This window comes from Nocardiopsis sp. NPDC006938 (assembly GCF_042869555.1).
Classification (GTDB): domain Bacteria; phylum Actinomycetota; class Actinomycetes; order Streptosporangiales; family Streptosporangiaceae; genus Nocardiopsis.
Window position 1 is genome coordinate 1 of sequence record NZ_JBIAGA010000025.1, and the last position, 54,864, is coordinate 54,864.

The 54,864-nt window shown below is 72.5% G+C and carries 48 protein-coding genes and 1 pseudogene; 18 read left to right on the plus strand and 31 right to left on the minus strand.

Features of this window, described 5'->3' with window-relative positions; all coding sequences use genetic code 11:
• Positions 1-265: 265 nt before the first annotated feature.
• The 6 genes from ACFYL4_RS25490 to acs all read right to left on the minus strand — a co-directional run bounded on the left by ACFYL4_RS25490 (position 266) and on the right by acs (position 8,077).
• A complete protein-coding gene (locus ACFYL4_RS25490; protein WP_357764912.1) occupies positions 266-757 on the minus strand; it encodes a histidine phosphatase family protein in 492 nt (163 codons plus the stop codon).
• 278 nt (positions 758-1,035) lie between these two features.
• Entirely contained in the window at positions 1,036-3,405 is a 2,370-nt protein-coding gene (locus ACFYL4_RS25495) for a sodium-translocating pyrophosphatase (protein WP_357764910.1), read from the minus strand.
• A 555-nt stretch (positions 3,406-3,960) separates the two neighbouring features.
• Complete coding sequence (locus ACFYL4_RS25500; RefSeq protein WP_387521676.1) at positions 3,961-4,476, minus strand: DUF309 domain-containing protein; 516 nt, start codon at positions 4,474-4,476, stop codon at positions 3,961-3,963.
• 7 nt (positions 4,477-4,483) lie between these two features.
• Positions 4,484-5,428 (minus strand): alpha/beta hydrolase, encoded by a 945-nt coding sequence (locus ACFYL4_RS25505; protein ID WP_357764906.1) that lies wholly within the window; start codon positions 5,426-5,428, stop codon positions 4,484-4,486.
• A gap of 6 nt (positions 5,429-5,434) precedes the next feature.
• Entirely contained in the window at positions 5,435-5,923 is a 489-nt protein-coding gene (locus ACFYL4_RS25510; protein ID WP_357764903.1) for a phage holin family protein, read from the minus strand.
• 183 nt (positions 5,924-6,106) lie between these two features.
• Complete coding sequence (acs, locus tag ACFYL4_RS25515) at positions 6,107-8,077, minus strand: acetate--CoA ligase (RefSeq protein WP_387521678.1); 1,971 nt, start codon at positions 8,075-8,077, stop codon at positions 6,107-6,109.
• A 207-nt stretch (positions 8,078-8,284) separates the two neighbouring features.
• Here acs and ACFYL4_RS25520 point away from each other — a divergent pair, with 207 nt between their 5' ends.
• From ACFYL4_RS25520 to ACFYL4_RS25540, 5 genes are all read left to right on the plus strand, one after another.
• Positions 8,285-9,097, plus strand: coding sequence for an oxidoreductase (locus tag ACFYL4_RS25520; RefSeq protein WP_387521680.1), 813 nt, complete (start codon positions 8,285-8,287; stop codon positions 9,095-9,097).
• A 1,017-nt stretch (positions 9,098-10,114) separates the two neighbouring features.
• Positions 10,115-11,248, plus strand: a complete 1,134-nt coding sequence (ssd, locus tag ACFYL4_RS25525; protein WP_387521682.1) for a septum site-determining protein Ssd — start codon at positions 10,115-10,117, stop codon at positions 11,246-11,248.
• On the plus strand, positions 11,245-12,513 hold the full coding sequence (locus ACFYL4_RS25530) for a TadA family conjugal transfer-associated ATPase (protein ID WP_387521684.1): 1,269 nt from the start codon (positions 11,245-11,247) through the stop codon (positions 12,511-12,513). The genes ssd and ACFYL4_RS25530 overlap by 4 nt, the downstream gene beginning before the upstream one ends.
• On the plus strand, positions 12,513-13,184 hold the full coding sequence (locus tag ACFYL4_RS25535; protein WP_387521745.1) for a type II secretion system F family protein: 672 nt from the start codon (positions 12,513-12,515) through the stop codon (positions 13,182-13,184). Before ACFYL4_RS25530 ends, ACFYL4_RS25535 begins: the two co-directional genes overlap by 1 nt.
• A 93-nt stretch (positions 13,185-13,277) precedes the next feature.
• Positions 13,278-14,009: a type II secretion system F family protein gene (locus ACFYL4_RS25540; protein ID WP_387521686.1), complete on the plus strand. Its 732-nt coding sequence runs from the start codon at positions 13,278-13,280 to the stop codon at positions 14,007-14,009.
• A gap of 58 nt (positions 14,010-14,067) precedes the next feature.
• Here the strand turns inward: ACFYL4_RS25540 and ACFYL4_RS25545 are convergent, their stop codons facing one another.
• The 6 genes from ACFYL4_RS25545 to ACFYL4_RS25570 all read right to left on the minus strand — a co-directional run bounded on the left by ACFYL4_RS25545 (position 14,068) and on the right by ACFYL4_RS25570 (position 19,286).
• The gene (locus ACFYL4_RS25545) at positions 14,068-15,144 is read right to left on the minus strand and encodes a CU044_5270 family protein (protein ID WP_387521688.1); all 1,077 of its coding nucleotides are present in this window, start codon (positions 15,142-15,144) and stop codon (positions 14,068-14,070) included.
• Positions 15,132-15,695: an RNA polymerase sigma factor gene (locus ACFYL4_RS25550; protein WP_387521690.1), complete on the minus strand. Its 564-nt coding sequence runs from the start codon at positions 15,693-15,695 to the stop codon at positions 15,132-15,134. Before ACFYL4_RS25550 ends, ACFYL4_RS25545 begins: the two co-directional genes overlap by 13 nt.
• Before the next feature lie 216 nt (positions 15,696-15,911).
• On the minus strand, positions 15,912-16,310 hold the full coding sequence (locus tag ACFYL4_RS25555) for an Rv3654c family TadE-like protein (RefSeq protein WP_387521691.1): 399 nt from the start codon (positions 16,308-16,310) through the stop codon (positions 15,912-15,914).
• Between the two features lie 224 nt (positions 16,311-16,534).
• Positions 16,535-16,894: a TadE family type IV pilus minor pilin gene (locus tag ACFYL4_RS25560; protein ID WP_387521693.1), complete on the minus strand. Its 360-nt coding sequence runs from the start codon at positions 16,892-16,894 to the stop codon at positions 16,535-16,537.
• Positions 16,872-17,054, minus strand: coding sequence for a DUF4244 domain-containing protein (locus tag ACFYL4_RS25565; RefSeq protein ID WP_387521695.1), 183 nt, complete (start codon positions 17,052-17,054; stop codon positions 16,872-16,874). The genes ACFYL4_RS25560 and ACFYL4_RS25565 overlap by 23 nt, the downstream gene beginning before the upstream one ends.
• A 261-nt stretch (positions 17,055-17,315) precedes the next feature.
• The gene (locus tag ACFYL4_RS25570; protein ID WP_387521697.1) at positions 17,316-19,286 is read right to left on the minus strand and encodes a M3 family metallopeptidase; all 1,971 of its coding nucleotides are present in this window, start codon (positions 19,284-19,286) and stop codon (positions 17,316-17,318) included.
• Positions 19,287-19,512: 226 nt separating this feature from the next.
• On the opposite strand from ACFYL4_RS25570, the gene ACFYL4_RS25575 reads away from it, so the two are divergent.
• Positions 19,513-21,315, plus strand: a complete 1,803-nt coding sequence (locus tag ACFYL4_RS25575) for an ABC transporter ATP-binding protein (RefSeq protein ID WP_387521699.1) — start codon at positions 19,513-19,515, stop codon at positions 21,313-21,315.
• The gene (locus ACFYL4_RS25580) at positions 21,312-23,063 is read left to right on the plus strand and encodes an ABC transporter ATP-binding protein (protein WP_387521701.1); all 1,752 of its coding nucleotides are present in this window, start codon (positions 21,312-21,314) and stop codon (positions 23,061-23,063) included. Before ACFYL4_RS25575 ends, ACFYL4_RS25580 begins: the two co-directional genes overlap by 4 nt.
• A 124-nt stretch (positions 23,064-23,187) precedes the next feature.
• Here ACFYL4_RS25580 and ACFYL4_RS25585 read toward each other — a convergent pair whose 3' ends face one another.
• The 5 genes from ACFYL4_RS25585 to ACFYL4_RS25605 all read right to left on the minus strand — a co-directional run bounded on the left by ACFYL4_RS25585 (position 23,188) and on the right by ACFYL4_RS25605 (position 27,129).
• A complete protein-coding gene (locus tag ACFYL4_RS25585; RefSeq protein WP_357764861.1) occupies positions 23,188-23,610 on the minus strand; it encodes a glyoxalase in 423 nt (140 codons plus the stop codon).
• Positions 23,611-23,678: 68 nt separating this feature from the next.
• Positions 23,679-24,476 carry an ABC transporter permease gene (locus tag ACFYL4_RS25590; RefSeq protein WP_387521702.1) on the minus strand — a complete coding sequence of 266 codons (798 nt, stop codon included), beginning with the start codon at positions 24,474-24,476 and terminating at the stop codon, positions 23,679-23,681.
• 14 nt (positions 24,477-24,490) lie between these two features.
• Complete coding sequence (locus ACFYL4_RS25595) at positions 24,491-25,270, minus strand: ABC transporter permease (RefSeq protein ID WP_387521704.1); 780 nt, start codon at positions 25,268-25,270, stop codon at positions 24,491-24,493.
• Positions 25,267-26,217: an ABC transporter ATP-binding protein gene (locus ACFYL4_RS25600; protein WP_387521706.1), complete on the minus strand. Its 951-nt coding sequence runs from the start codon at positions 26,215-26,217 to the stop codon at positions 25,267-25,269. Before ACFYL4_RS25600 ends, ACFYL4_RS25595 begins: the two co-directional genes overlap by 4 nt.
• 288 nt (positions 26,218-26,505) lie before the next feature.
• Positions 26,506-27,129, minus strand: coding sequence for a GNAT family N-acetyltransferase (locus tag ACFYL4_RS25605; RefSeq protein ID WP_387521708.1), 624 nt, complete (start codon positions 27,127-27,129; stop codon positions 26,506-26,508).
• 154 nt (positions 27,130-27,283) lie between these two features.
• Between ACFYL4_RS25605 and ACFYL4_RS25610 the strand changes: the two genes are divergently transcribed.
• From ACFYL4_RS25610 to ACFYL4_RS25630, 5 genes are all read left to right on the plus strand, one after another.
• Positions 27,284-27,856 carry a DNA-3-methyladenine glycosylase I gene (locus ACFYL4_RS25610; RefSeq protein WP_387521710.1) on the plus strand — a complete coding sequence of 191 codons (573 nt, stop codon included), beginning with the start codon at positions 27,284-27,286 and terminating at the stop codon, positions 27,854-27,856.
• A gap of 54 nt (positions 27,857-27,910) precedes the next feature.
• Positions 27,911-28,735: an NAD(P)H-binding protein gene (locus tag ACFYL4_RS25615; protein ID WP_387521712.1), complete on the plus strand. Its 825-nt coding sequence runs from the start codon at positions 27,911-27,913 to the stop codon at positions 28,733-28,735.
• 384 nt (positions 28,736-29,119) lie between these two features.
• Positions 29,120-30,181, plus strand: coding sequence for an ATP-binding cassette domain-containing protein (locus ACFYL4_RS25620; RefSeq protein WP_387521714.1), 1,062 nt, complete (start codon positions 29,120-29,122; stop codon positions 30,179-30,181).
• Positions 30,178-31,020: an ABC transporter permease gene (locus ACFYL4_RS25625; protein ID WP_387521716.1), complete on the plus strand. Its 843-nt coding sequence runs from the start codon at positions 30,178-30,180 to the stop codon at positions 31,018-31,020. The genes ACFYL4_RS25620 and ACFYL4_RS25625 overlap by 4 nt, the downstream gene beginning before the upstream one ends.
• 173 nt (positions 31,021-31,193) lie before the next feature.
• A complete protein-coding gene (locus ACFYL4_RS25630; RefSeq protein ID WP_387521718.1) occupies positions 31,194-31,979 on the plus strand; it encodes a TetR/AcrR family transcriptional regulator in 786 nt (261 codons plus the stop codon).
• Positions 31,980-32,078: 99 nt separating this feature from the next.
• On the opposite strand, the gene ACFYL4_RS25635 is transcribed toward ACFYL4_RS25630, so the two are convergent.
• The 3 genes from ACFYL4_RS25635 to zwf all read right to left on the minus strand — a co-directional run bounded on the left by ACFYL4_RS25635 (position 32,079) and on the right by zwf (position 36,226).
• A complete protein-coding gene (locus ACFYL4_RS25635) occupies positions 32,079-32,717 on the minus strand; it encodes a bifunctional 4-hydroxy-2-oxoglutarate aldolase/2-dehydro-3-deoxy-phosphogluconate aldolase (RefSeq protein WP_387521719.1) in 639 nt (212 codons plus the stop codon).
• Between the two features lie 132 nt (positions 32,718-32,849).
• The gene (gene edd / locus ACFYL4_RS25640; RefSeq protein ID WP_387521721.1) at positions 32,850-34,754 is read right to left on the minus strand and encodes a phosphogluconate dehydratase; all 1,905 of its coding nucleotides are present in this window, start codon (positions 34,752-34,754) and stop codon (positions 32,850-32,852) included.
• On the minus strand, positions 34,751-36,226 hold the full coding sequence (gene zwf, locus ACFYL4_RS25645) for a glucose-6-phosphate dehydrogenase (protein ID WP_387521723.1): 1,476 nt from the start codon (positions 36,224-36,226) through the stop codon (positions 34,751-34,753). The genes edd and zwf overlap by 4 nt, the downstream gene beginning before the upstream one ends.
• Before the next feature lie 243 nt (positions 36,227-36,469).
• Here zwf and ACFYL4_RS25650 point away from each other — a divergent pair, with 243 nt between their 5' ends.
• The 3 genes from ACFYL4_RS25650 (at position 36,470) to ACFYL4_RS25660 (ending at position 41,200) form a co-directional block, all read left to right on the plus strand.
• Complete coding sequence (locus ACFYL4_RS25650; RefSeq protein WP_387521725.1) at positions 36,470-37,657, plus strand: ROK family transcriptional regulator; 1,188 nt, start codon at positions 36,470-36,472, stop codon at positions 37,655-37,657.
• Between the two features lie 357 nt (positions 37,658-38,014).
• Entirely contained in the window at positions 38,015-38,728 is a 714-nt protein-coding gene (locus tag ACFYL4_RS25655; protein ID WP_357764822.1) for a hypothetical protein, read from the plus strand.
• 498 nt (positions 38,729-39,226) lie between these two features.
• Entirely contained in the window at positions 39,227-41,200 is a 1,974-nt protein-coding gene (locus ACFYL4_RS25660) for an LCP family protein (RefSeq protein ID WP_387521727.1), read from the plus strand.
• A 243-nt stretch (positions 41,201-41,443) separates the two neighbouring features.
• On the opposite strand, the gene ACFYL4_RS25665 is transcribed toward ACFYL4_RS25660, so the two are convergent.
• Both ACFYL4_RS25665 and ACFYL4_RS25670 read right to left on the minus strand, forming a co-directional pair.
• A complete protein-coding gene (locus ACFYL4_RS25665) occupies positions 41,444-42,601 on the minus strand; it encodes a hypothetical protein (protein WP_357764817.1) in 1,158 nt (385 codons plus the stop codon).
• Positions 42,602-42,975: 374 nt separating this feature from the next.
• The gene (locus tag ACFYL4_RS25670) at positions 42,976-43,821 is read right to left on the minus strand and encodes a hypothetical protein (protein WP_357764814.1); all 846 of its coding nucleotides are present in this window, start codon (positions 43,819-43,821) and stop codon (positions 42,976-42,978) included.
• 320 nt (positions 43,822-44,141) lie between these two features.
• Here ACFYL4_RS25670 and ACFYL4_RS25675 point away from each other — a divergent pair, with 320 nt between their 5' ends.
• A complete protein-coding gene (locus ACFYL4_RS25675; RefSeq protein WP_357764811.1) occupies positions 44,142-45,878 on the plus strand; it encodes a GAF domain-containing protein in 1,737 nt (578 codons plus the stop codon).
• A gap of 121 nt (positions 45,879-45,999) precedes the next feature.
• Here ACFYL4_RS25675 and ACFYL4_RS25680 read toward each other — a convergent pair whose 3' ends face one another.
• The 4 genes from ACFYL4_RS25680 to ACFYL4_RS25695 are packed head-to-tail and all read right to left on the minus strand — an operon-like array spanning position 46,000 to position 49,719.
• Positions 46,000-47,232 (minus strand): ABC transporter permease, encoded by a 1,233-nt coding sequence (locus tag ACFYL4_RS25680; protein ID WP_357764808.1) that lies wholly within the window; start codon positions 47,230-47,232, stop codon positions 46,000-46,002.
• Positions 47,229-48,077 carry an ABC transporter ATP-binding protein gene (locus ACFYL4_RS25685; protein ID WP_357764805.1) on the minus strand — a complete coding sequence of 283 codons (849 nt, stop codon included), beginning with the start codon at positions 48,075-48,077 and terminating at the stop codon, positions 47,229-47,231. The genes ACFYL4_RS25680 and ACFYL4_RS25685 overlap by 4 nt, the downstream gene beginning before the upstream one ends.
• Positions 48,074-49,216 carry a peptidoglycan-binding protein gene (locus tag ACFYL4_RS25690; protein ID WP_387521731.1) on the minus strand — a complete coding sequence of 381 codons (1,143 nt, stop codon included), beginning with the start codon at positions 49,214-49,216 and terminating at the stop codon, positions 48,074-48,076. Before ACFYL4_RS25690 ends, ACFYL4_RS25685 begins: the two co-directional genes overlap by 4 nt.
• Positions 49,213-49,719: a hypothetical protein gene (locus tag ACFYL4_RS25695; protein ID WP_387521733.1), complete on the minus strand. Its 507-nt coding sequence runs from the start codon at positions 49,717-49,719 to the stop codon at positions 49,213-49,215. Before ACFYL4_RS25695 ends, ACFYL4_RS25690 begins: the two co-directional genes overlap by 4 nt.
• Before the next feature lie 214 nt (positions 49,720-49,933).
• Between ACFYL4_RS25695 and ACFYL4_RS25700 the strand changes: the two genes are divergently transcribed.
• Both ACFYL4_RS25700 and ACFYL4_RS25705 read left to right on the plus strand, forming a co-directional pair.
• Positions 49,934-50,590 (plus strand): response regulator transcription factor, encoded by a 657-nt coding sequence (locus tag ACFYL4_RS25700; protein WP_357764797.1) that lies wholly within the window; start codon positions 49,934-49,936, stop codon positions 50,588-50,590.
• Position 50,591: 1 nt separating this feature from the next.
• Complete coding sequence (locus tag ACFYL4_RS25705) at positions 50,592-51,878, plus strand: sensor histidine kinase (RefSeq protein ID WP_387521735.1); 1,287 nt, start codon at positions 50,592-50,594, stop codon at positions 51,876-51,878.
• Positions 51,879-52,347: 469 nt separating this feature from the next.
• On the opposite strand, the gene ACFYL4_RS25710 is transcribed toward ACFYL4_RS25705, so the two are convergent.
• The 5 genes and pseudogenes from ACFYL4_RS25710 to ACFYL4_RS25730 all read right to left on the minus strand — a co-directional run bounded on the left by ACFYL4_RS25710 (position 52,348) and on the right by ACFYL4_RS25730 (position 54,608).
• Positions 52,348-52,665 (minus strand): hypothetical protein, encoded by a 318-nt coding sequence (locus ACFYL4_RS25710; protein ID WP_387521737.1) that lies wholly within the window; start codon positions 52,663-52,665, stop codon positions 52,348-52,350.
• A 152-nt stretch (positions 52,666-52,817) separates the two neighbouring features.
• Positions 52,818-53,361, minus strand: a pseudogene (locus tag ACFYL4_RS25715) (ATP-binding protein).
• 102 nt (positions 53,362-53,463) lie between these two features.
• Positions 53,464-53,982, minus strand: a complete 519-nt coding sequence (locus tag ACFYL4_RS25720) for a hypothetical protein (RefSeq protein ID WP_387521739.1) — start codon at positions 53,980-53,982, stop codon at positions 53,464-53,466.
• Complete coding sequence (locus ACFYL4_RS25725) at positions 53,982-54,107, minus strand: hypothetical protein (RefSeq protein ID WP_387521741.1); 126 nt, start codon at positions 54,105-54,107, stop codon at positions 53,982-53,984. The genes ACFYL4_RS25720 and ACFYL4_RS25725 overlap by 1 nt, the downstream gene beginning before the upstream one ends.
• A gap of 147 nt (positions 54,108-54,254) precedes the next feature.
• Positions 54,255-54,608, minus strand: a complete 354-nt coding sequence (locus ACFYL4_RS25730) for a hypothetical protein (RefSeq protein WP_387521743.1) — start codon at positions 54,606-54,608, stop codon at positions 54,255-54,257.
• Between the last annotated feature and the right edge of the window lie 256 nt (positions 54,609-54,864).

Consider the following 54,864-nt stretch of genomic DNA (forward strand, 5'->3'; position numbering starts at 1 on the left):
CTTCGTGTGGATTCGGGCGCCTTGCGGCTTGTGCCTGTTTCCTTTGAAGCGACTCTCCGAGTTTACATGGCCCGAGCACTGCTCGGACCGGAGTTTTTCGGAGGGTGTCTGACTCGAAGATCCGATCACGCCCACGGAGAGTCCGTGTTCGTTTCGATCGAGAAGATCCTGATCCCTCCTTGCGACCTTGGGCCGGTCGGAGGCGACTCGGAGAACATTACCCCTCGCCATGGGTGGACGCAAACGGTTCCACGCGTGTCCTGGGTCACATTCGGTCGAGGAGCCGTCCGGTACCCGTCCCCGCAGCGGCGTACAGCCACTCCACCTCCAGATCCACCTCGGCCACCGTCGCCGGGAGGAACGCCGTCAGGGCCTCGTGTCCGACGAGTGACGCGGCCACCTGGGCGATGGTCGGGTTGTGCCCCACCACCAGGACGGTGTCGGCGTCGGCGTCGACCTGGTTGACCAGTTCCCACAGCTGGTCGACCCCGGCGAGGTAGGCGGTCTCGGAGTAGTCGACGGTCAGGCCCGCGCGCACGCCCGGGTCCATGGCGCCCAGAACCCCGTCGAGTGTCCGACGTGTCCGTTCGGCCGTCGAGCAGATCACGTGGTCGGGAACGTGCCCCAGTTCGGCGAGCACCTTCCCCACCCGTTCGGCCTGCTCCCTGCCGAGGTCCGTCAGAGGACGCTCGTGGTCGGTGACCCCGTGCCCGTCCCCCGCCTGGGCGTGACGCATGAGCAGCAGTGTGCGGCTCATGACGACAGCACCGTCGCGACGACTGAGAGCAGGGCCATGAACCCCACCATCGCCCCCACGATGACCAGCAAACCCTTCATCCCGGACAAGGCCACTCCCTCGACTGCGTCTTCACCTTCGGCTTCCGCCGCCCGGGCCGCGCACGGAGGGCGTCCACCCAGGTTAGGTGCGGCTCCCGAGCCCTCTCTCCCGCCCCTCCCACGACGCGGTGCGGCCGCCCGGGCCTCCCGGACGGCCGCACCACCGCTGCGGACCGGCGGAAGCGCCGGTCCCCTCACTCAGGCCTGGTTGCCCTCCCCGGCCCGGGCCTCCTCTCGCGAACCGCCGTTGTCTCCACCGTTCTCCCCGACGCCTTCCGGAGCGCCCGCGGGCTCGGTCGCGCCGTCGGCCTCGGCGAGGTCGTCCTCGGTCCCCGCGCCCCGGTTCTTGGACCACAGGACGGCGCCCACGAGCACGCCGACCGCGATCACCGTGGCCCCGACCCGCACGGCCACGTTGTCGGCGTAGATCACCACGCTGGGCGCCACGATCAGGGCGACGAGGTTCATCACCTTGAGCAGCGGGTTGATGGCCGGTCCGGCGGTGTCCTTGAAGGGGTCGCCGACCGTGTCGCCGATGACGGTGGCCTCGTGCGCCGGGGAACCCTTGCCGCCGTGGTGGCCGTCCTCGACGAGCTTCTTGGCGTTGTCCCAGGCGCCGCCGGAGTTGGACAGGAACACCGCCATGAGCACACCGGCAGCGATCGCCCCGCCGAGGAAGGCGCCGAGCGGCGCGTAGCCGAACGCGAAGCCCACGGCGATGGGGGCCAGGACCGCCAGGAGGCCGGGGGTGACCAGCTCCCGCAGCGAGTCCTTGGTGCAGATGTCGACCACCCGGGCGTACTCGGGCTTCTCGGTGCCGTCCATGATCCCCGGGCGGGTACGGAACTGGTTGCGTACCTCCAGGACGACGCGCTGGGCGGCCCGGCCGACCGCCATGATCGCCAGCCCGGAGAAGAAGAACACGACGCTGGCGCCGATGATGACGCCGACCAGGACGTCGGGCTCGTCCAGGGAGAGGGAGAAGACCTCGGTGCCGCCGAGCCGTTCCTGCACCGAGGTGCGGAAGGCGCCGAACAGGGCGGTGGCGGCCAGCACCGCCGTGGCGATCGCGATGCCCTTGGTGATCGCCTTGGTGGTGTTGCCGACCGCGTCGAGGCCGGTGAGGATCTCGGCCCCTCGGCCCTCGACGTCCCCGGACATCTCGGCGATGCCCTGGGCGTTGTCGGAGACCGGGCCGAAGGTGTCCATCGCGACGATGATGCCGACCGTGGTGAGCAGGCCGGTGCCCGCGAGGGCGACGGCGAACAGGCTCAGGGTGATGGAACCGCCGCCGAGGAGGAAGGCCGCGTACACGGCGCCCGCGATGAGCAGGGCCGAGTAGACCGCCGACTCCAGGCCGACGGAGATGCCGGAGAGGATCACGGTGGCCGCGCCGGTCCGCGAGCTCTCGCCGATGTCCTTGACGGGGCGCCGGTCGGTCTCGGTGAAGTAGCCGGTGAGCAGCTGGATGGCGGCGGCGAGCACGAGGCCGATGAGCACGGCCGCGACCGCGATGAACCGGGGGTCGGGGTTGGTCCCCGCGTCGGCGATCTCCTTCAGGACGCTGTCGCTGACCCCGGACATCTGCTCGAAGCTGCTGGGCAGGTACCAGAAGGCGGTGGCGGTCACCAGCACGGCGGAGATCGCGGCGGAGACGAAGAAGCCCCGGTTGATCGCCGTCATGGCGGTGCGGTCGTTGGCCCTGGGCGCCACGATGAAGATGCCGATCATGGCGGTGATGACACCGATCATCGGAACCAGCAGCGGGAAGACCAGGCCCTCGGTACCGAAGGCGACGCGGCCGAGGATGAGCGAGGCGACGAGCACCACGGCGTAGGACTCGAAGAGGTCGGCGGCCATGCCCGCGCAGTCGCCGACGTTGTCACCGACGTTGTCGGCGATGGTGGCGGCGTTGCGGGGGTCGTCCTCGGGGATGCCCTGTTCGACCTTGCCGACGAGGTCGGCTCCGACGTCGGCGGCCTTGGTGAAGATGCCGCCGCCCACACGCATGAACATCGCCAGGAGGGCCGCGCCGAAGCCGAAGCCCTCCAGGACGATGGGCGCGTCGCCCCGGTAGACGAGGACGACCAGGGCCGCGCCGAACAGGCCCAGGCCGACCGTGATCATGCCCGCGACCCCGCCGGTGCGGAAGGCGATCCGCATGGCGGTGTGGTTGTCCTTCTCCTCACCGCCCCTCGCGGCCGCGGCGACCCGGACGTTGCCGCGTACCGCGAGCCACATGCCGATGAACCCGGTGGCGGCCGACAGGAGCGCGCCGAGGGCGAAGAAGAGCGACCGGCCGATGGCGATGGCCCAGCTGTCCGCCGGGAGCAGCAGAAGGAGAAGGGGAATGGCGACGACGAACACCGCGAGTGTGCGGAACTGCCGTTTCAGATAGGCCGCCGCCCCTTCCTGGACCGCGACCGCGATGTTGCGCATTCGCTCGGTGCCCTGGCCTGCGGCGAGGACCTCACGGACCAGCATCCCCGCGACGGCGAGCGCGAGTAGCGCGACCACCATGACGACGATGACGAGGGTGAGGTCCCGGCCCTCCAGTGCCAGTGCCATGCCACTTCCCGTGGCGAGGTTGAGCCCAGACAATCCGTCCTCCTTGAGACGGGCACGTCCTTTTCGGCCCCCTGCCGGTGGTGCGCGGGGCCTGGCCCTCGCGGGCTCGGGTGCCGCACACCGCCGTCGTGGACGTACCGCCGTCCGAAAGGCTCCTGAACTGGCTCGACGGCACGCTCGTCGGGTCGAAGCGGTGCCACCTTCCTGTGTGGTGAACGCCGCCCGCAGTCACGCACGCGCGGACGGTGATCCGGGGATTCTACGCACGGAGGCGAAGAAAGCAGAGAGCCGTTTCGGCATTTGTCCAAGAGAGATCGAAGATGTGATCTCACGGTGATCACGGGAAGTGGATGAAAGCCTTGCCAGGCCTCATTTAATTCTTATCCGCTCGCATAATGCGTGAACTCGATGTTAACGTTAAAGTACGCATAAAGTCAGGAACGCGGAGCTTGCACCTCTGGCCCCGCTGGACACACGAGCCTTCCGTGGACTACACGGGCACGCCGCGGAACGCGGCCGGGGAGGAGACCGGAAGGCATTTCGGTCCGAACGGAACTACGCTCCGAGTAGCCGCATCTCCGAAGGGTCGATCCCGTCCCCCGAGGCCGCCCGACCCGCGTCCAGATCGTCGGCCAACGCACGCGCGAACGCGGCCACCCCGGCGACGTCGAGACCATGGGGGGCGTCCGGGCCGAAGGCCGCCACCCGGTCGGCGCCCCGTCTGAGCAGCCGGGCGGCCCCCACCCGGTTGCCGCGCTGGGCGTGGGTGACGCCGACCGCCGTCTGCGCGAGCCCCCGCCACAGTTCGCGTTCCGGTTCGTCCACGGACTTCCACACGGCTTCGAGCACCTCGTGCGCGGTGAACGCGAACCCGCCGTCGAGCAGGCGCTGCGCCTCGGCGACGCCCTCCTCCACGGTGAACACCGCGTCGTCCGGCACCCGGTCGACCTCACCGACCGCGCCGTGCGGCATCGGTCGGCCGTACCGGTCCCGCGGCCGCTGGTTCTGTGCCTGTCCGGACGCGTTGCGATCGCGGACACCGTCCGCACCAGACCGGGGTTCCCCGCTCATAGGTCCCTCACCGCCGTTCGCCGTCGGCGCCCCGGCCACCGGTGGCGCCGACTCCACCGTCGACTTCCCGCAACCACCCTACGAGAGCGTCCCCCACGGCGTCCGGCCGCTCCTCGTGCGGGAAGTGCCCGGCACCCGGCACCGGCACCCACCGGTAGGGGGCGCGCACCAGCCGGCGCGAGGCACGCGCCACCCCAGGCGGGCACACCCGGTCCAGCTCACCGTGCAGTTGCAGGACCGGCACCGACACCGGTCGGCGCATGCGCCACGCGTACCTGAACCCGTCCGCACGGAACCGGGAGCGGAAGATCCAGCGGTGATACTCCAACGAACAGTGCGACACCTTCGGAATCGCGAACGCGCGGCGGTGGTGCTCCCGCGCCTCCCGGTCCGGCCACCCGGGGGCGGACCACGCGTCGAGGAGATCGCCCACGCGGACGCAGCCGTCGGCGAGGAGGCGGTGCTCGGGCAGGATCGGCACCTGGGCGCGGAGCATGTGCGCGACGCCCGGTCCACCGGAGAACAGGACGCGCGCGGCGCGGCGGGGATGCGGTGCGGACACCGCGGCCAGGGCACGGATCTCGTCAGGGTGGTAGGCGGTCATGGTCCAGCCGACCAGTCCGCCGACCCCGTGACCCACCACGGCGGCGTCCGCGGCGCCAAGCGCGCGGACCAGGCTCGCCATGTCCTGGGCCACCCCCACCAGGTCGTAGCCGCGCGGGGTCTTGTCACTGGCGCCGTAGCCGCGCAGGTCGACCGCGACCGCGCGGTATCCCGCCCGGGCCAGACCGGTCAGCTGGGCGCGCCAGGCCCACCAGAACTGGGGGAACCCGTGCAGGAGGAGGACGAGGGGCCCCTCACCGAGCTCGGCCACATGGAACCGGGCTCCGGCGGCGCTCACCGTCCGGTGGTTCCAGGGGCCGTCGACGTAGGCGGCCGAGTCGTCCAGCACCGGAGGCTACCGGTGGACGGGTTCGGGGGTCTCGTCGTCCGAGGCGGCCTCGACCGTCCCGTTCTTGGGCGGGCGGACCTCGCCCCGCAGGATGCCCACGAGACGGGAGGTGGTGACCGCGGTCCGGGCCAGGCCCTGACGGCGGCGCAGGTTGATCACGGCGACCAGGATGAGGACGGCGGCGATCAGGAGGTAGAAGCCGGTGACGGTCAGGAAGGAGAGCCAGAAGGCCCACCCGACCACCTCGGCGAGGAACAGGCCCACGGTGACCGAGAACAGGATGAGGACCAGGTGGAGGACGAAGGCCGCCGCCCCGAACTCGCCGAGGCTCTTGCCGATCCTGGTGGCGTCGGCCTTGGCCTCCAGCTTGGCGAGCTTGATCTCCAGCCGCACGATGCGGGAGAGGTTGTCGGTGGCGTCGGAGACCAGCTCACCGATGGAACGGTCGGAGTCGCTGGCAGTGCCAGGTCGGCCGGTACCCGGCTTGTCCACCATCGTGGGGGTTCCCTTCTCTCGGTCCGTACACGTGGATGATCCTCCGCATCCTCGCACATGCCCTCCCACCCGTGTCTCTCACGGCACGCAAAACCGGCGGCTTCGGTTTCGTCACTTGGGTGAGCGGGAACGGCGCCCCGTCCCTTCGGAAGGGACGGGGCGCCGTTCGGGGACCGGACCCGGTCAGCCGTCCTTCTTGGCGGAGGGCAGCTGCTTGGCGATCACGTCCATGATCGACGAGTCGGTAAGGGTCGAGGTGTCACCGACCTCCCGCTCCTCCGCGATGTCGCGCAGCAGACGGCGCATGATCTTGCCGGAGCGGGTCTTGGGCAGCTCCGGCACGGCCAGCAGGCGGGCCGGCTTGGCGATGGGGCCGAGCGAACTGCCGACGTGGTTGCGCAGCTCCTGGACCAGGTCGGCCGGGACCTCCTCAGCGCCGCCCCGCAGGATGACGAAGCCGACGATGGCCTGACCGGTCACCTTGTCGACCGCACCCACCACGGCCGCCTCGGCGACCTTGGGGTGGGAGACGAGCGCGGACTCCACCTCGGTGGTGGAGATGTTGTGGCCGGAGACGAGCATGACGTCGTCCACGCGGCCGAGCAGCCACAGGTCGCCGTCCTCGTCCTTCTTCGCGCCGTCACCGGGGAAGTACAGGCCCTCGAAGCGCGACCAGTAGGTGTCCTTGTACCGCTGGTCGTCCCCCCAGATGCCGCGCAGCATCGACGGCCACGGCTCGCGGATGACGATGAAGCCGCCCTCGCCGTCGGGGACGGACTTGCCCTCCTCGTCCACCACGTCCGCGACGATGCCCGGAACGGCCCGCATGGCGGCACCGGGCTTGCCGGGGGTGACGCCGGGGAGCGGGCTGACCATGATCGCGCCGGTCTCGGTCTGCCACCAGGTGTCGACCACCGGGGTGTTCCCGCCGCCGATGTTCTCCCGGTACCACATGTAGGCCTCGGGGTTGATGGGTTCACCCACCGAGCCGATCACCCTCAGGCTGGACAGGTCGTACTCGGCGGGGATCTCGTCGCCCCACTTCATGAAGGTGCGGATCGCCGTGGGCGCCATGTAGGCGATGGTGACCTTGTACTTCTCGATGAGCTCCCAGAAGCGGCCCTTGTGCGGGGTGTCCGGGGTGCCCTCGTACATGACGACGGTGGCCGCGTTGGAGAGCGGCCCGTACACGATGTAGGAGTGGCCGGTCACCCAGCCGATGTCGGCGGCGCACCAGTAGACGTCGGTCTCGGGCTTGAGGTCGAAGACCGCCCAGTGCGTGTAGGACGCCTGCGTGAGGTAGCCGCCGGTGGTGTGCAGGATGCCCTTGGGCTTGGCCGTGGTGCCGCTGGTGTACATGATGTACAGCGGGTGCTCGGCGTCGTGCGCCTCGGGGGCGTGCTCGGTGCTCGCGGTCCCCACGACGTCGTGCCACCACACGTCGCGGTCGTTCCACTCGACGTCCTGGCCGGTGCGGCGGACGACGAGGACGTTCTCGACGGCGGGGCGGTCCGCGACGGCTCCGTCCACGGCGGGCTTGAGCGCGCTGGGCTTGCCGCGCCGGTAGCCGCCGTCCGCGGTGATGACGAGCTTGGCCTGGCTGTCGTCCAGGCGCTGGCCGAGGGCGTCCACGGAGAAACCACCGAAGACGACCATGTGCACGGCGCCGATACGGGCACAGGCGAGCATGGCCACGACGGTCTCGGGGATCATCGGCATGTAGATGGCGACGCGGTCGCCCTTGGCCACACCCAACGAGGTGAGGGCGTTGGCGGCCTGGCAGACCTGGTCCTTGAGCTCGGCGTAGGTGATGGCCCGGCTGTCACCGGGCTCCCCCTCCCACTGGAGGGCGACGCGGTCGCCGAGACCGGCCTCGACGTGCCGGTCCAGACAGTTGACGGAGGCGTTGAGCTCGCCTCCGACGAACCACTGGGCGTAGGGCGGGTTCCAGTCCAGGACGGTGTCCCAGGGCCGCTCCCACTGGAGCCTCCGGGCCTGCTCCTCCCAGAAGCCCAGGCGGTCACTCGCCGCGACGTCGTAGGCGTCGGCCTTGACGTTGGCGTTCGCGGCGAGGTCCGCGGGCGGCGGGAAGCTCCTGGTCTCGTGGAGAAGGTTGGACAGTGTCTCCTGGCTCGGGGGAGTGCTGTCGGCCACTGTGATTCTCCTTACGTTGGGCTGTGCGTCCCAATTAATCATGTGGTCCATACCGCGGGAACAGGCGGGTCGACGTCCAGCGGCGGCACGGCCCGGGCGCGCGGCGAACGGTCGGCGAACGGTCGCCGGTCCGCGACGAGCGGTCCCCCCGGGCCCGGGTCCGGGGCGTGGAGCACCCGGTGTTACCGCCGCGTAGTGTTGTTTTCCGTGAGCGAATCGACTTCTGCATCCCTGTCCGACCCACTGTCCCGGATCGCCGCCCTTCCCGGGGTGAGCGACGCGGTGGAGGAGACCAGGACCCTGGTCGACAGGCTGCTGGGACACCGCGTCCTTCGCCGCCGGAGCAGTGACGTGTCCATGGAGTCCTCCCTGCGGGGCGCGTGCGCGTCGGCGGCCCTGGAGGGCGCCGAGGTCTCGATGGACGAGATCCGCGACGGGCACGTGTACGACACCCGGATCAAGGGCGCGCTCCGTGTCGGCGGTGAGCTGGGCACGCTGGTGGACACCTGGCCCCAGGCCCCCCGCCAGGCCCTGGCCCGCCTGCACACCCTGGCCGCGGCCGACGCGGTGGCGGAGGAGGCCCTGGGGCGCCCCCGGCTGGAGGGTGAGCGCGTCGAGGACCCGCTCGACCTCGGTTCGGCGCCGGGCGCCGCGGAGGCCGCGGCGCGGCTGGAGGGCCTGTACGCGCTGTTGGGGGCCCGGACGACGGTTCCCGCCCTGGTCACGTCGGCACTGGTACATGGAGAGCTGATGGCGATCCGGCCGTTCGGCTGGGGTGACGGGCTGGTGGCGCGGGCCGCCGAGCGGCTGACGCTGGTGGAGCGCGGGCTGGACCCGAAGTCCCTGGTCACGTCCGAGCTGGGCCACCAGACCCTGAGGGACGAGTACGCCCCGGCCCTGCGCGGTTACATGGCCGGCACCGCCGAGGGGGTGGCCGCCTGGGTCGTGTACTGCTGCCGTGCGGTGCGGGCCGGCGCCCAGGATTCCCTCGCCACGTGCGAGGCGCTCAAGCGCGGCTGAGCCGGAGTGCGGGGCTCAGGGGGCGGACGGGGCGGACGGGGCGGACGGGGCGGACGGGGCGGACGGGAACCGAACACCGTTCGCCCGACGCCGTTCCCGGATGGCGATCCCGGGGCGCTCCACGGATAATCGCCAGTTCCCCACTCCGTTGATTTACCAACAAGTAATAACTCGGATGCATCTCGTTTCGATCACGCTTCACCGAGCGCGATTGTTTCCCGATTGCTCACGCACGTGCACGTGCATGCGAACGGCACTCCCGATGACACCCGGGGGTGCCGTTTCCGCTTCCCCCGAGCGCGCGCACAGCCACCATTCCTTACTCAGTGACCTGGGAAGACATTGCTCTTTCCGAGCCCTCCCATGCCCCGGCAGCAGCGGGCGCGAGAGGTTCTCGAAGGGCACCACCGGGCCGACTCCGGGCACCGACTCCTTTGTTTGCCCGCCCCGAAACCCCCTTCCAAAAGGTGGTGCGGCGAAGTTTCTCTGTTGGATTCCCGAACCGATAGACAGTGTCTCGTGATAGCGTCTGTTCCGGAGTCGCGCGAAGGGCCGACATCGCCGGGCCAAAACCCGGGGTTCCTGGTTGAGGGCACGAGTCGCAAATACGGACATTGCGCCCATGAAACTGTGGCACCGTCGATCCTCGCGAGAAGAACGGAACGGACACCCCCGGCACGGGGCTCCGCGCGTTCGCACCCACGCTCCCGAAGGACCCTTCCCCGGAGAGCGGACTCCGGCCTGTCCCCCCGAGGCCGGAACCGAGTGGCCCCCAGTTCCCCCTGTGGGGTCCGCTCGACGACCTCCGCTCCGTCCCGCCTGACGGGCCGGGACACACGGACAGCCCCCGTACGTGTGTCCCGCCCGCCGGGTGGGGCCCGCTCCGGCGGCACTCCCGCGCACGGCGGCCGACTCCCCCACCCGGGTTATCCACAGATCCGCGCCGACGGCTTTCGCCGGGCGCCTCCTTCGGCGAAGGTCGAAAGGGCAGGTTCCCCGCCCTTCCCGGAAGGCCCGATGGACGCCCCGCAGCGCACCCTGATCGCCACCGCCGACCCCGCCCTCCTCGACGACCTCCTCCGACTGACCGCGGCGGCCGCCGTCGAGGTCACCGTGGCACCCGACCCCGAACAGGCCCTGCGTGTCTGGAACCGCTCCCCCCTCGTCGTGGTCGGCGCCGACCTGGACCGCGCGCTCCGCGCCGCCGGTCCACCACCCCACCCACGGGTGGCGGTCGTCTCCCACGACGACGGCCCCGCACCCGAGCGCGCCGCGCTCCCCGGACACGACGCCCCCGGCGACCGCCCCCTCCACCAGGCTCCCGAACACCACCGCCCCCGACGCGACGGCGTCTACCTGCTGCCCAGGGACGAGGCCGCCCTCGTCGACCTCCTCTCCTCCGTCACCGACCGCGCCCCGGCGCCCGTGGTGTCCGTCGTCGGCGGCCGGGGCGGCGCCGGGGCCAGCCTGCTCTCGGCCGCCCTCTCCCTCGCCGGTGAACGCGCCGGACTGGCCACCGCCCTGCTCGACGCCGACCCGCTGGGCTGCGGGCCCGACGTCTACCTGGGCTGCGACCACGCCGCCCCGCAGGCCCGCACCGGCTGGGGCGACCTGGTCCGCCAACGCGGCCGCCTACCCTGGCGGACCCTACGCGACGGCCTGCCCAGGGTCGGCCGGGTGGACGTACTCACCTGGGCGCGCGGCACCAGCACCGAACAGGGCCGCCCCCTCCCGGTCGGCGCCGCCCGGGCCGTCCTGGACTCCGCCCGCCGGGGCACCGACCTCGTCGTGGCGGACCTGCCCCGCTCCTTCGACCCGGGCACCGCCGTCTTCCTCAACCACTCCGCCCTCGTCCTCGTGGTGGTCCCCGCCGACGTGTACTCGGTGGTGTCCGCCGCGCGCATGACCCCACGGCTCCGTCAGGAGGCCACCCGGGTACGGGTCGTCGTGCGCGGAGCCCGGGGCGGCCTGTCCACCGGGGTGGTCACCACGACGCTCGGCGTGGAGCTGGGAGCCGACCTACCACCCGAACCCGGGCTGTCCCGGGCACTGCGGGTCGGTGAGGTACCGGCCCGGCACCCCCGATCCCCGCTGGCCCGCTACGCGGACCGGGTCGTGGCGGCCCTGGTCCGCGAGGAGCGACCCCGATGAGCGCCCTCTGGGACCGACTGGCCCACCGCGCCCCCGCACCGGACACCCCGACGCCGCGCTCCCCGGTGTCCCGCGCCGCGCCGCCCACCACGGCCAGGGACCCGTCCCCCGTCGAGGACACCGTGCTGGAACGGGTCCGCGACCGCTTCGTGGCCACCGGGACGCCGGTCACCCCGGCCAACGTCGCCGCCGCGATCCGCGCCGAGGGCGGCGCCCTGGGCGACCGGGAACTCCTCACGATGACCCGGCGGCTCGCCGCCGACCTGTCCGGGGCCGGTCCACTGGAGGAACTGCTCACCGCCGACGTCACCGACGTCCTGGTCAACGGGCCGGACCAGGTCTGGGTCGACTCCGGCGAAGGGCTGCGCCGAATACACGGGGTGCGGTTCGCCTCCGAGGACGAAGTGCGCAGGCTCGCCCAGCGGCTCGCCTTCCAGGCCGGGCGACGGCTCGACGCCGCCGTCCCCTACGTGGACGCGCGCCTACCCAACGGCGCCCGGCTGCACGCCGTGCTGCCGCCCATCGCCCCCGGCGGCGCCTGCCTGTCCCTGCGCGTCCCGCCCAGGCGCGTCTTCGGGCTCAAGGAGCTCACCGCCAGCGGCACCCTGACCCCCTCCGGCGCGGACCTGCTGCGCGCACTCGTCGCCCTCCGCGAACCCTTCCTGGTCAGCGGCGGGACGGGGACGGGCAAGACCACCCTGCTGTCGTCCCTGCTGTCCCTGGTCCACCCCGAGGAACGCATCGTGCTCGCCGAGGACTCCCCCGAGCTGCGCCCCGACCACCCGCACGTGGTGCGCCTCCAGACCCGCCCGGCCAACGTCGAGGGCAGTGGGGAGGTCACCCTGGAGACCCTCGTCCGCCAAGGCCTGCGTATGCGCCCGGACCGGCTCGTGGTCGGGGAGGCCCGTGGCCCGGAGATCGTGTCGTTGCTGGGCGCCCTCAACACCGGCCACCGTGGCGGCGCCGGGACTCTCCACGCCAACGGCGCAGAGGAGGTGCCCGCCCGGATCGAGGCGATGGGGTGTGCCGCCGGACTCGGGCGAGGGGCGGTACACAGCCAGCTCGCCGCCACCGGGGTGCTGGTGGTCCACCTGGTCCGGGATGCCCGGGGGCGTCGCCTCGCCGAGGTCAGGGTCCTGCGGCGGGAGGTCTCGGGGCTGGTACGGGCCGAACCCGCGGTGGCCTTCACCCCGGACGGACGCACACACGAGCACCCCGGCGCGGAGGAGCTGGCGGCCCGGCTGGGCGGAGGGTGGCGGCGGTGATCCTCCTGGCGGTGACCACGTTGGCGGCGGCCCTGGCCTGGTCCGTGCCCCGTGCGGGCCGGTTCCGGCTGGTACCGCGGTGGCGGCCCGAGCGTGCGCGCCGACGGCTTCGCCCGCCGTCGCTGCGCCCGCTCCTGGCGCTCCTGGCCCGCCGCCGCGAGGGGACGCGACGGCGGTGGGCGGTGATCCGCCTGTGCCGGACGATGGCGGCCGAGCTCAGGGCCGGGCAGTCGCCGGAGTCCGCCCTGCGGATCGCGGCGGTGGAGGGCGGCGCGCTCGTCGGCGCGGTGTCGGACCCCGCGGAACTGCGCGGAGCGGCCGCGCGGGACGAGGACCTGTGGGCCCTGGCCGGGCTCGCGGCCTGTTGGGAGGTGGCGTCGGAGACCGGGGCCGGACTGGCCGGGGTGGTGGACGAGTTCGCGGAGAACCTGACCGAACGCGAGGAGCAGCGGGCCGAGGCGTGGGCGCGGACCGCCGGACCCCGCACCACCGCGCTCGTGCTGTGCGGGCTGCCGCTGGTCGGGATGGCGATGTCGGCGGGGCTGGGCGGATCGCCGCTGGTGTTCCTGTTCACCACGCCGGTGGGCCTGTTGTGCCTGGGTCTGGGCGTGCTGCTCGATCTCGTGGGCGTCTGGTGGACCCTGCGCATGGTGCGAAGAGCGGTGGCCTGAGCGGGGTGCCGGGTCGGGGGGCGGGGTCCGGAGCGGAGTCCACCCGGCCCTGGTTCCGTGCGGAGCCCGGAGCCGACGAACGGAGGGAGAAAGATGTACTTCGAGGTGGCGGCGGTGCTGTGCGCGACGGGGGCGGTGTGGGTCCTGTGCGGACCGGACCGTCCGCGTTCCGTCCCTCGGGTCCTCGGCGCGGCGGCGGGCACCAGGGCCCGAAATCGGCCACGCGGGCCCGCGCCGGGGTCCTGGCTCCGGTTGCTCGTCCCGGTCGTGGCCGCGGTCGCGCTGACCGCCCTGGTCGGCGGGGCGGGCGTCGTCGTGGCCCTCGCTGTGGGCGGTTACCTGTGGTGGCGGTCCCGTAGGAGGGCGCGGCGTCCCGCGCGCCTGCCGGTCACCGACGACCTTCCCGTGCTCATCGGTCTGCTCGCCTCGGGTGTCCGTGCCGGTGCGACCGTACCCGCCGGTCTGGGGGCGGTGGCCGGGGCGGCCCGAGGCGACCTGGGAACCGAACTCGCCTCCCTGCGGGACCAGCTGGAGCTGGGTGCCGACCCCCTGCCCGCCTGGCGCAGGTCGGCCCTGCCCGAGCCCCTGGTGGCGGTCGGCGCCGACCTGGCCCGGGCCGCCGAGACCGGAGCTCCCGTGGCCGATCTGCTCGACCGGCACGTACGCGACCTCCGTCGGCGGTCCCGGGCCGTGACCACCGCCCGCGTGGAGAGTCTGGGGGTACTGGTCGTCGCCCCGCTCGGGTTGTGCTTCCTGCCCGCCTTCGTGCTGATCGGCATCGTGCCGATGGCGGCGGAACTCCTCCTGGCCGCCCTCGCGCGGTGAACCGCGCACGAGCGGCGGGGTGCGGCGAACCCGTGGCCGCCGCACCCCGGGCGTCTGGTCAGGGGCGCTCGCCGATCTCGCCGACCCAACCCGACCACACGAAGCCGACCTGCTCGGTGAGGAGCGGGTACTCCAGACCGAAGCTGGCCGCGCCCTCGTACTCGGGCCCCTCCTCCAGGAGGGTGACGTCGCGGTACAGCAGTGCACCGTCCTCGGCGTCGTACAGGTACCGGACCTCGCTCACCCGGCCCTCGTCCTCGATGGTGAAGGCGAACAGCTCGCCCTCGCGGTTCAGCGTGTCGGTCGCGGTGCCCAGGTAGGCCACCTCGGCGACCTCGGCGAACACCCGCTGGACCGCGGCCTCCTCCGCGCCGGACAGCGGCCGCGACTCGTAGAGCCGGTCCGCGGCGTTGGCCAGCGCGGGCAGGGACTCGTCGGCCGGGCCCTCACCGAAGTCGGCGAGCGCCTCCAGCATCCCGTCGGTGTCGGTCGGCAGCTCGGCGGGCCACACGAGGCTCTCGTGCACGGTGTCCTCGTAGGACTCGCTGCCCTGTTCGAGGAACCACTCGTGGTCGGCCTCCTCGCCTCCGGCCTCCAGCGGCGGCTTCGGCTCGGAGTCCTGTCGGGTGTTGCCCTCCAGGTCCTCCCACGACGTCCAGTCGTAGGGGACGAACCGGTAGCCGTGGGTCTCGTCCGGGTCGTCGTCGCCCGCGTTGGCGGTGAGCTGGTGCAGCCGTGTGCCGGTGGTGGCGACGAAGCCCACCTCCCCGTCGCCCGGGGCGGCGCCGCGCGCCTCGGTGACGCCGGCCAGCGCGGTCAGGGGCTCGGTGCCGTCGACCGGATCGCCGCCGGTGACCTCGATGGGGTCGGGCTGGGCGGCGTAGGCCAGCGGAATGCCCGCGTGGTCGTCACCGGGCAGGATGACCACACCGGCGCCCACGGCGAGTGCGGCGGTCGCCGCTCCGGCGGCCAGGACGGGGACGCGCTTCCACAGGGGTCGGGCCATGGTCGTGTGTTCCTCCAGTTTCGCGATGGCGTGCAGACGCGCCCGCTGCCGGGCCTCGGGGGTGGGGCGAACGTCGTTGGCGGGGTCGGTGCCGTCGAATGCGTTGCGCAGTGCGGTCAGGTCGTCCACGAGACCTCCTTCGGGACGCGCACCCGGGCGGGTGCGGGGGCGTCTTCCTTCATGAACGCGGTCAGTTTTCTTCGAGCCCGGTGCAGACGCCCGCGAGCGGTGACATGCGCGCAGCCGACCACCTTCGCGGCCTGGCGGCAGTCCAGCCCCTCCCAGGTCACGAGCATCACGAGTTCGCGTTCGACCTCCGTCAACCGGGCCAGCGCCGCCAGGGCGCCCGCACGGTCGAGGAACTGGTCGGCGTCGTCGTGGTGGCGGGGGCCGGTCTCCTGCCCGAGCGACTCGGCGATCAGCCCCTGGCGTCGCGCGGAACGCATGTGGGCGAGCCCGATCCGGCGGGCGCAGGCGTACAGCCAGGGCAGTTCCTGTCCCGCCGGTACGCGTCCCCGGCGCTGCCATGCCACCGCGAAGGCCTCCGAAGCGACGTCGTCGGCCTGATCGGGCCCCACACGTCGGCGCGCGTAGCGGTAGACCGCGTCGTAGTGCTCTTCGAACATGTCGTTGAAGTCGCGGCGGTCGGAGTGTTCGTCTCCGGCTCGGCCTTCTCGCATCGGCGTTCCTCCCGTTCTCTCACCCGTCTATGTCCGCGGAGGGGGTGTGTGTTCGGTCGGGAGGTGACTTTTCTTCGACGACCGCCGCGTGGCCCGGGGCACCGCGCTCTGGCCCGCGACTGGAGGTGGGAGGGGCCGTTACGCCCTCTCCCACCTGGAAGGTTAGGGGTGGAACGGACCACGGGCGCACCCGGAGGGCGCGGGCCGGAGACGGGGTCAGGGTGTCTCCCCGGCTCCGTGTACCGGTCCGGCCCGGGAACGCGCCACGACCTCGTGGGCCCGAGCGGTGGCGGTGAGGGACACCGTGACCTCGACGGTGAACCCCTCCGCTTCGCAGGAGTCGAGGGTCGCGCCGTTGGCCTCGGCGGTGCGCCGGGCGCTCTCGCACGCATGCGGGGTTCCCTCGTGCGCCCGTGCCGCCGCCGCGAGCGCGGCGAGGTCGGCGGCGGTGGCCGCACGGTCGCGGTCCAGGCGGGCCGTGGCGGTGAGGAGCACGGTGTGGACGAGGAACCACAGCACCAGGCTGACCGAGATCCACCAGACGGTGGCGGACCCGGAGTCCGCCCGGCCGCCCGCCCCGCTCCCGCCCGGTGGCCGGGGCTGGAACGGGGTCACGGGAGCGCGCTGAGCAGGGCGCGGGCGCCGCCCGGCGCCACCAGCACCAGCACCAGCACCAGCACCAGCACCAGCACCAGCACTGAAGCACGTGCGGGGGGACGCGCGAGGTTGCGCGGGCCTCCGGTCGCCGTGCCACGGACGGATGAGAGAGAGCGGTCGGGTCAGCGGGCCGCAGACGCACCCGGGCGCGGGAGCGTGCCGGGCCGCACGGGCCATCCGGGTCACGGCGGCTCCTCCAGGGGGACCGCCGCCTCGGCACGGACACCGAGTGGCGGGGCCCGCAGGGGGCCGATCCGCAGTTCGGCGCGCACGGTGACCCGCGCCGTCCCGTCGCCTTCGGTCAGCTCGACGCGGGCCCCGTCCGGGGCGGCCGACAGCGCCAGGGCCCGGGCCCGGTCCGAGGTCTCGCCACGGGCCAGGGCACGGGCCCCGATCCGGGCGGCGTCGGCGCAGGAGAGCCGGGCCTCGGCCGCGGCCACCGCTCCGAGCGCGACGGCCAGCACCAGCATCAGGGTGGGCAGCAGCATGGCCGCCTCCATCGTCACGGAGCCGCCCCGGTCAGTGGCGGGGCTGGAGCGCATCGACGAACACCGCGGTGAGGGCGGCCGACACCGTCTCACTGGTGGCGATGAGGTAGAGCACCCCCGCGATGGCCACCGCCGCGACCGTTCCCATGGCGTACTCGGCGGTGCTCATGCCGTGGTCGGAACGGGCGGGGTTCGGGCACGGGAAAGGGGACACGGGACCTCCCTGGGGTTCCGGGCGGGGAGGGTCCCGCCGCCCGGTCCTTCCAGGGTGCGGCCGGGGGCACCGGAACGGAAGACGTCGCCCGGGCCTGTGGACAACCCCCGTCATCGCCCTGGCTTGGACAACCCCCGTCATCGCCAGCGCCACCGCGGTCGACCTCCCTTGGGAAGGGCCAACGCCTCTCCGAACAGGGGTGGGGCCGGTCCGACCGGACCGGGCCCCACCCGACTCGCGCGCTGACCGGCGCCGCGGACCCTAGTTCAGGCCCTTGCGGGTCAGCAGCGGGCCCATGCCGGGCTCACGGCCGAGGAAGTCGGTGACCGCCGCCATCGGGTCGACGCTGCCGCCCTTGGAGAGCACCTTCTCCCGGAAGCTGTCGCCGCCCGCGCGGGTGAGGCCGCCGTGCTCCTTGAACCACTCGACGCTCTCCGCGTCCAGCACCTCGCTCCACACGTACGAGTAGTAGCCCGCGCTGTAGCCGTCGTCGGAGAAGATGTGCTGGAAGTACGTGCTTCGGTAGCGGGGGCTCACCAGCGGGTGCAGCACCCCCGCCTCTTCCAGGGCCCGCCGCTCGAAGTCCGCCGGGTCCTCGATGGTCTCCCCCGGCGCCAACCGGTGCCAGGCCCAGTCGAGCAGTGCGGCGCCCAGGTACTCGAAGGTGCCGAAACCCTGGTTGAACTGGCTGGCGGCGGTGAGGCGCTCCACCAGTTCGGCGGGGACGGGCTCGTCGGTCTCGTGGTGCCTGGCGTAGTTCGACAGCACCTCCGGCCACAGGGCCCACATCTCGTTGACCTGGGACGGGAACTCCACGAAGTCGCGCGGCACGCTCGTGCCCTCGACCCTGGGGAACCGGACGGCGGAGAGCAGGCCGTGCAGCGCGTGGCCGAACTCGTGGAAGGCCGTCTCCACCTCGTCGAAGGTCAGCAGGGTGGGTCCGGAGACGGGCTTGGTGATGTTGAGGTTGTTGACCACCACCGGTAGTTCGTCCAGCAGGTACGACTGGTCGACCAGGTTGTGCATCCACGCGCCGCCGCGCTTGGTGGCACGCGCGTAGGGGTCGAGCAGGAAGAGGCCGAGCGGGGTGCCATCGCCGTCGAACACCTCCCACGTGCGCATGTCGGAGTGGTAGCCGCGCAGGTCGGGGCGCTCGGTGAAGGTGACCCCGTACAGCAGGGTCGCCGCGTGGAAGACGCCGTCCTCGAACACGCGGCCCAGCTCGAAGTAGGGCCGAAGGACGCTCTCGTCGAAGTCGTAGCGCGCCTTGCGGACCTGCTCCGTGTAGTAGGGCCAGTCCCACGGCTCGATCTCGTGCCCGGCGTACTCGGCGAGCGCCCGGGCCTCCTTCTCGACGTTGCGCAGGACCGGGCCGACCAGCTGTCCGAGGCGTTCCTCGACCGCCTCGACGGTCCTGGCGGTCTGGTCGGCGACCTTGTAGGCCGCGTGGTCGGGGTATCCGAGCAGCTGGGCGCGTTCGGCGCGCAGCTCGGCCATGCGGGCGCCGATCTCCAGGTTCTCCGGGGCGCGGTCGCGGCTCAGCGTGTACAGGCGTTCGCGGGTGGAGCGGTTGGTGAGCTGGGACAGCGCGGGCTGCACGGTGGTGTTCAGCAGCGGCAGCACGTACTCGTCGCCCTGGCGGATCGCCTCGATCTGGGCCGCGTCCAGGCCGTCGAGGTCGGTGGCGTCAGTGGTGACCAGTGACGACTCCCCGGTGGCCCGCACGACGTTGCGGGAGAACTCCGTGCCGAGCTCGGCCAGGCGGGCGTTGAGCTCGCGCAGTCGCTCCTGCTCCCGCTCGCCGAGGTCGGCTCCCGCCTTGACGAAGTCGAGCCGGTACCGCTCCAGCAGCCACGCCTCCTGCGGGTCGTCCGTGCTGACCTGCTGAATCCGGGCCCACAGCTCGCGGTTGAGGGAGATCGCGTCGCTGTGCCGGGTGGAGCGGGGGACGATCTCCTTCTCGATCTCGCGGATGCCGTCGGTGGCATCGGAGCCGGTCAGCGTGTTGAGCACGACCTCCACTCGTCGGAGGGTCGCGCCGGAGCGCTCCAGCGCGGCGATGGTGTTGTCGAAGGTCGCGGGCTCCGGGTTGCGGGCGATCGCGTCCACTTCGGCGAGGTGCTCGGCCACGCCCTGCTCGAAGGCGGGCAGGAAGTGCTCCTCGCGGACCGCCGCGAAGTCGGGAAGACGGTAGGGCAGTTCGCTGGGTGACAGGAACGGGTTGGCGGTCAAGGGGTGGTGCTCCTCGTTCGTTGAGGGTCGGGCGCTCGTGCCGTTCTATCCTGCTGCCGCCCGGCTGTCACCCCCTTACCCAGGGCTGACGTGCGGTCACTCGGCGCAGCGCCGCTGCGGGGCGGCGCCCGCGGCCCGGGCCGCACCCGTACCGGTGGGGGGCGTCCTGACAGTGCGGCGCGGGCCTGGTTTCATGGCTGTGACCCAGCGCACTCGGAGGTGTCAGTTGCCCGAGAACACGGGCGTTCCCGGCCCCTGGGGGACCCACCCGCTCCCCCGTTCGGCCCTTCCCCCCGTCGGTACGCCGGACCTGCGCGGCCCCGCCCGGTTCGTGTGGTGGCTGATCGCCCGTCAGCCGTGGCGCGTCCTGCGCGGTGCCCTGTTCGGCACCCTGTGGATGGTGGGGCTGGTGTTCCCGCCCTACCTGATGGCCCGTGCCATCGACGACGGTCTGCGCGCCGAGGACCCCCGCGCTCTCACCCTGTGGGCGGGGGCCGGAGCGGCGATGGCCGTGGCGACCGCGATCGTGTCGATCCTGCGGCACCGCACGATGTTCCTGGTCCGCACGGACGCCGCCCACCGGACCATGCGTGTGGTCACCCGGCACGCCACGGTACTCGGCGCGACCCTGTCACGGCGGGTCTCCTCCGGCGAGCTCTCCACGGTGCAGGCCTCCGACGTCCTGCGGATCGCCCACATCCTCACCATGACCGGCCCCGGCGTGGGGTCGGTCGTGGCCTACGGGGGCGTGTCGGTCCTGCTGTTCACCATCTCGCCGCCGTTGGCCGCGATCGTGGTGCTCGGCGTCCCGGTGCTGGCCGCGGTGGTGGGGCCGCTGATGGGGAGGCTGCACGGACACCAGAGCGTCTACCGCGAACACCAGGGCCGCGCCATGGCGCTGGCCGCCGACATCGTGTCCGGACTGCGGGTCCTGTGCGGGATCGGCGGACGGTCGCACTTCGCCCGCCGGTACGAGGAGCGCTCGCGGGAGGTGCTGCGCCAGGGCTACCGGGTCAGCGAGACCACGAGCTGGTTCCACGCGGTGAGTGCCTGCCTGCCGGTGGTCTTCCTCGGGGCGGTCACCTGGGTGGCCGCCCGTCTGGCGGTGAACGGGCAGATCACCGTGGGCGAGACCGTCGCCGTGTACGCGTACGTCGCGATCCTCATCCTGCCGGTGTTCTTCATCATCGAGGGCGCCAGTTCGGTGATCGAGGGCCTGGTGTCCGTGCGCCGCGTGCTCGACCTGCTCACCCTCGAACCCGCGCGGACCGGGAGCGGCCGGGACCTGCCCGGCCCGCCTCGGGACGCGCCGATGGTCGAGCCCGAGTCCGGGGTGAGCGTCCCTCCCGGTCTGACGACCGCGCTGGTCAGCGCCGACCCCGGGGAGGCCGCCGCCGTGGTGGACCGGCTTGGCCGCTACCGCGTGTCCGACACCGTGTGGGGTGGTGTGCCGCTGCGCGACGTCGAACTCGGGGAGGTGCGTCGGCGCGTGCTGGTGTCCGACAACGACTCCCACCTGTTTGCGGGTTCCCTGCGCGAGGTCCTGGACCCGCACGGGTCCCACGGTGACGGGGAGGTCCGGGCGGCGCTGCGCGTGGCGGGTGCCGACGACGTGGTCACCTCGCTGCCGGACGGGCTGGACTCCCCGGTGGAGCCGCAGGGCCGCAACCTCTCCGGCGGCCAGCGGCAGCGGGTCCGGCTGGCCCGGGCGCTGCTGGCCGACCCCGAGGTGCTGCTGTTGGTCGAACCCACCTCCGCCGTGGACGCGCACACCGAGGCGACCGTCGCCGAACGCCTGCACACGGCGCGGGCCGGACGCACCACCGTGGTCGCGGGCACGTCTCCGCTCCTGCTCGACCGCGCGGACCGGGTGCTGTTCCTCGTCGACGGGCGGGTCGCCGCGGTCGGTACCCACGGCGCTCTGCTCACCGAACGGCCGGACTACCGGAAGCTGGTCTTCCGTGGCGCCTCCGACCAGGAGGACGGCCGGGCCGACAACGACACCCACGACGAAGGGATGCCCGCATGAGCCAGCGACTCCCGGTCGCCGACCGCGCCGAGGTCCGGAGGGACACCGTCGAGTTGTTGCGGGCCGAACGCGGGCGGGCCACGAGCGCGGTCCTGCTGACCTGTCTGGCCACCGGCGCCGGACTGGTCGGCCCCTACCTGCTGGGTCGGATCGTCGACATGGTGCAGGCGGGCACGGCCACCCTGGGCAGGATCGACCTGCTCGCCGCGGGTGTGCTCGCGGCCGCGATCGTCCAGCTCCTGCTGACCCGGTACGCGCGCCGCGCCGTCTACCGGTTCGGCGAACACGTGCTGCGGCGCCTGCGGGAGGACTTCGTGGGCCGGGTGCTCACGCTGCCCACCCGTGTGGTGGAGCGTTCGGGCACCGGAGACCTCACCACGCGGGCCTCCGCCGACGTGGGAAACGTGGGCACCAGTCTGAGGGGCGCGCTGCCGGAGATCAGCATGGGGGTGCTCCAGGTCGTGGTGCTGGTGGCCGCGGTCGCCTGGCTGCACCCGCTGCTGGGGCTGTGCGCGCTGGTGGGCTTCCCTCTGGTGTGGCCCGCCGCGCGCTGGTACCTGCGGCGTTCGCGCGAGACCTACCTGGCGGAGGGCGCCGCCCTGTCCGCCGCGTTGGAGGGCACCTCGGCCACCGCCGAGGGCGGCCGCACCGTGGAGGGCCTGGGCGTCCAGGCGGACCGCCGTCGGGTGACGGACCGGGACGTGGGCGTGCTGTACCGGGCCCGCCGGGGTGGGCTGCGGCTGCGGTCGGTGCTGTTCCCGGTGGCGGAGTCGGTCTTCGTGCTGCCGGTCGCGGTCGTCCTGCTGGTGGGCGGTTTCCTGTACCTGAACGGCGGGATCGGCCTGGGCGCCCTGGTGACCTGCCTGTTGTACGTGCAGCAGATGGTGGACCCCACCATCGGCGTCACCCAGAGGCTGGAGGAGCTCCAGCGGGCCGCCGCGTCGTTCGCGCGGTTGCGGGGCGTGCAGCGGCTGCCGGAGGAGTCCGCGGACCCGGGGCTCGTGCCGTCGGACGACCGGATCGAACTGTGCGGCGTGCGCTACGCGTACGTGCCGGGGCACGACGTGCTGCGGGGTATCGACCTCACGGTTCGGCCCGGTGAGCGGCTGGCGGTGGTGGGGCCCTCCGGCGCGGGCAAGTCGACGATCGGTCGCCTGTTGTCCGGCGCGGACTCCCCGGGCTCCGGGCGCGTACTGCTGGGCGGGGTGCCCGTCGCGGAGCTCGCCCCGGAGGTGCTGCGCGAGCGGATCGTGCTGGTCAACCAGGAGCACCACGTGTTCACCGGGACCCTGCGGGAGAACCTCGCCATCGCGGCCGACGGCGGCGGTTCCGTGGACGACTCCACCCTGTTGGCGGCCCTGGACGCGGTGGACGCCGACTGGGTCGGCGGGCTGCCGGAGGGCTTGGACACCCGGGTGGGCTCGGGTGGCGAGGCGCTCTCCCCCGCCCGGGCCCAGCAGGTGGCCCTGGCCCGTGTGGTGCTGCTCGACCCGCACACGGTGGTGCTGGACGAGGCCACCTCGCTGTTGGACCTGCGGACCGCACGGCACACGGAGCGGTCGCTGGCGGCGGTGCTGGAGGGGCGGACGGTCATCGCGATCGCGCACCGGCTGCACACGGCGCACGACGCGGACCGGGTGGCCGTCGTCGCGGAGGGGCGCGTCACCGAGTTGGGAACCCACGACGAGCTGATCGCAGCGGGAGGGGCGTACGCGGCCCTGTGGAGTTCCTGGCACGGCACCGACTGACCGGTCCGCGGGGCCGCCCCGTCACGCCTCGTCGCGCCCCGCCGCGCCGTGCCCGTGGTGCGCGGTGGGGGGGGTCGGAGCCTGGGCCGGGGCCCCGGGCCACGGGGCCGCGTCAGCTCGCGGGTCAGGCCGGGGTGAGGAACTCCAGGCGGTTGCCGTTGTGGTCGAAGGTGTGGAAGCGCCGGTAGCCCGGGATGTTCTCGTCCCAGGTGATCGCGTACCCCGCCGAGGTGATCCGCTCTGCGAGGGCGTCCAGCTCCCGGACCATGATCCCGGGGTGGGCCTTGCGCTGCGGCGCGAAGTCCTCCTCCACCCCCAGGTGGATCTCCAGGGCGTCCGCGCGGACCCACAGGCCTCCGCGTACGGCCAGGGCCGGGGGTTTGGCGACCTCGACGAAGCCGAGGAGGTCCACGTAGTAGGCGCGGCACGCGTCCTCGCCTCCCGGGGGGTGGCAGATCAGCACGTGGTGCAGGCCGAACCCGAACCCGGTGGAGGTGTCCGGCTCCGGGTCGCCGTGTTCGGGGCCTTCGGTGTGGTCGGTCGTCATGCGGTGTCGCCTCTCTCGTGGGGGGGAACGCGTCGGATGGGGCAGGGGCCGGGGTCGGGCCGGAGCCCTCAGTCGAGCAGGTCGTTGCCGGTACGGGCCCGCGCGAAGATCCGCCGGAAGGACAGCATCGCGAGGGCCAGCCAGCAGAGGGCGGCCAGGAGCATCAGCCCCAGGGCGGCCAGGACCGCCGTGGCCGGGGCGCCCGCCTCGACCGCGCGCACGGCGGTCAGCCCGTGCGTGACGGGCAGGAGCTGGGCGGCCCACTGGAGCGGGGTCGGCCAGAACGCCACCGGCACCATCGCTCCGCAGATCGCCGTCACGGTCACTGTCGTCACGGTGCTGATCACGTTGCGAGCCTCCGCGAAGACCAGCGCCGCTGAGGCGACGAGCAGGGTCATGCAGTAGGTGGACAGGCAGGTCAGGACGACGATCCCCACCAGTAGGGGCACCTGCCACCACGTCCAGCCGATCCCGAAGAACGGCGGGACGGCCAGCAGGGCGATCGAGGTGGTCACCATCGCCGATCCCGGCTTTTGCAGGCTGCGCCCGAAGTAGTGCAGGCCGGGTTCGACCGGTGAGGCGGTCAACAGTCCCATCGTGCCCGCTTGGCGGTCCCAGCAGGTGGAGGCCACCGCCATCATGGTCTCGGCCACGCAGAGGGTGAGCGCGGCGCCCAGGACGACGTAGCGGGTGTACTCCGGGTCCCCCACCAGCGCGCCGACCGCGGTGTAGAAGACCACCTGGGACAGGAGCCGCACCAGCCAGCCGAACAACCAGCTCCGCCACGTGTAGAAGGAGTGGAAGTCGGCTCGGGCGATGACCGCGCTGTGGCGCACCGTGCGCGCGGCCCGGACGGGTGAGATCACGGTTCTTCCCCTCTTCAGACGCGGGACAGTGTGCCCTCGGCGCGGGCGCGCCTCAGGAAGCGGACGAGGGTGAGCGAGCCCACCGCCAGGGCGAGCGCGCCCAGTGCCAGGACGGTGAGCAGCCGGAGCGCGAGGGCCTCGACCGGCCCGGGTGTGAGGGAGTCGCGGAACAGGTCGGCGGCCCAGGACAGGTACAGCACCCGACTGACCCCCTCCACCCATCCGGGGTAGAGGGCCACCGGGACCATCACCCCGGCCAGCAGGAACATGGGCATGGACAGGGTGTTCTGCACGATCCTGGGGTTGGGCGTGGCGATGAACAGGGCCGAGAGCGCGGTCGTCGTGGCGGCCGTGCCCAGGGCGGTGGCCACCATGGCCAGGACGAACACCACGGGGTGGTGGATGGTGATCCAGTGCCCGAAGCCCACGCCCGCCACCAGGACGGCCAGCGCGAACGCGGGCAGGGAGATGAGCATCGCCCCGCACAGGCGCCCGAAGACCAGTGACGGGAGGGAGGCTGGGGAGGCCACGAGGGGTTCCAGCCGACCGTTCTCCCGGTCCTCGCTGATCATCTCGCCGGAGAACATCAGCGCGGCGGTCCACAGGGACATGAGGGTGGGTGCCACGACGGCGTAGGCGGCCAGGTCCGAACGGCCGGAGTAGAGCACCATCGACATCAGGACCGCCGTGGTGAACGGGGCCCCGATCAGGGAGAAGTAGGTGTCGGCGCTGCGGGACATCGCCCGGGTCTGGAACCCGAACCCCAGGGTGAAGGAGGTCAGCAGCCGCCTCACCGGCCCACCGCCATCCCCCGGTCGCCCACCAGGTGCAGGTACACCTCTTCCAGGCTGGGGCGGCTCAGGCAGACGTCGCGGATCTGGGCATCCACCAGCGCGCGCTGCACGGCCAGCGTGGCCTGCGGCGTCTCGGTCTCCACGCGGGTCAGCCCGCTCTCGGCCCCGGTCACCGACACCACGCCCGGCAGGGCGCCCAGACGTTGGCGTAGGGGTTCGGGGACCCCGCGCGCGTCCACGCGCTCGTAGGCGGAGATCAGCGCGCCGACGGTCGACGGGGTCTCGGTCATCACCAGGCTGCCCTGGTCGATGAGGGAGACCCGGTCGCTGAGCGCGGCCGCCTCGGCCATGTCGTGCGTGGTGAGCAGGACGGTGGTGCCGCCGCTGCGCAGTTCGCCCACCAGGGCGCGGAAGTCGCGGGCGGCCACCGGGTCCATGCCCACGGTGGGTTCGTCCAGGATGAGCACCCCGGGGTCGGAGACCAGCCCCCGGGCCAGGTGCAGGCGCTGCTTCATGCCCCGGGAGAACCCGCCGACCCGGTCCTTGGCGCGGTCGGCGAGACCGACCCGCTCCAGCAGTCCCTCGACCCGCCTGCGGCGCGCGGCCCCGCTCAGCCCGTAGACCGACGCCCAGAAGGTGAGGTTCTGCCGCGCGGTGAGCCGGTCGTAGGCGCCCTTGTCCCCGCCGAAGACGATCCCGAGGGAGTTCTTGACGGCGGCGGTGTCGGTGACCACGTCGTGTCCCAGCACCCGGACGGTTCCGGAGGTGGGGAGCAGGACCGTGGAGATGATCTTGCACAGGGTCGTCTTGCCCGCGCCGTTGGGCCCGAGCAGCCCGTGGACCTCTCCTCGCGGGATCTCCAGGTCGACGCCGCGCAGCGCCTCCAGCGGATCACCCCCCTTGCGCTGGTAGACGCGCCTGAGACCGCTGATGCTGAGAGCACTCACGTGCTGGCTCCTCCATGGGGGTGGGGGTGACGGGGTCGGAGCGGGCAGCCGAGGGCAGGGGCGCGACCGTGGGGGACGGGCACGGGTCAGACGGTAACGGAGGGTGCCCTCCCGGCGTTCGACGGGGTTCGGGGAGAGGGGGAGCCGCCAGGTCAGCGCGGCCCCTCCGGCCCCCGGCGCGATACCAGTGCGGGGGTCGGCGCGCCAGACGGAGCCGCGCGGTTACCCGGGTGCGACCGTGCGTCGGAGCGCTGGTACGCCCTCCGGCTCGGAGTCCGCGCCCGCCGTTCACTCAGGAACGGGCGCGTCGGAACCCGAGCCGGAGGGCGGATGGGGCGACGGGCGTTCGTGGACGTGCTCCAGGCCGTCGACGTCGTCCCACTGCTCGCCGACGTGCTCGAAGCCGAACCCCGCGATGGTGGCCAACGAGGCGGTGTTGTCCGGACGGATCGAGGCCCGCACCACGGCCACGCCGGGAGCGGTGTCGGCCCTACGCAGCAGTTCGACCACGATCGCCCGCGCGTAGCCCCGGCGACGCCTCTCCGGCACCACGGAGTAGCCGATCTCCACCATCCGGCGTTCGTCCGGCGGACCGTGGAACCCGGCGTGGCCCACCGCCCATCCGTGGTCGGCGTCCACGACCAGGCTGGTGAGCCAGCCCGCGCGGGAGGGCACCGCACGGATCTGCCCGAGCCGGTAGCGGCTCAGCCAGCGCATCTCCTCGGTGGCGAAGTGCGCGCCGAGCTCGGTGCCCAGGAGCGCGCCCGCGGTCTCGGTGTCGCCCTCGGCCAGCGCCGCGAGCACGGGTTCGGTCATCTCGACCAACCGCACCCGGGGTGCGTCGGGGCGGGGTCGCGGGGCACCGGGGGCGTCGCCGCTCCGGGGGCCGGAAGGGGTGTCTGCGCTTGTCACACCCCCATCCTTTCCCCGGCCCCCGCACGGCACAACGTGTTTTCGCCTCTTCGGCGACACGACGTTCCCCGCCCCTTCGGGGATGACCGCCGACCGTCACCGGTGTCCGGGACGATGGGCCGACCGACACGACCACACCGCTGAGGAGCGCCACGTGACCGACACCGAGAACCGCCGCTGCGCCTGGGCCCGGAACGCCTCCGAGCTCATGACCGCCTACCACGACACCGAGTGGGGACGGCCCTCGCACGACGACCGGCACCTGTTCGAGATGCTCGTGCTGGAGGGCGCCCAGGCCGGGCTGTCCTGGTCCACGGTGCTGAACAAGCGGGAGAACTACCGGAGCGCCATGGACGGCTTCGACGTCGAGCGGATCGCCGCGTACGGCCCGGCGGAGACCGACCGGCTGCTCGCCGACCCGGGAATCGTCCGCAACCGCCTCAAGGTGGCCTCCGCCGTGCGCAACGCGCAGGCCTTCCTCCGGGTGTGTGAGGAGTTCGGCGCCTTCGACCCCTACCTGTGGGGGTGGGTCGGTGGCGATCCGGTGGTCAACCACTGGGCGTCCCCGGAGGAGGTACCGGTGACCACGGACCTGTCCGACCGGCTCAGCCGGGACCTCAAGAAGCGCGGGTTCACCTTCGTGGGCAGCACCATCGTGTACTCCTACCTCCAGGCCAACGGGCTGGTCGACGACCACCTGGACGGGTGCCCCGCCAAGCCCGTCTGAGGCGCCAGCAGCGTTGCCGTACGCTGTACTGTACGCACTACGGAAGGAAGTGTCATGACCTTTCTCATCGCCGGGGCCACCGGAACGGTCGGCAGCGAGATCGTCCGCCGACTCGCCGCCGCCGGACACCCCGTGCGCGCCCTCACCCGCGACGCCCGACGGGCGCGACCGGGCCTGCCCGAGGGCGCCGAGGCCGTCCAGGGCGACCTCACCGACCCCGAGTCGGTCGCACCCCACCTCGAAGGCGTCGACGGCCTGCACCTCATCACCTTCGGCGGCGACGACCACGCACCGCTGGAGACCGGGCCCCGTCTGGTCGAACTGGCCCGGGAGGCGGGCGTGCGCCGGGTGACGGTGCTGTCCGACTTCTACGAGGGCGGCGTCCAGGAGGCCCTGCGCGCGAGCGCGCTCACGTGGACCTTCCTCAACCCGGTCGAGTTCATGGCCAACCTCCTGGAGCACGCCGAGGAGATCCGCGCCGAGGGCGTGATGCGGGTGTCCCGCGACCACCCGAGCGCCATGGTGCACGAGGCCGACATCGCCGCCGTGGCGGTCGCCGCGCTCACCGAGGACGGCCACGGCGGGCAGGCGTACCTGATCAGCGGCCCCGAGGCCCTCACCCCGGAGGACCAGGCCGCCCGGCTGTCGGCCGCGACCGGCCGGACGGTCACCCCGGTCCGACTCGACCCGGAGGAGAACGCCCGGCGCCTGCGCGAGCGGGGGCACGACGAGGAGTACGTGGCGTTCGCGCTCGACCTGGCCGCCAACCCGCCGGAGGTCGGCGGCCGGGTACAGGACACCGTGCCGCGCGTGACCGGCCGCTCCGGGCGCACCCTCGCGCAGTGGGCCGCCGAGCACGCGGCGGAGTTCACCGGGTAACGCGGCGCACCACCCGACCGGGCCCGGTGCGCGGCGCGCACCCCCTTCCCCGGCCCCGTCGGGCCAGCACGGCACTTCCGGACGTTCCGCGGACACTCCCCACGGCCCGGCCCGCACCCGGAGCGGGGCCGGACGCGCGGCGGCGCCCGCTCGGCGACGAACAGGGCCGCACCCCCTGCGCGGACGGCCGCGGACGAGGGCTCGATGGCGGTCACGCCGGGGCATCGACGACGAAGGCCGCGACGTCCGCACCGGAGAACACCGCCTCCACCTGCGAGAACAGGAAACCCGCAGAAAACTTTAGGCCATAAGGAATTACCTGGGCCGGGTCCGGTGTTCCCTGTTCCGTACGACGTACTGTACGAAGTACGAAGGGAAGCGAGCATGACATCCACACCTCGACCCGACCCGGCGCCGGTCGTCCGCACCCGGGGACTCGGCCGCAGGTTCGCGACCACGTGGGCCCTGCGCGGGTTCGACCTGGAGGTCGGCCAGGGCACGGTCCACGGGCTGCTCGGGCCCAACGGGGCCGGTAAGAGCACGGCCGTCCGTCTCCTCACCACCCTGCTCCGCGTCCACGAGGGCACGGCCGAGGTCGCCGGGTACGACGTCGCCACCCAGGGGGCGCTGGTCCGGAGCCGTATCGGGCTGGTCGGCCAGAACGCGGCCGTCGACGAGATCCTCAGCGGCCGCCAGAACCTGGAGCTCTTCGGCCGCCTCCACCACCTGGGCGCACGGGCCGCCGCCCGTCGGGCCGACGAGCTGCTGGAGCGCTTCGGCCTGACCGGAACCGGGAAACGCCCGGTCAGCACCTACTCGGGCGGGATGCGGCGCAGGCTCGACCTGGCCGCCGGGATGGTCCTGAGCCCGGCGGTGCTGTTCCTCGACGAACCGACCGTCGGCCTCGACCCCCGTGGCCGCGACGAGGTGTGGACCGCCGTGCGCGGCCTGGTCGCCACGGGCACCTCCGTGCTGCTCACCACCCAGTACCTGGAGGAGGCCGACCAGCTCGCCCACCGCGTCTCGGTGATCGACACCGGCCGCGTGATCGCCGAGGGCACTCCCTCCGAGCTGAAGTCGCGGATGGGCGGGGACCGGATCGACGTGGTCCTGCGCGACGAGCACGTCCTGTCCGAGGCCGCCGAGCTGGTCGAACGGGCCACCGGGCACACCGTGCGCACCATCCCGGAGGAGAGGCGGCTCAGCACCGAGGTGGACGACCGCGCCGCCTCCCTCACGCGTGCCGTGCGCGCCCTGGACGAGGGCGGGGTGGCCGTGGCCGACGTGGTCCTGCGCTCCCCCACCCTCGACGAGGTCTTCCTGCACCTCACGAGCCCGGCATCCCCCGGAACCCCCGTCGACGGGGCGCGCCCGACAACAGGCGACGACCCCACCGCACCCACCCCGGCCGCACGGCCCGGCACCCCCACGGAGGCCCCGCGATGAACGACACCGCACCCGCACCCGTCCCGTCCTCCGCCGCCCCAGGGCCGGTGTCCCGCCTGGGCTGGGCCGCCGTCGACGGCTGGACCGTGGCCCGACGCGACGTCCTCCACTGGTGGCGCCAGCCGTGGGAACTGCTCTTCGGGCTGCTCTTCCCCGCCCTCATGGTGCTGATGTTCGTGTACCTGCTGGGCGGCGCCATGTCCGTGCCCGGCGGCGGCGACTTCACCGAGCACCTCATGCCCGGCATGTTCGCGATGGTGATGGTCTTCGGTCTCGGGGAGACCGTCACGGCAGTGACCTCCGACGCGACCCGGGGCATCACCGACAGGTTCCGGTCGCTGCCCATGTCCGCCTCGGCCGTGGTGGTGGGCCGGTGCCTCGCCGACATGCTCCGCTCCACTGTCACCCTGGCGGTCCTGGTGGGGTTCGGGCTGCTGGTGGGCTGGCAGTGGCACGGGGGCGCGGCCTCCGCCCTGGCCGCGTTCGGACTTCTGCTCCTGCTGAGGTTCGCCATCGTGTGGGTGGGCGTCTACATGGGCCTGGTGATGCGCGGCCAGGGTGGGATCACGGTCATCCAGACCCTGGAGTTCCCGCTCGGCTTCCTCTCCAACGCGTTCGTGGCCACCGCGACCATGCCGGTGTGGCTGGGCGCGGTGGCGGACTGGAACCCGATGTCGTCCACGGTGTCGGCCGCACGTGAGCTGTTCGGCAACCCGTCCGTGGCCGGGGACTCCTGGATCGCGCAGAACCCCCTGCTGATGGCCGTGGTCTGGCCGCTGGTGCTGGTGGCGGTGTTCGCGCCGCTGAGCGTTCGCAGGTACCGGGGCCTCGGCGGCTGACACCCGGCTCGGAGACGGAACCGACGTCCGCGACCCCGGTCCCCGCCCCCCGGTTTCCGTCCGGACCGGCCCGCTCCCCCGGCTCCCGGGCGTCCTCACGGCCGCCCGGGGGCGGGGACCGGCCGACGTACACTGGCCCGTACGCCCTACGGAACCAGCACCAGGACGGACCGATGGCCCCGCAGAACAGCAAGAGTGGCGACCCCGCACGCAGCCTGGCCCTGCTGTGGCGGACCCAGGAGCCCGCGAGCCGCCGGCGGGGCAAGCCGGGGCTGAGCGTGGACCGCATCGTCGCGGCCGCCACCGAGCTCGCCGACGCCGAGGGGTTGGACGCGCTGTCCATGCGCAGGGTCGCCGAGGCCCTCGACGTGGGCACGATGTCGCTGTACACCTACGTGCCCGGCAAGGGCGAGCTCATCGACCTGATGGTCGACTCCGCCTACGCCGACCTCGACACCAGCGACCGTTCGGGCACCTGGCGGGAGCGCCTGCACAGGATCGCGCACGCCAACCGCGACCTCTACATCCGGCACCCCTGGATGCTCCAGACCGTCACCATGCGGCTGCTCGGCCCCCACCTCATCGCCAAGTACGACCACGAGCTCTCCGCCGTGGACGGGCTGGGACTGAGCGAGGTCGAGATGGACTCCACGGTCAGCCTGGTCAACGGCTATGTGGAGAGCACCGCGCGGCAGACCGTCAACTCCGAGGGTCTGGCCCGCGACTCGGGGATGGACGACCAGCAGTGGTGGAACACCGCCGACCCCCTGCTGGCCAGGCTCATCGACGACTCCCGGTACCCCACCGCCGCCCGCGTGGGCGTGGCGGTCGGCACCGCCCACCAGGCGGTCTACGAGGCGGACCACGAATTCGCCTTCGGCCTGGAGCGGGTCCTGGACGGGGTGCAGGTGCTGGTCGACGCCCGCTCCTCCGGTGTCGGAGCCCCGGGACACGCCTGACGTCCCGGGCGCGCGCACGGCGTCCCCGCCCCTGCGGGGGACGCCCGTGCGTCCGGCGCGGGAGCACGACCGGCCAACCAGGTCAGCCAGCCGACCGGCTCAGCGCTCCAGCGCGGCGGCCTCCCGGGCCAGCTCGGTGATCTCGTCCCATCGTCCGGCGGCGACCAGCGCGGCGGGGGTCAGCCAGCTGCCGCCCACGCAGCCCACGTTCGGCAGCGACAGGTAGCCCTGGGCGTTGCGGGGGGTGATACCGCCCGTGGGGCAGAACCGCACCTGGGGCAGCGGGCCGGTCAGCGACTTCAGGAACGCCGCCCCTCCGGAGGCCTCGGCCGGGAAGAACTTGAGCTCGGTGAGCCCCAGTTCCAGCAGGGCCATCGCCTCCGACACCGTGGCGACACCCGGCAGGGCGGGCAGGCCGGTGTCGGCCAGCGCGCGGGCCAGTGCCGGGGTACACCCGGGGCTGACGAGGAAGCGCGCACCCGCCTGAGCGGCGGACCGGGCCTGCTCGCCGTTGACGACGGTCCCGGCGCCCACCACGGCTTCGGGCACCTCCTGGGCGATCCGCTCGATCGCGTCCAGGGCGGCGGGGGTCCGCAGGGTCACCTCGATACCGGGCAGGCCGCCCGCCACCAGGGCCCGCGCGAGGGGGACGGCCTGTTCGGCGTCCTCGACCACCACCACGGGCATCACCGGTGCGAGGTCGAGCACGTCAGCGCCGGAGCGGGGGATCGTCGTCATGGCTGTCTCCAAGTCGTCAGTGAACACGGGTGCGCTACGGGGCCCGAGGCCGGTCGGGGTCGAGCCCGGCCTGCCCTCGGGACCTGCCCCGAGGACAGGCCCCGTGGCCGACCAGAACTGGCCGGGGCCTCGTCAGTGGCCGAAGACCCCGGCGCCGTTCTCAGCCGGTCCGACCGCCCCGCGCAGGGCGGCGAACAGTTCGCGGCCGGTCCCGGCGGAGGAGTCCACCGTGGGCCGGGCGTCCTCGCGGCCGTCGAGGTCGACCAGGACCTCCAGTGTGCCCTGGACGGCGTCGAGCCGGATGGGGTCACCGTCCCGCACCCGCGCCAGTGGTCCGCCCGCCTCGGCCTCCGGCGAGACGTGGATGGCGGCGGGCACCTTCCCGGAGGCGCCGGACATGCGGCCGTCGGTGACCAGCGCGACCCGCTGTCCCCGGTCCTGGAGAACGGCGAGCGGCGGGGTGAGCTTGTGCAGTTCGGGCATACCGTTGGCGCGCGGGCCCTGGAAGCGGACCACCGCCACGAAGTCGCCGGTCAGCTCACCGGCGGCGAAGGCCGACTGGAGTTCGGCCTGGTCGGCGAAGACCCGGGCGGGGGCCTCGACCACGTGCCGTTCGGGGGCCACCGCCGACACCTTGATCACGGCGCGGCCGAGATTGCCCTCCAGCATACGGAGTCCGCCGTCGGGGGCGAAGGGGTCGTCGGCCGGGCGCAGCACGGCGGTGTCCGCGCTCTCGGTGGGGCCGTCCGTCCAGGTCAGCTCACCGTCTTCGGTCAGCTGCGGCACCCGGCGGTAGCGGTCCAGCCCGGGCCCCGCGACGGTGCGGACGTCCTCGTGCAGGAGCCCGGCGTCCAGCAGCGTGCCGATGAGGAAGGCCATGCCGCCCACCTCGTGGAAGCGGTTCACGTCGGCGGCGCCGTTGGGGTACATGCGGGTGAGCAGCGGGACGGCCTCGGAGAGGTCGGCGAAGTCGTCCCAGGTGAGCTGGACCCCGGCGGCGCGGGCGATGGCGACCAGGTGGAGCGTGTGGTTGCTGGAGCCGCCGGTGGCCAGCAGGGCGACCACCGCGTTGACGATGGCCTTCTCGTCGATCTGCTCGCCGACCGGGGTGTGCTGGTCGGTCAGGGCGGTCAGCCCGAGCACCCGGCGCCCGGCCTCCGCGGTGAGGGCCTCGCGCAGCGGGGTGCCCGGCTGTTCGAAGCTGGCCCCGGGCAGGTGCAGGCCCATGACCTCCATGAGCATCTGGTTGGAGTTGGCGGTGCCGTAGAAGGTGCAGGTGCCGGGCGAGTGGTAGGCGGCGGACTCGGCCTGGAGCAGCTCCGTGCGCCCCACCCTGCCTTCGGCGAACTTCTGGCGGACCCGCGCCTTCTCCTTGTTGGGCAGACCGGAGTGCATCGGACCGGCGGGCACGAACGCCACCGGCAGGTGCCCGAAGGAGAGCGCGCCGATGAGCAGGCCGGGCACGATCTTGTCGCACACGCCGAGCATCAGGGCGCCGTCGAACATGTCGTGGGACAGCGCCACGGCGGCGGACATCGCGATGACGTCGCGGCTGAACAGGGACAGTTCCATGCCCGCCCGTCCCTGGGTGATGCCGTCGCACATGGCGGGCACACCCCCGGCGAACTGGGCGACGCCGCCCGCCTCGGCGACCGCCTTCTTGATGACGGCGGGGTAGGTCTCCAGGGGCTGGTGCGCGGAGAGCATGTCGTTGTAGGCGGAGACGATCGCCAGGTTGGGTGTGACGTCTCCGGCCAGGGAGAGCTTGTCCCCGACCCCGCAGGCGGCGAACCCGTGCGCGAGGTTGGCACAGCCCAGGGAGGTGCGGGCCGGTCCCTGGCCCACCGCCGCGCGCAGTCGCTCCAGGTAGGCGGTGCGGGTCGTGGCGCTGCGCTCGGTCAGGCGCCGGGTGACCTCGGCGACCACCGGGTGCACGGAGACCGTCGCCGTGGGGGTCTCGGCGTCCTCGGGGGCCGGGGTCGGGGTCGGGGTCGCGGTGGTCGGGGGGTTGCCGGTGCCGGGGTTGTGCGCGGTCATGCCTGCTCCTCTTCGTGCCACGTGCCGCCGGAGCGGCCGATGAGCCGCCGCGCTCCGGCGGGGCCCGAGCTTCCGGCGGGATAGGTCTCGGGTGCGGTGCCGAGGCTGTTCCAGGCCTCGATGACGGGGTCCACCCACCGCCACGCGGCCTCGACCTCGTCGCGGCGCATGAACAGGGTGGAGTCCCCCGCCAACACGTCCATCAGCAGCCGCTCATAGGCCTCGGGCGAGCGGGTGGCGAAGGTGTCGGCGAAGCTGAGCTCCAGCGGGACCGGCCGCAGCCGCAGCGCTCCCGCGCCGGGTGTCTTGGCCAGCATGGTCAGGTGTATGCCCTCGTCCGGCTGGAGTCGGATGACGAGGCTGCCCGCTCCGGGTGCGGCCGACCCGGGGAAGATGGTGTGCGGGACGTCGCGGAAGCGGACGACGATCTCGGACCGGGCCTGTCCCAGACGTTTCCCGGTGCGCAGGTAGAAGGGGACGCCCGCCCAGCGCCAGTTGGCGACCTCGGCGCGGAGGGCCACGAAGGTCTCGGTGTCGCTGGTGGCGGGGCCGCCCGCCTCGTCCAGGTAGCCCAGGACCTCCTCCCCCTGCACCGTGCCCCTCGTGTACTGGCCGCGCACGGTGTGCTCGGCGACCTGTTCGCCGGTGATCGGGCGCAGGGACTGGAGCACCTTGAGCTTCTCGTCCCGGACGGCGTCGCGGTCGTAGCTGGCCGGGGGTTCCATCGCGGTGAGGCAGAGCAGTTGGAGCAGGTGGTTCTGGACCATGTCCCGCATGGCGCCGGAGGAGTCGTAGTAGCCGCGTCGGCCGCCCACGCCGACGGTCTCGGCAGCGGTGATCTGCACGTGGTCGATCCACCGGGAGTTCCACAGGGGTTCGAGGAAGACGTTGGCGAACCGCAGGACGAGCAGGTTCTGCACGGTCTCCTTCCCCAGGTAGTGGTCGATCCGGTAGGTGCGGGACTCGTCGAAGACCGCTCCCACCTCGTCGTTGACGGCCCGCGCGGAGGCGAGGTCGCGGCCGAGGGGCTTCTCCATGACCACACGGGACTCGGGGGTGACCAGGCCCGCGTCCCGCAGGCCCCGGCAGATGGCTCCGGAGATCATCGGCGGCACCGCGAGGTAGAAGACGCGGTCGCGGCCGGGGGTGAGCGTGTCGGTGAGGTCGGCCCAGCCGGAGGGGTCGCCGCCGACGTCGACGGTCACGTGCGAGAGGCGGCCGAGGAAGCGGCGCAGGAGCTCGGGTTCGACGACCTGGACGGCGCTGTGCCCGCGGACGGCGGAGGCGGCCTTGTCGCGCAGGTCGGCGTCGGTGAGGCCGTCCCGGGAGACGGCGACGACCCGGGTGTCCCCGCCCAGGTGGCCGTCGCGGTCCAGGAGGTAGAGGGAGGGGAGGAGTTTACGCATGGACAGGTCACCGGTTCCGCCGAAGACCACCAGGTCGGTGGGGCGGGGCGCGGGCTGCTGCGGCATTTCGGTGGGCTCCTGCGGGAGGGGAGGGCGTGCGAGGGGTACCGCGGGGCAGGAGGCCGCGCGGCGTGGCGGTGGTGCGGGAGGGGCGGGGGTGGAGGGGGTCGGGCGGGGCTGTCCGGAGCCCCACCGTGCGGTTTCGACCCTAAGGGCACTATGGTAAAAAACCAAGCACACTTCCTAACATAAATTTACATAAGTGCACGACCTTCAAGCCACACCGTCGAGTGAATGGTTGAATGAGGCATGGCCAGAACCCCCGGACGCTTGTCCTCCACCGCCACCAGCGGCCACATCCTGGAGATGATCCGCACCGGCAGCGCCACCAGCCGCTCCGAGATCGCGCGGGCCACGGGGCTCTCCCGGCCGTCCGTGGCACTGCGGGTCACCGAGCTGATGGACGGCGGACTGGTGACCGAGGGGACCCGGGCGGCGTCCAGCGGAGGCAGGCCGCCCACGCTCCTGGAGTTCAACGCCGCCAGCGGGCTGATCCTCACCGCCGCCCTGGGCATGGCCCGCAGCCAGGCCGCCGTGTGCGACCTCGACGGTCGGGTGCTCGTGCGGACCCCCGGCTCGCCCAGCATGGAGCAGGGCCCGGACGCCACCGTCCCCTGGTTCCTCGACACCTGGTCGCGCCAGATCCGCGAGCTGGGCCGCTCGCCGGAGGAGGTGCGCGGCGTGGGCATCGGCCTGCCCGGCACCGTGGAGTTCCACGCGGGCCGGGCCGAGGACCGGCCCTTCCTCGGCAAGTGGGCCGGGGTGGAGCTGGCCCCCCTGGTCCGCGAACGCTTCCCCGTGCCGGTGATGGTCGACAACGACGTGAACGTGATGGCGCTCGGCGAACACGTCGCGGGCGGGCACGGGCCCACCGACGACATGGTGTTCGTGAAGGTCTCCACGGGGATCGGCGCCGGTCTGGTCTCCGGCGGGCGGCTGCTGCGCGGGGCCCTGGGCGCCGCCGGAGAGATCGGCCACGTCCCCGTGCGCGACGGCGGCGGGCTGCCGTGCCGTTGCGGCAACACCGACTGCCTGGAGGCGGTCGCGGGCGGTCGTCGGCTGCTGGTGGAGGCCGCCGAGCGCGGCCGCGAGGTGGCCGGGCTCCAGGAGCTGGTGGCCCTCGCTTCGGAGGGCGACCCCGTGGCGGTCACCCTGGTGCGCGGAGCCGGGAGAAGGCTGGGCGAAACCCTGGCGGGCGCGGTCAATCTGCTCAACCCCGAGCTCATCGTGCTCGGCGGCGACCTGTCGCAGGCCTACGACCACCTGGTGGCGGGCGTGCGCGAGGTCGTGTTCCAGCAGTGCACGGCCCTGGCGACCCGCCAGCTGAGGATCGTGGCGAGCGCCCTGTGGGACGACGCCGGGGTGCGGGGGTGCGCGGCGATGGTCAGCGAGGAGATCCTCTCGCCGGAGGCCGTCAACGGACTCCTGGCCGGATAGGGCCGCGTGCCGCGCCCGACCGTGCGTCTCTCCGTCGAGGCGCTGGCCACGCGGCCCTCCACCAGGGCGCGCGTTGTCCACAGGCTGTGGACGACGATGTTTACCCGGATCGGTGCCGGGCAAGCGGTACACAGGCCGAACTGTCGGCCCTGCCCCCGTCTGACCTGCGAGGGCGCCGCGTCCGCGAACGCCCGTTCCGTCACGACACTTGACAACTCGTACCGATCTGCCGAATAGTCACGCACCCGAGTACCGGCTGGCACTCGGGCACCCTCCGTCACCCCCGCACCCGCCGCCCCCGTCAACACCGTGGCCATGTCCCGTGCGGACCACCGCCCGGAAAGGTCTCCCGTACACATGCTGTTCGACAACCCCGCCGTGCTCGTCGTGATCGGCGCCGGGATCAGCCTGGTCACCAGCGTGGTGGTCACCGCCCTGCACTCCCGGCAGATCCGCCGCGCCGAACTGCGCACCGGCACCCGCACCTCGGCCCGCAACCTCACCAGCGCCTTCATCGCCGAGCGCGACGGCACCGGCAACGGGGCCGACTTCCTGCGCGAGGCCGAACTCACGGTCATGTCGATGACCGACCGCAGGGCCCGGGAGCGGCTCAGCGAGGTGGTCCGTCTGCTGCGCGAGCACGACCTGCCCGAGGTCCAGCAGCTCAGCGGGGTCAACGCCACCACCGCCAAGCGCGTCCTGTGCGACCACGCACTGGACGTGCTCGGCGCCCACCTGCGCGCCGACCGCCTGCCCGAGGTTCCCGCCCTGGTGCGCAAGATGCTCAGCGTCGAGGAGGAGGCCCTCAGCATCCACTCCGGCGAGGCCCCCCGGCCCAGCGAGCCCATCGAGAAGAGCCAGGTGACCCCCCGCCCACGCCACACCGGCACCGCCAAGGGCTCCGCCGGCACCGGCGCCAGCGGCGGATCGGGCACCACCGCGCGCAAGAGCGCCAAGAGCCCCAGAACCACCGCCAAGACCAGCGGAAAGAGCGGTGGCCGCGCCTCGACCACCACCGCCGAGGCCTCCGAGGAGAAGAAGGAGAAGGAAAGCGGGTTCTGGGACGACTGACCGTCGTCACGCGACCGATCGCCCCGGGCCGCGAAAGCCGCCCAGAAGCGACAGCGTCGAACCTTCGCGCCAAAGGCCGTGCCACCGACCCGAAACCGCAGATCACCGGCGAGTCGGACGCGGCTTCGGGCGGAACGGATGAGACAGTCGGACAGGTAAGCCGCAGACGTCTGTCACCCGGCGAAGGAATTGTACGGCGCAATTGTGGTCAGGAACCGCGCGCATGGACAACCCGAGCACGCACTCAGCGAGATCTTCACCTAGGATCACTGCCACGCGCGGGTTCCGGTGTTCTTGGCGACCCCTCTCCGCTGGCGTCCCGGCTCTCCCCCCTGCCTCGGCTCCCCCCTGCGGCGATCTTTCGGTCAGGATTCCGGCCTGCCCGCGTGTTTCTCCCGTTCGACCCCCGCCCTCCCCCGGACTCGGACGCGTGGCCCTGCTGGGTCGGTGTCCGGCCGTTGGCACGCCCAGCTGTCCGAACTCACCGAGATTGTCACGATGCCCGCTGACGAGAACTCCGCCGATCCCGGCGCGGACCACACACCAGACGAGAACTCCGAGTCCGCTTCCCCGCCTGGAGGGGGCACGACGGACTCCACCGAGCAGGACGCCGTCGAGCCGGACGCCGAGGAGCCTGACGTGAACAGGGACGAAGCGGAGGGGACCGGTCCCGACGAGACCGGTCCCACCGAACCGGAGCCGCACGCCGAATCCGCGGCGGGTGACGAGGTCGGCGAGCGCGAGACGAGTGCCGAGGGGGCGGTCCCCGGAGCGGAGCAGCCCGGTGACGGGGGCGACGCGCCGGAGACCGTGGTCATCGACGTCGATGCCCCGGTCGCGACCGGGGCGAAGAGCACCACGGCTGACTCCGACGGAACCGAGCCGAGGTCGGACGCCGCTGAGGCAGCCGACGGCGCCGGAGCCGCCGGGACCGACGACGAGCCCGGGGCCGCCGAGGGAGACGGGGACGCTGACTCCAGCGGGGCCACCGGGACCGACGATGAGCCCGAGGCCGCTGGGACCACCGACGCACCCGAGGCCACCGACACCGCGGGTGGCACCCGGGACGACGAGACCACTGGGGGCTCAGAAGCCGCCGAAGGCAACGGAGACGCTGACTCCAGCGGGGCCACCGACGCACCCGAGGACACGGACGACGCGACCACCGGAGCCGCTTCGGCCGCCGGTGCGGACGGCGCCCCGGACTCCGACGAGGACGCCGACACCCGACCCGGACCGGACGCCGCACCCGAGAACGCCGACGCGGCCGCCGCGACGTCGGCTCGGGGGAACAAGCGCAAGCGCAGCAGGCTGCGCCGGGTCGTCATGTGGACCTCCGCCTCCCTGGCGCTGATTCTGCTGGCCGGGGTGGGCACCGCCTACGCCTACTACTACTCGCTGCGTTCCGACATGGTGCAGCACGACATCGAGGCCCTGCTCAGCGACGAGGAGCGGCCCGACAAGATCAGCGACGCCGTCAACATCCTCTTCATCGGGTCGGACGGCTACGAGGAGGACAGCCCCGCGTACTCGACCGAGTTCGAGGGTGAGCGTTCCGACTCGCTGATGCTCGCGCACATCTCGCCCGACAACCGCGTCTCGGTGGTCAGCTTCCCGCGTGACTCACTGGTGCAGCTGCCCCAGTGCGAGGCCTACGGCCAGACCGAGGGCACCTACGGCTACTTCGGCATGATCAACGCCGCGATGTACCACGGCGGACCGCCCTGCGTGGTGCGGACCATCGAGTCGCTGACCGACATCCGGGTCGACCACTTCGTCCACCTGAGCTTCGCGAGCTTCCGCGACGTCGTGAACGCCATGGGCGGGGTGGACATGTGCATCCCCGAACCCATGCAGGACCGTCGTTCGAAGCTCGACCTCCCCGCCGGGGAGCAGACCCTCGACGGCGACCAGGCGCTGTCGTTCGTCCGGGCGCGCTACGACATCGGTGACGGCGGCGACATGGGGCGCATCGACCGGCAGCAGATGTTCCTGGCCGCGCTCGCCGACCAGGTGACCAGCAGTGACGTGTTGAGCAGCCCGAGCAAGCTCAACGGCATCCTCCAGGCGGTGGCCCAGCACAGTGCCACCGACCGTGAGCTGTCGTTGGACCGGATGCTGTCCATCGCCGTCACCATGGCGGACGTCGACCTGTCCGACATCGAGTTCCACACCGTGCCCTGGTACCAGGCGCCGTACGACCCCAACCGGGTGATGTGGCACGAGGCCGAGGCCGCCGAGCTGTTCTCCGCCGTGCGTGAGGACCGCCCGCTGCCCGCGCTCCTCGCCGACGACGCGCCCGGCCCGCAGGAGCACGTGATGGACGAGCCGACCCCGGTCGACCCCAGCCCCGAGGCGGGTGCGGGGGCCGCGTCTCCGTCTCCCTCGGCCCGCCCGGGCGAGGGCCGCGACGCCACGTCCAACCCGTGCCAGGACGGTCTCGGATTCGGCACCGGCGAGGAGGGCTGGTAGCCGATCCTCGGCGATGCGCCCCGGGACACAGGCGCGGAGGCCCCCGTCACCAGTGGTGACGGGGGCCTCCTTCTGTGCCCCTGGCAGGGCGGGTGCCTCGGGCGGCGGGAACTCTGACGGTCCGCTGGTTCGTGCCGGGAAACCCCCACAGTCCCCACTGGCACCACGGTCAGCGGAAGCGGTTCCGCTCACCGCCCGAGGCGTGGTGCGCCCGCCACGACCGGCGGGCGCACGTTCGTGGGCCTACAGGCCGAGCGGGAGCTCGGCGGTCAGGTCACCGACGGGCAGGTCGTTGACGGGCAGCTGCCCGGTGGGCAGTTCGGAGGCGAGGGGCAGCGGGGCGACCTCGGGCTGGCCCAGCTCGGGCAGCCCCTGGACGTCGACCAGGCTGCCGCCGGTGGTCTCGGTGGCCCCACCGGCCACGTCGACGATGTCGCTGGCCCCCATCGAGCCGACCTTCTCGCCGAGGCCGCTCACTCCGTGCAGGCCGCCGTCCAGGGCCGGGTCGACGAGCTCCAGGCCCTCGACGCCGGACATCGGCAGGGTCTCCTCGACTCCCAGTCCGCTGACCGCGCCGCGGACGTCGGCCACAGTGTCCGTGACGGCGTCCTCGGCGGCGCCCACCACCTGGAGCTCCGCGGGGGCGGACATCGGCAGGGTGTTCTTGACGTCCCTGGGCAGCAGGGTGGTGAGCCCGCCGGTGAGGTCGGCGTTCTCACCGGCGTCGAGGCCGACCGGGTCGCTCATCGGAACGGTCTCACCGAGCTGGCGGACGTCCAGGTCGTCCAGGCCGACCACGTCGAGACCGGGCTCGTGCAGGCCGCTCTTGGCGCGGCCGCCCAGCTCGGTGACGGTGTCGTCGACGACGGCGGTCCCCCCGGCGAGGTCGACGGGAGCGCTCAGCGGCAGGGTCTGGTCGCCGCCAAGGCCACCACCGAGGCTGTCGAGCAGGCCGGTTCCGCCGAGCAGCATGGAGATCGGGTCGACCGCGCCGCCGGCCTCACTGAGCGGCAGGGTGTCGGTGGCGGTGCCGAGGTCGAGCGGGCCGACGTTACCGGCGTTGTCCCCGCCGGTGGTGATCGGGGTGTTGGTGGAGAGGGCGTCGCTGGAGACGGTGTCGCCGACCACGGTGCCCACGGGGTCGCTCTGGCCGGACTGGTGCTGGAGCTCGGGCTGGGCGGAGATCTCGCCGGGCTCGACCTTGACCAGGTCGCCGAGCGGGGTGGAGACGCCTTCGGTCAGGGCGCTGGGGACCTGGGTGCCGAGGTCGCCCAGGGGGAGCTGGTCCGTGACACCGCCGAGCGTGTCCGCCCCGGCGACGCCGGCGCCGAGGGCGACGAATCCGGCGGTCCCGGCGGCCAGCAGGAGGGTCCGAGCAGAGGTACGGGCGGTGTGGAACATGAGAGTCCTTCCGGGGTGAGCGTGTGTTCTGTTCGCGGGGGCGCGACGGAGCGGGTGTCGTGCCCCGTCGCGTCGGACCTTCTCCCTGGCCGGGGGCGTCGGTCCTGAGGTGGTGCGGGCGAGCTCTCCGGTCGGCGAACCCGTGCGTCCCTGGTGGGGGCGAGTGGGTTCGATCCGGATTCAGTCGGTCGGTCTGGCGGACCACCGGCTGACGTGAACCTCGCGTTCGAGGTGCGGGGTTCACGTCAACCCCCAGAAGGTCACCGAGTGTTGGTGCCGCTGGGACGGGTGTGGCTGGAGAAGCCGTGCCGGGTTGGTCGCGTGCGGCGCGGGACGCTCAGGGCGTGCGGCGCGGGACGCGGTCCGGTGGTCCGCTAGTCCGGAGAGAAGGTCGGCTCGTCCGCGGAGTCGGCGGGGGCCGAGCGCAGGACGTGCCGGGCGGCCTCGAACAGGCCGGGGGCGGGCGCCGGGGCGCCGGTGACGGGCAGGAACCCGGCGACGGCGGGCGCGGCGGGGGCCCCGCCGGAAGCGGGGGCGGTGCCGCCCGCGATGGCGGTGGGCGACTCGGCGGAGCGGGGGGCGGTGTCCATGGCCCGGTCGCGGTCGTCGGAGTCGGTGGCCGGGGACTCGGCGGTGCCGTGTTCCCGCGCCTCGACCAGGGCCCGCGCGGCGGGCGGCTGGGCGTGCGCGTCCCGCTCCTGCGACGCCTGGGCGTCCGGCTCTCGGGTGTTCCCGCCCTGGTCGGCGGGGGTCTCGTCTTCGGTGCCCGAGACGGGTTCGGTAACCCGGGCGGGATCGGTGGAGACCAGTTCGGTCAGGTGGTCGGGGTGCGCGAGGGAGGTCTCCCTCACCGCGTCCCGGACCTGCTGAACGGGAACGGAGGCCTCGGCCTCGACCGCGCGGGCGGCCTCGGAGGCCCCGCCCACCGCACCCGTGGCGTGCCGGGTGGCGTGTTCGCCCACGCTGGTGACCGCGCCGCCGAGGGAACCCCCGAGCGACTCGGTGCCCGACATCAGTCCGGAACCGCCCACCACACCGGAGGTGAGGGGGTTGTCGGCTCCGGGCAGCTCGGAGGAGTGCGCGGGGGCGGCCCAGGCGAGCCACACGGTGAAGAGGATGCCGGTGAGCAGTCCGGCGAGCGTGAGGGCCCGCCGGAGTGGTTCCGGGCACACGGCGGGACGGACGCCTGTGGCGCCGACCGTACCGTGGTATCCAGACACCGGGGGCTTCCTTCCGCCGTGTGAGCCGGTCCGCTCCGATGGGGCACGGGAGGGACGAGCGGGCTCGTGGGGTTCGTGTGATCGTCACCCCGGAACGAGGGGGTGCGAGGGGCTGGGCGCGAGGTCACAGAATGCCTTCCTGCGCCGACTGACCGTGACGTTAGCATGAATTGCCGGGCCGCTGTCCTCGATTCCCGGGGAATTCTCCGTCCCTCGAACAAGCTTCCTAACTGCAAGATGTGGCAAACCGGGAAAAAACCAACGACAATTCGAGTATTAGCCCTCAACCCCTCAACGGCTCTGCGGAGGTTGAACCACACATGACCAAGATCCCCCAGAGCCACCGGTGGTCCCCGAAGTCCCTGGACGAGCTCATCTCGGAGGTGCACTCCCAGATGAACCCGGGGCTTTCCGCCCAGGGGAGGATGCACTCACTGCTCCAAGCCGTCCTGGACATCGGTGGTGACCTGGATCTGGCGACCGTACTCCGACGGCTCACCGAGGCCGCCGCGCACCTGGCCGAGGCCAGGTTCGCCGGGCTGGGCGTGATCGGCGAGGACGGCGGTTTCACCGAGTTCATCCCGGTCGGGTTCACCCGGGCGCAGGCCGAACGCATCGGCCGGTTCCCGCACGGCAAGGGAGTGCTGGGCACCCCCTCGTTCGAGCAGGCCACCCTCCGGCTGGCGGACCTGCGCGACCACCCCGACTTCGGCGGTTTCCCGGAGGGCCACCCCCGGATGTCGAGCTTCCTGGGCGTACCGATCCAGGTGCGCGGCGAGGTGTTCGGCAACCTCTACCTGACCGAGAAGGAGAACGGCGGGGAGTTCGACGAGGAGGACGAGACCATCGTGACGGCGCTGGCCACCGCGGCCGGTGTGGCGATCGAGAACGCCCGCCTCTACGAGGAGACCCGGCTGCGGGAGCGCTGGCTGGCCGCCTCCACGGAGATCACCACACGGCTGCTCTCGGGGTCGGACGGTGACGAGGTGCTGGCCTACCTGGCCGCCCAGGCCAGGGAGATCGCCCGCGCCGACACCGCCGTGGTGATGCTGCCGGACCCGCACGCGCGCGGGCACCTGTTCGCGGAGATCGCCGACGGGCCGATCGCCCAGGAGATTCTCGGCACCCCGGTGGAGATCCAGGACTCCGCGTGCGGGCAGGTGTACGCGTCGGGCGAGGCCGTGGCCATCCCGGACCTGCGCCAGGCGAACTGCCCCATGCTCACCCACCGCGGCTACGGACCCGGCCTGCTGGTGCCGCTGGGCACCCCCGGCAACACGCGGGGGGTACTGCTGCTCGGCAAACTGTCCGACCGCGCGCCGTTCGACTCCAACATACGGAGGATGCTCAACGCGTTCTCGGTCCAGGCGGGGGTGGCGTTGGAGCTGGCCGAGGCCCGGCGGGACAGCGAGCGGATCGTGGTCCTGGAGGAGCGGGACCGGATCGCCAAGGACCTGCACGACGTGGTGATCCAACGGCTGTTCGCGTCGGCGATGACCCTCATGAGCACGGTGCGGCTGATCGACTCGACGGAGGCCGAGGAGCGCGTCCAGCGCACCATCGACGAGCTGGACGGCACGATCCGTGAGATCAGGTCGACCATCTTCGACCTCCAGCACCCGCCGAGCAGGCGCGACACCTCGCTGCGGGAGCAGATCCTGCGGTTGTCGGAGAACACCGCGCACAGCCTGGGCTGCCACCCGGGGGTGAGCCTGGACGGCCCGATCGACGCGTCCGTGCCCGACGAGGTCGGTGAACAACTGCTGGCCGTTCTGGGTGAGGGGCTGACCAACGTCGCCCGGCACGCGCGGGCCACGGAGGTGCACGTCTCGGTGACGGTGGAGGAGCGGTCGGCCACGGGCCGCCCCACCGCCCTCACGCTGACGGTGACCGACAACGGGGTGGGGCTGCCCGAGGGCGGCCGCCGCAGCGGTCTGCGCAACCTGGAACAGCGGGCCCAGGCCCTGGGCGGCGGGTTCAGCGCGGGCCGGGGCGAGGACGGCGGCACCGTGCTGGTGTGGCGGGTGCCGGTGCCGGAGTCCGAACCGATCGGTTGAGACCGGCGGCGGACCGGCCCCGGGCCTGGGAGGCCGGTCCGCCTGAGCCGGGTGCGGGGGGCTGGCCCCCGGCGGGACAGGTCCGCCGGGGCCGGGACGGGCGAGGGCTGACGGGCCCCGCTCAGGCCGTGCCGAGCGCCTCCGTGGGGTGCTGGGCGGCGGCCCGCAGCGCGGGCACGATCCCGGCAACCGCGCCGATCACGATGGTCGCGACCACCGCGCCCGCCCCCGCCCACCAGGGCAGGGCGACCGGCCAGCCGCGCAGCAGCGCGTACCCGGCCGTCGCGACGGCGCCCAGCACCACCCCGAACACGCCGCCCAACGCGGAGAGCGCCATCGCCTCCACCAGGAACTGTCCCCGGATGTCGCGGCGGGTGGCGCCCAGGGCGCGCCGCAGCCCGATCTCGCCCCGGCGTTCCAGCACGGAGATGACCATGGTGTTGGCCACCCCCACCCCACCCACGAGCAGGGCCACCCCACCCAGGCCCAGCAGCAGCCCCTGGAAGGTCTGGTCCGCGGCCTGCTGCGCCTCCAGCGCGTCCGAAGGCCGGGACACCTTCACCTCGTTCGGTTTCTCGGGGTTGGCGTTGCGGCCCACGTCGTCGCGCACCCGCTCCACCTGCGCCGGGTCGACCCGCACGTACACGGTGGAGGCCTCCCCCTCGGCCCCGAGCACCTCCTCGGCGACGTTCTGGCCGACCAGCGCCGCGTTGTCGAGCTCCGGCGCGAGCTCGGCCCGCTCCAGGACTCCGACCACGGAGAAGTAGGTGTCGCCGATGAGCACCAGGGTGTCCGGGGTGATCCGCTCGACGCCCAGGCGCCGGGCCGCCGAGGCGCCGAGGACGACCGCCGGGTGGTCGGAGGTGGCCTCGTTCAGCCAGGTGCCCTCGCCCACCCGCGCGCGGACGGCCTCCACCAGGTCGAGGTCGACCCCGTAGGTGGTGATTCCGCCCGACTCGCCGCGCGGCACGAGGTCGCTCCGGTAGACGTTGGCGCCGCTCACCTGCTCGACCTGCGAGGTGTGCTCGACCTCCGGCATCCGGTCGATCCGGCCCCGAGCCTCCGGAGGGAGTGTGGCGTCTCCGCCGAAGAGGTCGCTGCCGGGGGCGACGGTCACCAGGTTGGTGCCCAACCGGGCGATCCGCTGGTCCAGTTCGGCCTGGCCGGAGGAGGAGACGCCCACGACGGCGACCATCGCGGCGATCCCGATGGCGATGCCCAGGGCGGAGAGGACGACGCGGGTGGGCCGGGCGCGCAGCCCGCTCGACCCGGTGCGCAGCCGGTCGGGCAGCGAGAGGCGGGCGGGGCGCAGCGGTGTCCTCCGGTCGCGCCACCGTTGGAGAGGGGTTCTCACCGCTCCGCCTCCGCCCGTCGCCGGGTCCGCCCCGGTGGGTCGGCGGTCTGGGGTGCTTCGGGGCCCTCGGGGGTTTCCGGGGACTCCGGGGCCTCGGTGGCGCGCGCAACGGCAGAGGAACCAGAGACTCCCGGGACACCTGGGCCGCTGGTGAGACCGGTGACCCCTGGGGCGCCCGCGCCCGAGTCGGACACCACCCGGCCGTCGCGCACCTCGACCCGGCGCGGCAGCGAGGCGGCCAGCTCACGGTCGTGGGTGATCACCACGACCGTCACCCCGTCCTCGTTCAGCTCTCCCAGCACCCGCATCACGGCCTCACCCGAGGCGGTGTCCAGGGCCCCGGTGGGTTCGTCGGCCAGGAGCAGCGGCGGCGATCCCACGACGGCGCGGGCGATCGCCACCCGCTGTTTCTGTCCACCGGAGAGTTCGTGCGGCCGGTGCCGGGCCCGGTCCGCCAGCCCCACCCGTTCCAGTGCCCGGTGGGCCCGGCGCAGCCGTTCCCTGAAGGGCGCCCCGGAGTACAGGAGTCCGTCCGCCACGTTGTCCACGGCCCGCACGTTGGGCGCGAGGTGGAACTGCTGGAACACGAACCCGATCCTCCGCGCCCGCAGCGCGGCGAGCTGGTCGTCCGACAGGGACCCGACGTCGTGATCGAACACGCGCACGGTTCCTGCCGTCGGGGCGTCCAGGGTGCCGAGCAGGTTGAGCAGGGTGGACTTTCCCGAACCGGAGGGGCCGACGATCGCGAGCAGCTCCCCCCGTTCCACACGCAGGTCCACCCCGTCCAGCGCCCGCACTCCGCCCGGATAGTGGCGGCTCACCCCGGTGAACTCCACGGCGGTCATTCGGGGACCACCACCTCGGTGCCCGCGTCGATGCCGTCACCGGTCACCTCCACCAGGCCGTCGGAGAACCAGCCGGTCTCCACGGAGACGTCGCGCACCGTCCCGTCGCCGCCGACCACCGACATCCCGTATCCGCCGCCGGAGAGGGCGATGAGCGCGCCCACCGGTGCGGCGAGCACGTCCTCGCGGGAGTCCCCCCGCGCGCGGATCTTGACCGGCGCCCGGTCGAGGAAGTCCTCGGCCCCCTCACCGTCCTCGTCCAGGGCCACCAGTACCTCCACGGTCGGTGTGCCCTCTCCACCCGTGCCCGCCTCGTCCTCCTCGACCTTGGCGACGTCGGCCACGGACTCCACCTCGCCGGTGACCGTCCCGCCTCCGGGCATCTCCACGGTGACCTCGTCGCCCTCGTTCAGGAGGTCGCGGTCGCCCACCTTGAGGTCGACCCTGACCACACGGCGGGTGGACGCGGTGGTGAGCAGGGGCGTGGCCGGGGCCACGTTCTCGCCCACCGCCGCTTCGTGTCCGGTCACCCGGACCGGGCCGGAGGTGTACCAGATCTGGTCCGGCCCGACGGTGCCGGTGACCTCCATGCCGTCGGTGTCCCGCTGCCAGCGCTTCACGGCCTCGGCGGTGAGCCACGTGTACTCGTCGTCGACGGTGAACCCGCCGTACCCGAGCTCGGCGAGGGCCTGCTCGAACTGGCGCACGTCCGGCCCCTTGGAACCGGGTTCCAGTGTGCGGTAGGCGGGTGTGTCGCCCCGCAGCAGGATGACGGGGCGGCCGTCGACCTCCCAGACGCGCTGTCCGGCGGAGCGTTCGGTGCCCTCCTCGGGGAGCCAGGTGAGCACGCCGTCCGAGCGCGAGAAGAACGAACCGCCGCCCGCGTAGCCGAGGGTGCCGTCCAGCCGTTCCTCCCGGAGCAGGGTGGTGCGTTCGACGGTGGCGGTGGCCGCCGGTGCCGTCGGTGTCTCCTCCTTGGGGCCCTGCGGCCAGCCCCAGACCGTGACCGCGGCTCCCGCGCACAGCACCGCGAGGGTCGCCAGTGCCGCGGCCAACCAGACGAAGCCGCGGCCGCGGCGACGGCGGGGGCGTTCCGCGTCGTCGGTCTCCTCCGGAAGGAGTTCGGTGTCCGTGCTCACGAGTCGCCCTCGGCCTCCAGCTCGACCACGCCCCCGGATTCGGCGTCGTCCGCGCCGGTGCAGGCACTGACCGCCGCCATGTGCTCGTCGTCGTCGGGGTCGATCGGGATCGCCAGGCCCATGCCGCGTTCGGGGTCCTCGATGTCGATGCCGTGTTCCCGCAGGCACTCGGCGATCCGGAGGTCGGCCTCGAACCGTTCCTCGTCGGTGAGGGGGTCCTCGTCCACGGGCAGGAGGGCGTCGCACTCCTCCATGGCCGCCAGCATCTCGTCGTCGGGTTCCTCCAGGGCGGGGAGGGCGATCATGCCGCCGTCCGGGTCGGGGTCGGGCATGTCGAAACCGGCGTCGCGCATGCAGGCCGCGTAGTCCAGCATCGCCTCCTCCATGGTCTTCTCGGAGGAGGCCTCCGAGTCGGCCGCGTCGCCCTCTCCGAGTACCCCGCAGCCGGTGGCCAACAGCCCGGCGGTCGCCGTGGCCACGGTTATGAGGGTCAGTGAGCGCATGTGGTCCTCCTGGTGCGGGCGCCGGTTCCGTCGGCGCCCTGGTCGGTGCACGACACATGTCAGCCGGGGCCCGGTTAGCCGGTGGTTAGGGTCCCGTGGTCTGTGCGGTCGCCCGTTCGCGCTGTGGTGGCGGGGTTAACCTCGGCCTAACCGGGCGGTCGATAGTGCTGGTCGGTCGGGACTTCCGGCGACCGGTTCGGGGCGAGGGGAACGCATGCGCATTCTGGTGGTGGAGGACGAGCCGGATCTGGCGGAGACCGTGGCCGAGGGGCTGCGCGGTGAGGGCATGGCCGTGGACGTGTGCCACGACGGCGACACCGGTCTGGAGATGGCCTCCGTGCACGACTACGACGTGGTGGTGCTGGACCGCGACCTCCCCGTCCTGCACGGCGACCAGGTGTGTCTGCGGATCGCCGAGGACCCCGGCGTGCAGGCCCGGGTGCTGATGCTCACGGCAGCTGGCGGGCTGGAGGACCGGGTGGACGGGCTCGACCTGGGCGCCGACGACTACCTGGCCAAGCCCTTCGCGTACCTGGAACTGGTGGCGCGGGTGCGGGCCCTGGGGCGGCGGGCGCGTCCGGCGGCGCCGCCCACTCTCAGTAGGGCGGGGCTGGTGCTGGACACCACGCGGCGGACCGCGACCCGGGACGGGCGGGCGCTCTCGCTCTCCCCCAAGGAGCTGGGGGTGCTGGAGGAGCTGTTGCGCGCCGACGGTGCGCCGGTGGCCGCGACCCACCTGATCGAGAAGGTGTGGGACGCCCATCTGGACCCGTTCAGCGGGGTGCTCAAGGTGGTGGTGCACGGGTTGCGCCGCAAGCTCGGCGCGCCTCCGGTGATCGAGACCGTGCCCGGTCACGGCTACCGGATCTGACGTGCCCGCCGCGACCGCCCCCGGAGCGGGGCCCGGGGCCGTCCACCGTACGGTCCGGCGTTGGCTGGGCCGGTTCACCGGCCTGACCCTGCGTACGAAGCTGGCCCTCGTCTACACGGGGGTCTTCGCTCTCGGCGGGGCGCTGCTGCTCACCGCCAACTACGCGATGGTCTCCGCGAGTCTGGAGCTGCGGGGGGTCGAGTTGTCGATGACGGCGGCGCTGCCCACCGACGATCCGGCGCGGACCCTCGTCGTTCCGGCCCCCACCGTTCCGGCTCCGACCGGGGAGAGGGCTCCGGCCGGAGAGTCGGCTCCGGCCACCGATTGGGCGGCGACCGAGGCCGAGCCCCTGGCTCTCCTGGTGGACGACTACCAGACGGGTGTGTTGTCGGATCTGCTCGTCAACTCGGCGCTGATCCTGGCGGGTGTCACCCTGTTGGCGGCGCTGGCCGGGTGGGTGATCGCGGGCGGGCCGCTCCGGCGCCTGCACCGGGTGACCGATGCGGCGCGCACCCTGTCCGAGCACGACCTGCACAGCAGGCTCGACCTGAGGGGCCCCGAGGACGAGTTCCGGGAGCTGGGCGACACCTTCGACGGGATGTTGTCGCGGTTGGAGCGGGCGTTCGACTCGCAGCGCCGGTTCGTCTCCAACGCTTCGCACGAGCTGCGCACGCCGTTGTCGGTGCAGCGGGCGGCGCTGGAGGTGCCGCTGGCCCAGGACAGGGTTCCCGAGGACCTGCGGCCGGCCTTCCGGAGGGCGCTGGATTCGGTGGCGCGCAGTGAGGCGCTGATCAACGGGCTGCTGTTGTTGGCGCGGTCTGATCGCGGGTTGGCGCGGACCGAGGTGGTGGACCTGGCCGCGGTGGCGGTGAACGTGGTCGGCCAGCAGGCGGGGGCGGCCGAGGAGGAGGGGGTCGACCTGCGCCTGGACGTGGAGCCCGCTCCGGCGGACGGCGACCCCGTGCTGTTGGAGCACCTGGTGCGCAACCTGGTGGAGAACGCCGTCCGGTACAACGCCGACGACGGGTGGGTGGAGGTGCGTGTGCGCACGGCGGCGGGGCGCACGGTGTTGCGGGTGACCAACTCCGGGCCGGAGGTGGGTGACGCGGAGGAGTTGTTCGAGCCCTTCCACCGTGGTGACGCGGTTCGGCTGCACCGGAGCAGGCCCGGGAGCGGGTTGGGGTTGTCCATCGTTCGTTCGATAGCGACGGCGCACGGTGCCCGGGCCACGGCGAGGGCGCGGCCGGATGGCGGGCTGGTCGTCACCGTGGGGTTCCCGGAGCTGTGACCGGTGCGGGGCGCGGGTCGGTCGTCGAAGCGTTGGCGTGCCTGACGTGGGTGGGGACGCTACGGCGACGGAAAGGGAGCTGTGACGAAACTACGTAACGAAAACGAACCCCGGCCAGAAACGCGATCCGGAGGGCGGGGGCCGTAACGTTTCTCGGACGGGTTGTCCACAGGCTGGGGACAAAGCGCGCTCGGCGCACCCTGTCGCCCCCGCTCCCGGTAGTGAGGCGGCGCGCGGGCGGACGGGTGGGCGCGGTGGTGATGACGGTGAGGCCGGGGCGAGGTCTGATGCCCGACGACTCGCGCGACGAGCCTCGGCGGCAGTGGATGCGCGGATCACGAGACCAATCCCCGCGCGCGGGGATGGCCCCGACCGGCCCTCTTCGACGCGGGCGATGATGTGCTGCCCCTCGCGCACGCGAGGTGGCGCGGGGCCCGGTGTGTGCCGGGCCCCGCTTGTGGTTGTCGGGTTAGATCGGGATGCCGATGTCGGGTGCCAGGCTCGCTCCGAGGGTTTCCAGGGTGGTCTGTCCGAGGAGGAGGGTGGCTGCGAGGGCGGTGGCGGGCCAGCCCCACCAGCGGCGGGGTGCACGGTGACGGCCCCGGGTGCGGACCGGTTCCGGCAACTCGACTCGGGCTTCGCGGGCCTTCTGTTCGCGGTGTTGACGGGCGACCTTGACCCAGTGCGGCACCGGTCCGTGTTGGAGCATGTACGCGACCCGGGGGTTGCCGTCCATCTGGCGGAGCAGTCGTTCCTGTCGGGCCTGGTGGGTCTCCTCCCAGGGCATCTCCGATCGGGAAGCTTCCGTCTGGGGTGCCTTCGCCTGGGGTGCCTTCGGCGGAACCGGGAGGGCCCGGTGCGGGCGCCCGGCTGGTCGGGTGAAGCGGTGGCCTCGGGGTGCGGTCAGGACCGACCGCACCTGAGCGCTGATGTGCTCAGTCATCGGGTGCCCCCAGTAGCGGCCAAGGCCGGGAGGGTGAACTCGGCCCAGGTGACGGTGCCCAGCCCCTCGCAGAAGGGGAAGTCCAGCACCGGCCGGAACCCCCACCGGGACGCGAGGTGCCCGACCATCAGCAGGCCCCGTCCGCGTTCGGCCTCCTCCCAGTCCTTGCGGGTGCGCCTGCGCGGAACCCTCGGGAGGGAGTCCACCATGGTGTCCGTCCTGGTGCCGTCGTCGATGATCGACACCCTCACCAGGCCCGGGACCGGTGCTTCCAGGGTGCGGACCACCCTGCCGTCCGGGGTCCTGTCCGGAGCGGGAGTGCTCGCAGGCGTTGGCGAACATCTCGCTGGTACACAACACCATCTCCTCCCGCACCTCGGCCGGTACCCCGGTCATGCGGTTGAGGTCGGTGTTCAGGTCGGTCCGGACTCGGCTGGTGTGGGAGAGCTGTCCGGGGTAGACCCGGCACTCCCACCGGGACTCAGCCGGGGGAGGGTTGTTCGTGTGGTTCAGGGCATGCGCGTGCGGCACAATAGCCATGTCGGCAATCGCTTTCTCTTCATCGGAGTGTGGGTTGTCGGCCTGCTCTGGGGGTGTTGGCTCACCCGCCAGAGCTTTTTTCGTGAACGCCTTGGTCAGGCTTCAGGCAGCGGTTGGGGGTTCCGGGTCGTGCTGGTGGTCGGCGCGGTGGCGCTGAGCCAGCAGCCGGAACAGTTCGGTGCGGCTGGGGGCGGTGATCCTCTCGAAGGGATCACCCTGGCCCGTCCAGCCGAGGGGGCGTCGGCCTACGAACACCTCGTTGGGGGGTGTTCCTTCGATGGTCGTCACCCAGTGGGTGTGCAGCAGTTCGGACAGCTCGCGTTCGAGGACCGGGAGTGTCTGCGTGGGGGTGTTCTGCCTCGGGACCGATCCCGGTACCGGCCTGTTGCCGGGAATCCGGGTGGGTGCGGGGTAGTCGTGCACGGCCTGGTCGATCAACTGCATGGCCCGTTCGGCGTCGCCTTCCTCCCGGGCGATCCGCAGCGCCTCCAGCACGAGAGGCATGCGGTTGCGCAGGGTGTGGTTGTGCCACACATCCTCCTGCGCGGGAGTCAGATACTCGGGAGCAGTCAGGGCGTTTTCAGCGCTTTCGAGCAGGTCCCTGGTGTCGATGTCCAACATCAGCACTCCACCTCATCCTTGCGACGCGGCTCGACGACCTCGGGGTGCTCGGGGTCATCGGTGTCTTCGGTGTCGATCTGCATCCACGGGTTGTCGGTGAGGTCGTAGGCCAGGAAGAACCACACCTGGCGGAACTTCGGGTCGCCGTTGTCGCCCCACCGGTCCGCGAGCGCGTCGATCAGCGCCAGACCCCGACCCGTCGCAGTTCCGGCTTCGATCTGCTCGAACGTGGCGGCGGTGAAGTTGCCCTTCTCCTGCGGGAGACGGCTGCCCTAGTCGCGGCAGATCAACGTCATCCCCTTCGCTCCACGGTCCACGGTGAGCGTGTAAGTGCTTCCGCGTTCGCTGGACTTGCTGTGGGCGATGGCGTTGTTGGCCAACTCCGATCCGAGGAGGGTGAACAGGAACTGGTATTCCTCGCACCGTTCGGCGGCGCTGGTGTCCAGGAACGCGCGGACCAGGGGCATGAGTCCGGGGAGTCCGGCGAAGGAGTACTGGCGTTTGCGGTAGGGGGGTCCCACGGTGCGGGAGAAGTAGTGGGAGTGGAAGGGCTTGATGAAACTCGCCACCGGAGCCACCACCTCACGGCGGGCCAGTTCGGGCGAGAACGGCGGAGCGGGCCTCACGAGGTCACCACCAAACGCCGTAGGCCAGCCAGGACGGCCCGCAGGACCTCCACCGGGACCGCGTCGATCGGCCGCCGGGGAGAAGGGATGACAGGGCTCCAGGAGCGGGACGGGTGGTGGCGGCGAGGGTTCGCGGCGAAGGCCCGCACACGGGCCGCCTGCCTAGGTGTACTGACCATGGAGGTTGAGTACAGCCCGGCAGTGATTTGACAGCAAGAGAGGGCCTCCGACATAGGTGTGGATTGTCTAGATCAAC

Excerpts from the sequence above, each read along its gene's own strand:
- ACFYL4_RS25490 (WP_357764912.1), bottom strand. The coding sequence starts at position 757 with ATGAGCCGCACACTGCTGCTCATGCGTCACGCCCAGGCGGGGGACGGG.
- ACFYL4_RS25495 (WP_357764910.1), bottom strand. The coding sequence starts at position 3,405 with ATGGCACTGGCACTGGAGGGCCGGGACCTCACCCTCGTCATCGTCGTC.
- ACFYL4_RS25500 (WP_387521676.1), bottom strand. The coding sequence starts at position 4,476 with ATGAGCGGGGAACCCCGGTCTGGTGCGGACGGTGTCCGCGATCGCAAC.
- ACFYL4_RS25510 (WP_357764903.1), bottom strand. The coding sequence starts at position 5,923 with ATGGTGGACAAGCCGGGTACCGGCCGACCTGGCACTGCCAGCGACTCC.
- ssd (WP_387521682.1), top strand. The coding sequence starts at position 10,115 with ATGGACGCCCCGCAGCGCACCCTGATCGCCACCGCCGACCCCGCCCTC.
- ACFYL4_RS25530 (WP_387521684.1), top strand. The coding sequence starts at position 11,245 with ATGAGCGCCCTCTGGGACCGACTGGCCCACCGCGCCCCCGCACCGGAC.
- ACFYL4_RS25540 (WP_387521686.1), top strand. The coding sequence starts at position 13,278 with ATGTACTTCGAGGTGGCGGCGGTGCTGTGCGCGACGGGGGCGGTGTGG.
- ACFYL4_RS25550 (WP_387521690.1), bottom strand. The coding sequence starts at position 15,695 with ATGCGAGAAGGCCGAGCCGGAGACGAACACTCCGACCGCCGCGACTTC.
- ACFYL4_RS25560 (WP_387521693.1), bottom strand. The coding sequence starts at position 16,894 with ATGCGCTCCAGCCCCGCCACTGACCGGGGCGGCTCCGTGACGATGGAG.
- ACFYL4_RS25580 (WP_387521701.1), top strand. The coding sequence starts at position 21,312 with ATGAGCCAGCGACTCCCGGTCGCCGACCGCGCCGAGGTCCGGAGGGAC.
- ACFYL4_RS25585 (WP_357764861.1), bottom strand. The coding sequence starts at position 23,610 with ATGACGACCGACCACACCGAAGGCCCCGAACACGGCGACCCGGAGCCG.
- ACFYL4_RS25615 (WP_387521712.1), top strand. The coding sequence starts at position 27,911 with ATGACCTTTCTCATCGCCGGGGCCACCGGAACGGTCGGCAGCGAGATC.
- ACFYL4_RS25620 (WP_387521714.1), top strand. The coding sequence starts at position 29,120 with ATGACATCCACACCTCGACCCGACCCGGCGCCGGTCGTCCGCACCCGG.
- ACFYL4_RS25625 (WP_387521716.1), top strand. The coding sequence starts at position 30,178 with ATGAACGACACCGCACCCGCACCCGTCCCGTCCTCCGCCGCCCCAGGG.
- ACFYL4_RS25630 (WP_387521718.1), top strand. The coding sequence starts at position 31,194 with ATGGCCCCGCAGAACAGCAAGAGTGGCGACCCCGCACGCAGCCTGGCC.
- ACFYL4_RS25635 (WP_387521719.1), bottom strand. The coding sequence starts at position 32,717 with ATGACGACGATCCCCCGCTCCGGCGCTGACGTGCTCGACCTCGCACCG.
- edd (WP_387521721.1), bottom strand. The coding sequence starts at position 34,754 with ATGACCGCGCACAACCCCGGCACCGGCAACCCCCCGACCACCGCGACC.
- zwf (WP_387521723.1), bottom strand. The coding sequence starts at position 36,226 with ATGCCGCAGCAGCCCGCGCCCCGCCCCACCGACCTGGTGGTCTTCGGC.
- ACFYL4_RS25650 (WP_387521725.1), top strand. The coding sequence starts at position 36,470 with ATGGCCAGAACCCCCGGACGCTTGTCCTCCACCGCCACCAGCGGCCAC.
- ACFYL4_RS25655 (WP_357764822.1), top strand. The coding sequence starts at position 38,015 with ATGCTGTTCGACAACCCCGCCGTGCTCGTCGTGATCGGCGCCGGGATC.
- ACFYL4_RS25660 (WP_387521727.1), top strand. The coding sequence starts at position 39,227 with ATGCCCGCTGACGAGAACTCCGCCGATCCCGGCGCGGACCACACACCA.
- ACFYL4_RS25665 (WP_357764817.1), bottom strand. The coding sequence starts at position 42,601 with ATGTTCCACACCGCCCGTACCTCTGCTCGGACCCTCCTGCTGGCCGCC.
- ACFYL4_RS25675 (WP_357764811.1), top strand. The coding sequence starts at position 44,142 with ATGACCAAGATCCCCCAGAGCCACCGGTGGTCCCCGAAGTCCCTGGAC.
- ACFYL4_RS25685 (WP_357764805.1), bottom strand. The coding sequence starts at position 48,077 with ATGACCGCCGTGGAGTTCACCGGGGTGAGCCGCCACTATCCGGGCGGA.
- ACFYL4_RS25695 (WP_387521733.1), bottom strand. The coding sequence starts at position 49,719 with ATGCGCTCACTGACCCTCATAACCGTGGCCACGGCGACCGCCGGGCTG.
- ACFYL4_RS25700 (WP_357764797.1), top strand. The coding sequence starts at position 49,934 with ATGCGCATTCTGGTGGTGGAGGACGAGCCGGATCTGGCGGAGACCGTG.
- ACFYL4_RS25710 (WP_387521737.1), bottom strand. The coding sequence starts at position 52,665 with ATGCCCTGGGAGGAGACCCACCAGGCCCGACAGGAACGACTGCTCCGC.
- ACFYL4_RS25720 (WP_387521739.1), bottom strand. The coding sequence starts at position 53,982 with ATGTTGGACATCGACACCAGGGACCTGCTCGAAAGCGCTGAAAACGCC.